General features: G+C 28.7%; 46 protein-coding genes (1 of these 46 running past the window's edge). 41 read left to right on the top strand and 5 right to left on the bottom strand.

The features are described from left to right. From ACQ3F0_RS04060 to ACQ3F0_RS03955, 22 genes are all read left to right on the top strand, one after another. Positions 1-117, top strand: partial view of a S41 family peptidase gene (locus ACQ3F0_RS04060; RefSeq protein WP_428863780.1) — the final stretch only. Its footprint begins 1,131 nt before the window's first position; the window shows 117 of its 1,248 coding nt (coding positions 1,132-1,248); the start codon falls outside the window, past its left edge; it ends in the stop codon at positions 115-117. A gap of 21 nt (positions 118-138) precedes the next feature. Then, positions 139-1,428, top strand: coding sequence for a PDZ domain-containing protein (locus ACQ3F0_RS04055; RefSeq protein WP_428863779.1), 1,290 nt, complete (start codon positions 139-141; stop codon positions 1,426-1,428). A 109-nt stretch (positions 1,429-1,537) separates the two neighbouring features. Further along, entirely contained in the window at positions 1,538-3,520 is a 1,983-nt protein-coding gene (gene uvrB, locus ACQ3F0_RS04050; protein ID WP_428863778.1) for an excinuclease ABC subunit UvrB, read from the top strand. Positions 3,521-3,608: 88 nt separating this feature from the next. After that, positions 3,609-6,431, top strand: a complete 2,823-nt coding sequence (gene uvrA, locus ACQ3F0_RS04045; RefSeq protein ID WP_428863777.1) for an excinuclease ABC subunit UvrA — start codon at positions 3,609-3,611, stop codon at positions 6,429-6,431. A gap of 85 nt (positions 6,432-6,516) precedes the next feature. Further along, positions 6,517-6,966, top strand: coding sequence for an FHA domain-containing protein (locus tag ACQ3F0_RS04040; RefSeq protein ID WP_428863776.1), 450 nt, complete (start codon positions 6,517-6,519; stop codon positions 6,964-6,966). 34 nt (positions 6,967-7,000) lie between these two features. After that, a complete protein-coding gene (locus ACQ3F0_RS04035) occupies positions 7,001-8,281 on the top strand; it encodes an FtsW/RodA/SpoVE family cell cycle protein (RefSeq protein ID WP_428863775.1) in 1,281 nt (426 codons plus the stop codon). Between the two features lie 19 nt (positions 8,282-8,300). Beyond that, complete coding sequence (locus tag ACQ3F0_RS04030; protein WP_428863774.1) at positions 8,301-9,707, top strand: peptidoglycan D,D-transpeptidase FtsI family protein; 1,407 nt, start codon at positions 8,301-8,303, stop codon at positions 9,705-9,707. A 241-nt stretch (positions 9,708-9,948) separates the two neighbouring features. Further along, the gene (locus ACQ3F0_RS04025) at positions 9,949-10,548 is read left to right on the top strand and encodes a metal-dependent hydrolase (protein ID WP_428863773.1); all 600 of its coding nucleotides are present in this window, start codon (positions 9,949-9,951) and stop codon (positions 10,546-10,548) included. A gap of 78 nt (positions 10,549-10,626) precedes the next feature. Beyond that, positions 10,627-12,492: an excinuclease ABC subunit UvrC gene (uvrC, locus tag ACQ3F0_RS04020; protein WP_428863772.1), complete on the top strand. Its 1,866-nt coding sequence runs from the start codon at positions 10,627-10,629 to the stop codon at positions 12,490-12,492. Between the two features lie 13 nt (positions 12,493-12,505). After that, entirely contained in the window at positions 12,506-13,237 is a 732-nt protein-coding gene (locus ACQ3F0_RS04015) for a phosphatase (protein WP_428863771.1), read from the top strand. A 30-nt stretch (positions 13,238-13,267) separates the two neighbouring features. Then, positions 13,268-14,191, top strand: coding sequence for a UDP-N-acetylmuramate dehydrogenase (murB, locus tag ACQ3F0_RS04010; protein WP_428864367.1), 924 nt, complete (start codon positions 13,268-13,270; stop codon positions 14,189-14,191). Positions 14,192-14,305: 114 nt separating this feature from the next. After that, positions 14,306-15,190, top strand: coding sequence for an RNase adapter RapZ (rapZ, locus tag ACQ3F0_RS04005; RefSeq protein ID WP_428863770.1), 885 nt, complete (start codon positions 14,306-14,308; stop codon positions 15,188-15,190). Beyond that, positions 15,187-16,473 carry a gluconeogenesis factor YvcK family protein gene (locus ACQ3F0_RS04000; protein WP_428863769.1) on the top strand — a complete coding sequence of 429 codons (1,287 nt, stop codon included), beginning with the start codon at positions 15,187-15,189 and terminating at the stop codon, positions 16,471-16,473. Before rapZ ends, ACQ3F0_RS04000 begins: the two co-directional genes overlap by 4 nt. A gap of 89 nt (positions 16,474-16,562) precedes the next feature. Further along, positions 16,563-17,510 carry a DNA-binding protein WhiA gene (gene whiA, locus ACQ3F0_RS03995; RefSeq protein WP_428863768.1) on the top strand — a complete coding sequence of 316 codons (948 nt, stop codon included), beginning with the start codon at positions 16,563-16,565 and terminating at the stop codon, positions 17,508-17,510. A gap of 38 nt (positions 17,511-17,548) precedes the next feature. After that, positions 17,549-21,040: a DNA polymerase III subunit alpha gene (locus ACQ3F0_RS03990; RefSeq protein ID WP_428863767.1), complete on the top strand. Its 3,492-nt coding sequence runs from the start codon at positions 17,549-17,551 to the stop codon at positions 21,038-21,040. Between the two features lie 400 nt (positions 21,041-21,440). Continuing rightward, a complete protein-coding gene (gene pfkA / locus ACQ3F0_RS03985; protein ID WP_428863766.1) occupies positions 21,441-22,400 on the top strand; it encodes a 6-phosphofructokinase in 960 nt (319 codons plus the stop codon). 61 nt (positions 22,401-22,461) lie between these two features. Then, positions 22,462-24,219, top strand: coding sequence for a pyruvate kinase (gene pyk / locus ACQ3F0_RS03980; protein ID WP_428863765.1), 1,758 nt, complete (start codon positions 22,462-22,464; stop codon positions 24,217-24,219). A 227-nt stretch (positions 24,220-24,446) separates the two neighbouring features. Next, entirely contained in the window at positions 24,447-24,809 is a 363-nt protein-coding gene (locus tag ACQ3F0_RS03975; protein ID WP_428863764.1) for a DUF1540 domain-containing protein, read from the top strand. Between the two features lie 212 nt (positions 24,810-25,021). Further along, a complete protein-coding gene (gene rlmD, locus ACQ3F0_RS03970; RefSeq protein ID WP_428863763.1) occupies positions 25,022-26,404 on the top strand; it encodes a 23S rRNA (uracil(1939)-C(5))-methyltransferase RlmD in 1,383 nt (460 codons plus the stop codon). Positions 26,405-26,800: 396 nt separating this feature from the next. Beyond that, positions 26,801-27,481: a response regulator transcription factor gene (locus ACQ3F0_RS03965; RefSeq protein ID WP_428863762.1), complete on the top strand. Its 681-nt coding sequence runs from the start codon at positions 26,801-26,803 to the stop codon at positions 27,479-27,481. Next, the gene (locus tag ACQ3F0_RS03960; protein WP_428863761.1) at positions 27,474-29,276 is read left to right on the top strand and encodes a sensor histidine kinase; all 1,803 of its coding nucleotides are present in this window, start codon (positions 27,474-27,476) and stop codon (positions 29,274-29,276) included. Before ACQ3F0_RS03965 ends, ACQ3F0_RS03960 begins: the two co-directional genes overlap by 8 nt. Positions 29,277-29,323: 47 nt before the next feature. Then, positions 29,324-30,619 carry an LCP family protein gene (locus ACQ3F0_RS03955; protein ID WP_428863760.1) on the top strand — a complete coding sequence of 432 codons (1,296 nt, stop codon included), beginning with the start codon at positions 29,324-29,326 and terminating at the stop codon, positions 30,617-30,619. 72 nt (positions 30,620-30,691) lie between these two features. Here the strand turns inward: ACQ3F0_RS03955 and ACQ3F0_RS03950 are convergent, their stop codons facing one another. Continuing rightward, positions 30,692-31,333 (bottom strand): ECF-type riboflavin transporter substrate-binding protein, encoded by a 642-nt coding sequence (locus ACQ3F0_RS03950; protein ID WP_428863758.1) that lies wholly within the window; start codon positions 31,331-31,333, stop codon positions 30,692-30,694. A 211-nt stretch (positions 31,334-31,544) separates the two neighbouring features. Here ACQ3F0_RS03950 and ACQ3F0_RS03945 point away from each other — a divergent pair, with 211 nt between their 5' ends. The 8 genes from ACQ3F0_RS03945 (at position 31,545) to ACQ3F0_RS03910 (ending at position 41,288) form a co-directional block, all read left to right on the top strand. Continuing rightward, positions 31,545-32,432 (top strand): ABC transporter ATP-binding protein, encoded by an 888-nt coding sequence (locus tag ACQ3F0_RS03945; protein ID WP_428863756.1) that lies wholly within the window; start codon positions 31,545-31,547, stop codon positions 32,430-32,432. Positions 32,433-32,438: 6 nt separating this feature from the next. Further along, on the top strand, positions 32,439-33,236 hold the full coding sequence (locus tag ACQ3F0_RS03940; RefSeq protein WP_428863755.1) for an ABC transporter permease subunit: 798 nt from the start codon (positions 32,439-32,441) through the stop codon (positions 33,234-33,236). Between the two features lie 27 nt (positions 33,237-33,263). After that, on the top strand, positions 33,264-34,061 hold the full coding sequence (locus tag ACQ3F0_RS03935) for an ABC transporter permease subunit (RefSeq protein WP_428863753.1): 798 nt from the start codon (positions 33,264-33,266) through the stop codon (positions 34,059-34,061). A gap of 219 nt (positions 34,062-34,280) precedes the next feature. Then, on the top strand, positions 34,281-34,817 hold the full coding sequence (lepB, locus tag ACQ3F0_RS03930) for a signal peptidase I (protein ID WP_428863752.1): 537 nt from the start codon (positions 34,281-34,283) through the stop codon (positions 34,815-34,817). Positions 34,818-34,951: 134 nt separating this feature from the next. Next, the gene (locus ACQ3F0_RS03925) at positions 34,952-36,037 is read left to right on the top strand and encodes a dipeptide epimerase (protein WP_428863751.1); all 1,086 of its coding nucleotides are present in this window, start codon (positions 34,952-34,954) and stop codon (positions 36,035-36,037) included. A 24-nt stretch (positions 36,038-36,061) separates the two neighbouring features. Next, entirely contained in the window at positions 36,062-37,876 is a 1,815-nt protein-coding gene (gene ftsH / locus ACQ3F0_RS03920) for an ATP-dependent zinc metalloprotease FtsH (RefSeq protein WP_428863750.1), read from the top strand. A 13-nt stretch (positions 37,877-37,889) separates the two neighbouring features. After that, positions 37,890-40,034 (top strand): HelD family protein, encoded by a 2,145-nt coding sequence (locus ACQ3F0_RS03915; protein WP_428863749.1) that lies wholly within the window; start codon positions 37,890-37,892, stop codon positions 40,032-40,034. 24 nt (positions 40,035-40,058) lie between these two features. Continuing rightward, on the top strand, positions 40,059-41,288 hold the full coding sequence (locus ACQ3F0_RS03910; protein WP_428863748.1) for an aminopeptidase: 1,230 nt from the start codon (positions 40,059-40,061) through the stop codon (positions 41,286-41,288). Between the two features lie 227 nt (positions 41,289-41,515). Here ACQ3F0_RS03910 and ACQ3F0_RS03905 read toward each other — a convergent pair whose 3' ends face one another. Together ACQ3F0_RS03905 and ACQ3F0_RS03900 are read right to left on the bottom strand one after the other, a co-directional pair. Next, entirely contained in the window at positions 41,516-42,688 is a 1,173-nt protein-coding gene (locus ACQ3F0_RS03905) for a cation diffusion facilitator family transporter (RefSeq protein WP_428863747.1), read from the bottom strand. A gap of 215 nt (positions 42,689-42,903) precedes the next feature. Then, positions 42,904-43,989, bottom strand: a complete 1,086-nt coding sequence (locus ACQ3F0_RS03900; protein WP_428863746.1) for a putative NPN-dependent ornithine cyclodeaminase — start codon at positions 43,987-43,989, stop codon at positions 42,904-42,906. 337 nt (positions 43,990-44,326) lie between these two features. Here ACQ3F0_RS03900 and ACQ3F0_RS03895 point away from each other — a divergent pair, with 337 nt between their 5' ends. Both ACQ3F0_RS03895 and ymfI read left to right on the top strand, forming a co-directional pair. After that, the gene (locus ACQ3F0_RS03895) at positions 44,327-44,497 is read left to right on the top strand and encodes a 4Fe-4S binding protein (RefSeq protein ID WP_428863745.1); all 171 of its coding nucleotides are present in this window, start codon (positions 44,327-44,329) and stop codon (positions 44,495-44,497) included. 216 nt (positions 44,498-44,713) lie between these two features. Beyond that, complete coding sequence (gene ymfI, locus ACQ3F0_RS03890; RefSeq protein WP_428863744.1) at positions 44,714-45,451, top strand: elongation factor P 5-aminopentanone reductase; 738 nt, start codon at positions 44,714-44,716, stop codon at positions 45,449-45,451. A 226-nt stretch (positions 45,452-45,677) separates the two neighbouring features. On the opposite strand, the gene ACQ3F0_RS03885 is transcribed toward ymfI, so the two are convergent. Next, entirely contained in the window at positions 45,678-46,520 is an 843-nt protein-coding gene (locus ACQ3F0_RS03885; RefSeq protein ID WP_428863743.1) for a sigma-70 family RNA polymerase sigma factor, read from the bottom strand. A gap of 461 nt (positions 46,521-46,981) precedes the next feature. Between ACQ3F0_RS03885 and ACQ3F0_RS03880 the strand changes: the two genes are divergently transcribed. From ACQ3F0_RS03880 to ACQ3F0_RS03845, 8 genes are all read left to right on the top strand, one after another. Then, entirely contained in the window at positions 46,982-47,572 is a 591-nt protein-coding gene (locus ACQ3F0_RS03880; protein ID WP_428863742.1) for a LemA family protein, read from the top strand. A gap of 50 nt (positions 47,573-47,622) precedes the next feature. Beyond that, positions 47,623-48,417: a TPM domain-containing protein gene (locus tag ACQ3F0_RS03875; RefSeq protein WP_428863741.1), complete on the top strand. Its 795-nt coding sequence runs from the start codon at positions 47,623-47,625 to the stop codon at positions 48,415-48,417. A gap of 577 nt (positions 48,418-48,994) precedes the next feature. Next, positions 48,995-49,636 carry an SOS response-associated peptidase gene (locus ACQ3F0_RS03870; protein WP_428863740.1) on the top strand — a complete coding sequence of 214 codons (642 nt, stop codon included), beginning with the start codon at positions 48,995-48,997 and terminating at the stop codon, positions 49,634-49,636. A 106-nt stretch (positions 49,637-49,742) separates the two neighbouring features. Continuing rightward, the gene (locus ACQ3F0_RS03865) at positions 49,743-50,267 is read left to right on the top strand and encodes a hypothetical protein (protein ID WP_428863739.1); all 525 of its coding nucleotides are present in this window, start codon (positions 49,743-49,745) and stop codon (positions 50,265-50,267) included. A 168-nt stretch (positions 50,268-50,435) separates the two neighbouring features. Then, on the top strand, positions 50,436-51,275 hold the full coding sequence (locus ACQ3F0_RS03860; RefSeq protein WP_428863738.1) for a hypothetical protein: 840 nt from the start codon (positions 50,436-50,438) through the stop codon (positions 51,273-51,275). 94 nt (positions 51,276-51,369) lie between these two features. Beyond that, complete coding sequence (locus ACQ3F0_RS03855; protein ID WP_428863736.1) at positions 51,370-52,434, top strand: glycosyltransferase; 1,065 nt, start codon at positions 51,370-51,372, stop codon at positions 52,432-52,434. A 148-nt stretch (positions 52,435-52,582) separates the two neighbouring features. Then, positions 52,583-53,164 carry a DUF3867 family protein gene (locus ACQ3F0_RS03850; RefSeq protein ID WP_428863735.1) on the top strand — a complete coding sequence of 194 codons (582 nt, stop codon included), beginning with the start codon at positions 52,583-52,585 and terminating at the stop codon, positions 53,162-53,164. Positions 53,165-53,424: 260 nt separating this feature from the next. Then, entirely contained in the window at positions 53,425-54,609 is a 1,185-nt protein-coding gene (locus ACQ3F0_RS03845; RefSeq protein ID WP_428863734.1) for an O-antigen ligase family protein, read from the top strand. Positions 54,610-54,644: 35 nt separating this feature from the next. Here ACQ3F0_RS03845 and ACQ3F0_RS03840 read toward each other — a convergent pair whose 3' ends face one another. Then, entirely contained in the window at positions 54,645-55,694 is a 1,050-nt protein-coding gene (locus tag ACQ3F0_RS03840) for an aldose epimerase family protein (protein ID WP_428863733.1), read from the bottom strand. 338 nt (positions 55,695-56,032) lie between these two features. Here ACQ3F0_RS03840 and ACQ3F0_RS03835 point away from each other — a divergent pair, with 338 nt between their 5' ends. After that, a complete protein-coding gene (locus ACQ3F0_RS03835) occupies positions 56,033-57,349 on the top strand; it encodes a sensor histidine kinase (protein ID WP_428863731.1) in 1,317 nt (438 codons plus the stop codon). Positions 57,350-57,671: the final 322 nt, after the last annotated feature.

The following is a 57,671-nucleotide window of genomic DNA, read 5'->3' as shown; positions in this document are numbered from 1 at the left end:
ATTTCTCCTGACATAGAAGTTATTTACCCAGATGAATTGAAAGAAAAAGTATATGATAGAAGTAAGGATCCACAATTGAACAAAGCAATTGAGGAAGTTAAACAAAAGGTTAAATAGTATTGAGAGGAGAAAACTTTAATGGGTATTATTTTAGAAACTTTACAAGGAGTATCAAAAGCAGTAGTAACACCACCATATATATTTATGCTTTTGGTTATTGGAATAATTTTTTATAGAAAGAATAAAAAAATAACAATGATGCAGAAATTAATTATTGGTGAGAAAGTAAATACTCCTTTGGAATTAACTCTTTCTGAAATAGTACTTGGAATCTTTGGAGGAATACTATGTAGTATAATCCTTGCTTATTTAGGAGTTGGATTTAGTGAAAATTCTTTTATAGATATTATATTTCTACTGTCATTGCTTTCAATAAGTTTTAATTCTAAATATATGAAGTTGGTATATACATCTGCAGTTTTAGGGTTTATAAGTATTTTAGTTGAGATTATGAGTGGTATGTATAATGTTGATATAAGAGGTTTTGAGTTTCTTACTATAGATGTGATATCGTTGATGACTATGACAGCTGTGATTTATTTTATACAAGGAATATTAACGATGGTTGATGGAAGTAGAGGGGCTATTCCAATTTTTTCGAAAAGAAACGATAATATTATTGGAGGATTTGCATTAAAAAGATGTTGGATACTGCCTTTAGCTATTATTATTTTTACAAATTCAAATAGCTATTCCTTTGAAGAATTAATAGTCATAAATAAGTGGAGGCCTTTTTTGAACATCACAAACCCATCAATCTTACTAAAAGAGATCATGTTAACAATATTACCTATATTTGGGATGCTTACTTTTAATACTGTAACTTTTACTAAGACAAAAAATGAAAAAACATTAATTACTGGAACTTTAATGATGGTTTATAGTATTTTACTATTTGTTTTATCTAGATTAGGCAGTCTAAATATATTTTTCAAAATAGCAGCTGTTTTATTCGCACCAACTGCTATTGAAGGCATGAACTACTTACAGAAGTATATTGAGTTAAAAGATAAACCTAAGTATGTTTCTGGTGAAGATGGTATCATGGTTTTAGAAGTAGCACCAAATTCACCTGCATATAGCATGGGAATTAAAAGTGGAGATAAGTTGATAAAGATTAATGATAAAAAAATTATTAAAGAAGATGATATTTTTGAAACATTGAAAGAAACATCAAATTCTATACTTTTAAAAATCAAAAGAGCTACAGGTAAATTAGAAGAAGTGCGATTTTCAAAGGGCAATGATATTATGGGGTTAGGATTGGTATTAGTACCTGTAACTATCCCAAAAGAAAGTAAAATGATTAGATCAGATGATTTTTCTATAGATAATATTATTGATAAAATTAAAAAGAAAAAAGATTAGAAGATTTCCTTGGAAATCTTCATTTTTTATATAAATATTATAGTTGACAAAAAAAAAATTAAGGTATAAAATTGAAATAATCGAACAAACGTTCACGGGAGATGGTTAAATGGGAATTTTTAATTTACAATCGAACTTTAAACCGACTGGTGATCAGCCTGCAGCAATTACAAGTATTGTAAATAGTTTAAATAAAGCTGATAAATTTCAAACTTTACTTGGAGTTACAGGGTCTGGTAAGACATTTACTATGGCAAATATTATACAAGAAGTTCAGAAACCTACGCTAATATTAGCTCATAATAAAACTTTGGCGGCACAATTGTGTTCTGAGTTCAAAGAGTTCTTTCCGGATAACTGTGTTGAGTATTTTGTATCTTATTATGATTATTATCAACCCGAGGCATATGTGCCTCAAACGGATACGTTTATTGAAAAAGATGCTTCTATAAATGAAGAAATTGATAAGTTAAGACACTCAGCTACTTCAGCATTATTTGAAAGAAGAGATGTTATTGTAGTTGCATCTGTATCATGTATTTATGGATTAGGAAATCCAGAAGAATATAAAAAATTAAGAGTTTCTCTTCGCCAAGGAATGGTAAAAGAAAGAGATGAAATAATGAGGCAACTTGTTGACATTCAATACGAAAGAAATGAAATAAACTTTGTTAGGGGGACTTTTAGAGCAAAGGGAGATACTTTAGATATATTTCCAGCATCATCTTCAAATATAGCTATTAGAGTCGAATTTTTTGGTGATGAAATTGATAGGATAAGAGAATTTGATGCCTTAACAGGAAATACTATTTGTCATAGAAAGCATGCTATGATTTTTCCGGCTTCTCACTTTGCAACATCAAAAGATAAGCTAGATAGAGCTATAAAGCAAATAGAATGTGATTTAGAGAACAGATTGAAAGTGTTGATGTCAGAAGAAAAATTATTAGAAGCTCAGAGGCTTAAACAAAGAACCAACTTTGATATTGAAATGATTAGAGAAGTAGGGTATTGTAGCGGTATTGAAAATTATTCAAGAATTTTAGATGGTAGAGCTCCAGGAACACCTCCAAAAACATTAATGGACTATTTCCCTGATGATTTTCTTTTTTTTATAGATGAAAGTCATGTTACATTACCTCAGGTAAAAGCTATGTATGGTGGTGATAGGTCTAGAAAAGATAACTTAGTACAGTATGGTTTTAGACTACCTTGTGCCTATGACAATAGACCTTTAAAATTTGAGGAATTTGAAAAAAAACTTAATCAGGTTTTATTTGTTTCTGCTACTCCTTCTCAATACGAATTTGAGCATTCTACAAATGTAGCTGAACAGATAATTCGTCCAACAGGATTGTTAGATCCAGAAATTATAGTTAAGCCTATTGAAGGGCAAATTGATGACTTATATTCTAGCATTCAAGATGTAATAAATAAGGGTTTTAGAGTGTTAATAACAACCCTAACGAAGAAAATGTCAGAAGATTTAACAGAATATCTTAAAGAAATGGGTGTGAAAACTAGATATTTACATTCAGAAATAAAAACAATTCAAAGAACGGAAATAATAAGAGATTTAAGGCAAGGTAAATTTGATGTTTTGGTGGGAATAAATTTACTGAGAGAGGGTTTAGATATACCAGAAGTAGCATTAGTTGCTATTTTAGATGCGGATAAAGAAGGATTTTTGAGATCTGAAACTTCTCTTATTCAAACCATAGGGAGAGCGGCAAGAAACTCTGAAAGTAAGGTTATAATGTATGCTGATAAAGTTACTAAAGCTATGGATAAAGCAATTAAAGAAACTAATAGAAGAAGAGAAATTCAAATGGAATACAATGAAAAAAATGATATAGTTCCAAAAACGGTTATAAAAGATATTCGTGGAATTCTTCAAACAACAGTAGTTGCTGAAGAAGGAGAAGATTACGAAGTGAATAAAGATATTAATAAAATGGATTCAGAAAATATACATGAATTAATAGAAAAACTTCAAGTTGAAATGAAGAAAGCAGCAAAAGATTTAAATTTTGAAAAAGCAGCTAAATTAAGAGATAGAATTGCAGAACTAAAAGAGAAAGCAGATAAATAATTCATAATGATTTAAAACTTTCGCTTGCGAAAGTATCAATAACTGTGAATTGTGCACTGTGCACTGAAAAAAAGAGAGGAGAAAAACTTTGAAGGACAAAATTATTATTAAAGGAGCAAAAGTTCATAATTTAAAAAATGTAGATTTAGAAATACCTAGAAATAAATTTATAGTTTTTACAGGATTATCGGGTTCAGGGAAATCATCCCTTGCTTTTGATACATTGTATGCAGAAGGACAGAGAAGGTATGTAGAATCTCTTTCAGCATATGCTAGACAATTTTTGGGTCAAATGGATAAACCAGATGTAGAGTATATTGAAGGCTTATCGCCCGCGATTTCTATAGATCAGAAGACTACTAGCAGAAATCCTAGATCTACAGTAGGAACTGTGACAGAAATCTATGATTATTTAAGGCTTATGTACGCAAAAATTGGAGTGCCACATTGTCCTAAATGTGGCAAAGAAATATCTCAACAAACTATTGATCAAATGATTGATCGAGTAATGAATTTACCACAAAGAAGTAAAATTCAAATTCTAGCACCAATAGTGAGAGGCAAAAAAGGGCAGCATGTAAAACTATTAGAAAATACAAAAAAGAATGGGTATATAAGAGCTAGGATTGATGGCGAAATATATGATCTACAAGAAGATGAGGTTAAGCTAGAAAAAAATAAAAAACACAATATAGAAGTTGTTATTGATAGATTGATTGTAAAAGAAGGTATTAGGGGAAGGCTTAGTGAATCATTAGAAGCAGCTCTGAATTTGGCAGAAGGACTTGCGATAATTAATGTAATAGATGGTGAAGACATATTGTTTAGTGAAAACTTTGCATGTATTGATTGTGGAATTAGCATTGGAGAATTAGCTCCTAGATTATTTTCATTCAACTCACCTTTTGGAAGATGTGATAAGTGTGATGGTATAGGAACATTAATGGAGATAGATGAAGATTTAATAATCCCAGATAAGAGTAAAAGTATATTAGGAGGCGCTATACTTTCTTTTGGGGAAGGAGCGTTAAAGACTGAATCATGGACATATTCTATTTTTGATGCACTTTCTAAAAAACTAAAATTTGATTTAAATACTCCTATAAAAGATTTATCTAGAGAAATATTAGACGTGATTCTGTATGGATATAAAATAGAAAAGTTAAGAGTAGCTTATCAAAAAGAAGATAAACAAGGCGTATACATGCATAAATTTGAAGGAGTAATTAATAATTTAAAGAGACGATATCTAGAAACAAATTCTGATTATATAAAGAGGCAAATTGAGCAATTTATGAGTAATACACCATGTCCAAAGTGTGATGGTGCAAGATTGAATCCAAGCGCTCTAGCAGTACATGTTGGTGGAATGAATATTAATGAATTTTGCAATTTATCAATAAAAGATGAATTGAAATTTATAAAAAACTTACAATTATCAGAAAAAGATGCTATTATTGCAAATCAAATAGTAAAAGAAATCAATAATAGACTGTCTTTCTTAATAAATGTTGGGTTGGATTACTTAAATTTAGGCAGAATGGCAGGTACATTATCTGGTGGTGAAGCACAAAGGATAAGGCTTGCGACCCAGATTGGATCAAGTTTAGTGGGAGTATTATACATATTAGATGAACCTAGTATTGGATTACATCAAAGAGACAATGACAGACTTATTTCAACTCTAAAACATTTAAAAGATTTAGGAAATTCATTAATTGTTGTAGAACATGATGAAGACACAATTAAAGCTGCTGAATTTATTGTTGATATAGGACCAAGAGCAGGAGAACATGGTGGAGAAATTATTGCTGCAGGAGATATAAACACAATTGTTAACACTAAAGAATCTATAACTGGTCAATATTTGAGTGGAGAAAAAAATATTAAACTTCCTAGTACTAGGAGAAAAGGTAATGGGGGAAAGATTAGAATAGTGGGAGCAAAACAAAACAATCTTAAGAATGTTAATGTGGATTTTCCTCTTGGAGTATTTAATTGTGTAACAGGAGTATCTGGTTCAGGAAAAAGTACTCTTGTAAACGAAATACTATATAAAGGGCTTAATAGAAAAATAAATAAGTCAAAATATATCCCTGGAAAACACAAAGAAATTTTAGGATGGGAAAATATTGATAAGATTATTAATATTGATCAAAGTCCTATTGGAAGGACACCTAGGTCTAATCCTGCCACTTATACGGGACTTTTTGATGTGATAAGAGAACTATTTTCTAATACGCCAGAATCAAGAATGAGGGGATATAAGCCAGGGAGATTTAGTTTTAATGTAAAAGGAGGAAGATGTGAAGCTTGTTCTGGAGATGGAATAATAAAAATAGAAATGCAGTTTTTATCAGATGTTTATGTTCCTTGTGAAGTATGTAAAGGTAAAAGATACAATAGAGAAACATTAGAAGTAAATTATAAAGGGAAAAATATAAGTGAAGTGTTAGATATGACTGTAGAAGAAGCAGTGGAGTTTTTTGAGAATATACCAAGGGCAAAAAATAAACTTCAAACTTTGATGGATGTAGGATTGGGGTATATAAAATTAGGGCAGCCATCAACGCAATTATCAGGAGGAGAAGCACAAAGAATAAAACTTGCAACGGAACTTTCAAAAAGAAATACTGGAAAAACATTTTATATATTAGATGAACCAACAACAGGACTCCACATAGACGATGTAAACAGACTGATTTCTATACTTCAAAGACTTGTAGATAGTGGTAGTACGGTTTTGGTTATTGAGCATAACTTAGATGTAATAAAATGTTGTGACAATATTGTTGATTTAGGGCCAGAAGGCGGGGATAGAGGCGGTACTATAGTTTGTACAGGTACACCTGAGAAAGTTGCAAAAAATGATAATTCTTATACAGGATTTTATTTGAAGAATATGGTATAATGAAGATAAATCATGCATAGACTTAATTTATCGTTGAAGTGATTTATGTATAATCACAAAAGTTTTAGAAGAAGAGGGTGTCAATATGCCTTTGATAAGCAAAATGAGCTATATATTTAGATTTATTTTCATATTTTTGATATATCTAATAATATATTTTTCGTTAAAAATAATGTATAAAGATATGAAAGAAGAAAGAATACCTAGTAATGATGATGAAATAAGGGGATATGATGTTGCAATGGAGGTTCTTCAAATCTCCAGCAAAAAATCCCCTTTAAAAGTGGGTACTATTATACCTGTAAGAGATAATTTAACTATTGGTAGAGGGGATAAAAACACTTTGATACTTTACGATCAATATGTTTCGAAAAAGCATGCAAAAATTTATTTTGAAAAAAATGAATATGTAATTAAAGATTTAGGAAGTACTAATGGAGTTATAATTAATGATGAAGTAATTGAGGGGGAAATGTACTTAGAAATTGGAGACATAATACAAATAGGAGAAAATGTCTTCAAGATAATAGGATGATAAAACTATAAAAAAGAATTCATGAGGTCTAATTATGAGAAAATCAATTGAAGATAAAAAATTACTTAAATATACTTATATTTTGAGTATTTTATTTTTTATTAATTTAAGTTTTTTGAAATGGCCTTTAGATTATAAGGCTATAATATTTTGTATAGTAATATGTTTTATTATTGGGTATACGTATTTTATAATAAGAAAATTCTATCCTTATGGAGATAAATATATACTTGTTTATGCATCGGTATTATCAATTATTGGTATAGTTATGATTTATAGAATAAGCTCAATTACGGCTATTAAACAGCTTGTTTGGTTTATGGTAGGAGAAACTGTATTTATTATAACCGTTGTTTTATTACCTAAATTGAGAAAGTATGCAGAGTTAAAGTATTTATTTATGTTACTTACTTTAATATTTATGTCTATGAGCTTTTTCTTTGGAACTTCTAAACATGGGGCAACCAACTGGATAATTATCAGAGGGTTTGATATAGGTAGTATACCATTTCTGAATCCTTTGCTTAGTAAGTTAGGAATGTCAAGTGAATATGTAACTCCTCAGATTAGTTTTCAACCTTCGGAGTTTGGAAAAATATTTTTAGTCGCCTATTTGTCATCTGCCTTAAAAGATTATAAAGAATGGAAAAATCTTATTGAACCTGCAATTATTGTTATGGTATCTCTTGGATTTATGGTTTTACAGAGAGACTTAGGTTCAGCTTTAATATTTTTTGGAATATCTTTAACAATGCTTTATATATCCACATCTAAGTTAAAATATGTACTTACTTGCTGTGGATTATTCTTACTAGGATCAACTATAAGTTATAAATTGTTTGCCCATGTTAGGGTAAGGGTCATGATATGGCAAGAACCTTGGAAATATGCAACAGATGAAAGTTACCAAATTGTTCAATCTATGATTTCCATTGCTTCTGGAGGATTATTTGGAACTGGATTGGGACATGGATATCCTAGATTTGTACCTGTAAATACTACTGATTTTATATTTACTATGATTTGTGAAGAAATGGGTATTTTAATGGGAATAGCCATTATAATTATATATTTTTTACTATTTTATAGATGTATAAGATTTGCTATTCACACAGAGGATAATTTCACTAGACTATTAGCTGTTGGGTATAGTTCAATGATTGCTTCACAGGTTTTAGTTATTATAGGTGGTGTTATTAATGTGATTCCTTTAACTGGGATAACATTACCTCTAGTAAGTTATGGTGGAAGTTCAATGATCACTGTTTTCTTTGCTCTTGGGATACTTCAGAAAATATCTGAGGAAAACAGGTAAATAAATTGGAGATGTTTTAATGAAAGATATATCAAATAATGTTAAAAGAGTAGTTGTTTTTTTCTTGGTTTGTTTTATATGCTTAATTACTTACATTATTTACTTTGACATTTTTAAAGCCACTGAAATTAAACAAAGTGTTTACAATAGAAGACTTTGGGCTAAAAGAAATGAAGTAGTAAGAGGAAGCATTTTTGATAAAAATAATAATGTGTTGGCTGAAACTAAAGTTGATTCTGAGGGGAATTTTATTAGAAATTATCCCTACGAAGAATTATTTGCACATGTAATTGGGTATGTACAACCAAAATGTGGATTAACTGGTCTTGAAAAAAGTTTAGACAAATATTTGATAGGGGAAGAACCCTCAAATATAAAAAGCTTATTCAGTGGTTTAGACGATAAAAAAGGATATAATGTAATGACTACATTAGACTATAATGTTCAGCAAAAGGCATATGATGCATTAGGAAATAATAAAGGAGCTATTGTTGTATTAAATCCTCAAACTGGAGAAATTATATCAATTGTTTCAAAACCATCCTATAATCCTATGTTGCTTAGTCAAAAATGGAGTGAAATATCAAATGATAAGGATAATCCTCTTTTTAACTTGGCGCTTTCAGGACTTTACCCACCAGGTTCAACATTTAAGATAATAACAGCTATATCAGCACTAGAAAATATAAATGATGTTCAAAGTAGGGTTTTTGAAGACAAAGGAGTTCTGGTGTTTAATGATAAAGAATCAATAAGTAATTATAATGATAAAGCTCACGGAAATATTAATTTATCTGAAGCTTTTGCTATTTCATCTAATGTAATTTTTGCTGATTTGGGTATAGAACTAGGTAATAGTAAATTGAAGTCGACAGCTGAGCATTTATACTTTAATAAAGAAATACCTACTGATGTTTTAAGCATTAAGAAAAGTGAATTTCCATCACTAAAAAATAATATGGTAGGAGAAATTGCTCAAAGTGCAATAGGGCAAGGCAAAGTATTAGTAACACCTTTTCAAATGGCATTAGTAGCGTCTACTGTAGCAAATAATGGTTTAATGAAAAATCCATATATTATATCAGAGATAATTGATGATAATGGAGAAACAATAAAGAAATTTAGTAGTAGTACTTTAGAACAGGTAGTTTCATTAGAGGATGCAGAAATAGTAAAGGAATATATGCGACAAGTTGTAGATAAAGGTACGGGGAAAAATGCACAAGTTAGCAATATAACTGTTTGTGGTAAAACGGGAACATCTGAATACATGAATAATTCAGATAAAACACATGCTTGGTTTGTAGGATTTGCACCTATGGAAAATCCACAAGTAGCAATAGCTGTAATAGTTGAGAACGGAGGTACCGGTGGAGGTACAGCAGCAAAAATTGCAAAGGACATAATCAGTATCGCAGTAAAATAATTCGATAAATTTATATCAAATAGTGTATTGAAAAACATATAGAGCTAAAAGGTAGGATAATCAGAATTTCTTAGTATTATATACCTTTGTAGCTATATATGTTTTTTTGACTTTAGTTTATATAAAACAGATGAACGTACGTTCCTTTTATGATATAATGTAATATCAAGAAGGTTTTACAAAGTTAGACATGTTTCAACTTTAGATGAAGATATATAGAATGGAATACTAAGGAGAAATTATGAAGGGAAAGACTCACGTTAGTTTAGGCACAGCAGCATATGTTTCTCTTTGTGGTGAATTAGGGGGGTTTAGTTATTTAGGTTTTTTGATTGTTATCTTTGCATCATTGCTTCCTGACATAGATCACCCAAAGAGCTTATTCAATAAATACATTCTCCCTGTTAGAAATAAAAAAACAAAAAGGACAGTTTATTTATCATTTGCTATTATTATTTTATGGTATGATTTAATAAGTGGGGGAAAACCAATTTTAAGGGTTATAGTAATAGGATTAATTTTAATAGCTTTTTCAACTCATAGAAATGGACTTACGCATAGTTTGTTTTCTATGATTGTTTTTACCATACTAGCTGGATATATAGAGTTTGTTTTTAATTTTGATAATATAGTTGAATATATAAGTATTGGATATGGTATGCACTTGATTGGAGATATGTTTACAATAAGTGGAGTGCCGTTATTTTATCCAGTTGTAAAGAAAAAAATTAAGTTTCCACTGACTATTAAAATGAATACTAAAGTGGGTGACTTTATTGAAGATATTATATCAATTCTATGTCTTATATATTTGATTTATACTTTGCCGAGGATAATATAAAGATAAACCACTGCGTGAGTTTATCTATTAGTTGACAGTGCACTGTGAATTGTGCACTGATAAAAGGGTGGTGATTATTTGTTCGATTTTGAATATCAAATAAAAAATTTACCAAATAAACCTGGAGTATATCTAATGAAGAATTCAAAAGGTGAAATTATTTATGTTGGTAAAGCTAAAGTTCTAAAAAATAGAGTTAGTCAATACTTTAGGAATGTGAAAAATGCTGGTGAAAAAGTTCGTGCAATGGTTAGAAATATTTCTGAATTTGAATATATTATCACAGATTCTGAAATCGAGGCTCTTATTTTAGAGTGTAATTTGATAAAAAAATATAGACCCAGGTATAATATACTATTAAAAGATGACAAACATTATCCATTTATAAAAATTACAACAAATGAAGATTTTCCTAGAGTTTATATGACTCGAATAAGGGTTAAGGATGGAGCAAAATATTTTGGACCATATCCTAGTTCTGGTGCAGTTTATGAAACTTTAGAATTGATAAAAAAAATATTTCCTGTAAGAACATGCAGAAAAGTAATAAAAAAAGATAGCATTGAAATACGTCCATGTTTAAATTACCATATAAATTTATGTAAAGCGCCTTGTGCAAAAAAAATTTCAAAAGATGAATATTTACTTATAATAAAAGATATAATTGATTTACTTACAGGTAAAGATAACAATTTAGTTAGAGAGCTGCAAAATAAAATGAATGAAGCTGCAGAAAATTTGGATTTTGAAAAGGCAGCGGATTTGAGAGATAAAATTTCTGCAATTGAAAAAATAAGAGAAAGACAAAAGATAATTCTAAGTAATTTTGAAAATGAAGATTTTATTAACATACACAGTGAAGGGAATACGGCTTGTGCACAGATATTTTTTGTAAGGGAAGGTAAAATAATAGGGAATGAGTATTTTATAATTGAAAATGCATTGGAGTCGTGTGATGAAGAGATTATTTCTAACTTTATCAAGGGGTTTTATGGAGGAACTGCATTTATACCTAAAACAGTTTATGTACCATTTGTTGGAGATATAGAATTGCTTCAAAGTTGGTTAACAAGTAAGAGAGGCTCTAAAGTTTTAATTAAAGTACCTCAAATAGGCGAAAAGAAAAAACTTTTAAATTTAGTGAAAATAAATGCAAAGAATACTTTCAATAATTTTAAATTAAAACTGATGAAAGAAAAGCAACAAGCTGAATCTATAATTTTAAAATTATCTGAAATTCTTAAATTAGATAATTTACCCGATAGAATTGAAGCTTATGATATTTCCAATATACAAGGAGTAGATTCAGTTGGTACAATGATTGTGTTTGAAGGTGGTAAACCTAAAAAAAGTGACTATAGAAGATTTAAGATAAAGAATGTAAAGGGAGCAGATGACTATAAAAGTATGGAGGAAATTTTAACAAGGCGATTTAAAAGAGGGCTTGCAGAAACTGAAGCAATAAAGGAAAGTAAGTTAGATTTATCAAGAGGTAAATTTTGTTCTTTTCCTGATTTAATCTTAATGGATGGTGGAAAGGGTCAAGTAAATGTTGCATTAGATGTATTAAAATCTCTTAATATATCTATTCCAGTTTGCGGTATGATAAAAGACGATAAACACAAAACAAGAGCTTTAGTGTATAATAATATAGAAATTGAAATGAAATCTAATAGAGAAGTGTTTAAGTTTATAACTAGAGTTCAAGATGAAGTTCATAGATTTGCTATTACATATCATAGAAGCCTAAGAGATAAAAGAGTACTTCATTCTGTTTTAGAAGATATACCTAATATTGGTAATTCTAGGCGGAAAGAGCTGTTGAGGAAATTTGGTAGTATAGAAAATATTAAAGAAGCATCCTATGAAGAACTTATTGATACAAAATCAATAAATGGTATTGCTGCCAAAAGCATTTTGGACTTTTTTCATAAAAATAAATAAATGAGGTGATTTTATGAAATATTTTATTGATGTGCATACTCACACTTTAGCTGGAGGGCATGCATATAGTACTTTAACAGAAAACGCAAAACAGGCTTCAGAAATTGGATTAAAAGTATTGGGGACTACTGAACATGGACCAATGATGCATGATGCTCCTCATCCATGGCATTATGGTAATTATAAGATATTACCTAGGAATTTATTTGGTGTCACAATGCTCTATGGGTGTGAAGCAAATATAATAGATATTGAAGGGAGTTTGGATTTACCAGAAGAATATCAGAAAACGGTTGATATATTAATCGCTTCTCTTCATAATTTATGTTTTGAACCAAATACAAAAGATAAGAATACTCAAGCATTATTGCAAGCAATGGAGAATAAACGTGTTGATATACTGGGTCATATTGGAAATCCAACATACCCAATTTGGGAAGAAGAGATTGTAAAAAAGGCAAAAGAAAATAATATTTTAATTGAATTTAATAATAGTTCATTTGTTACTAGAAAAGGTAGTTGGGAAAACTGTAAAAAAATAGCTAAATTATGTAAAAAATATGAAAATAAGGTTATACTTAATACTGATGCACATTTCAGTTTAAATATTGGTAAGTTTAATGAGGTTGATAACTTGATGCAAGAAGTTGATATGCCACAAGAACTCATAATTAATACTGATGAAGTTAAAATTATAGAGTATCTAAAAAATAAAGGCAAATTAGAAGACCTTAAACTTTATTAAAATCAATAATTAAGGAGAAGATACATGGTACTGAATGAATATTTTCTGAAAGATTTAAAAGAAATTTTTAGAGAAAAAGATATAAAAATTAATGAACCTATGAAATATCATACTTCATTCAAAGTTGGTGGGCCAGCAGATTGTCTTGTATTGCCAGAAAAAAAAGAACAAATACTTAAAGTTATTGAATTGTGTCAAGAATATAATATACCATATTTTATTATGGGAAATGGGTCTAATTTGTTAGTTAGAGACGGTGGTATTAGAGGGGTTGTAATAAAATTGACCCAACTAAATAATATGGAAGTAAAAGGTGAAACTATCGTAGTGCAAAGCGGCGCATTATTGACACATGTTAGTATTGCAGCTTTAAAAGCTGAATTAAAAGGATTTGAGTTTGCTTGCGGTATTCCAGGTACAGTGGGAGGAGCTGTTGCTATGAATGCAGGAGCTTATGATGGTGAAATATCTCAAATTATCCAAAGTGCTGTAGTTATTGATAACCATGGAAGAATAAAGAATTTATTAAAGGATGAAATGGACTTAGGATATAGAAATAGTAAAATATTAAAATGCGGATATACTGTATTGGAAGCTACTTTTGTTTTTGAAAAAGGCGAATATAATGAAATAAAAGAAAAAATAGATGATTTAATAAATAGGAGAGTTACTAAACAGCCTTTAGAGTATGCTTCAGCAGGAAGTACTTTTAAAAGACCAGAAGGTTATTTTGCAGGTAAATTAATACAAGATAGTGGGCTAAAAGGTAAAACTATTGGAGATGCAAAAGTTTCAGTAAAACATTCAGGATTTATCATTAATAAAGGTAATGCTACTGCTGAAGATATCTTGAAATTAATAAAGTTTGTTCAAAAAACAGTAAAAGATAATTATGGTGTAGAGTTAAAAACAGAAGTTAGAATTATGGGCGAAGAAACGATAAAAAGTACCTAGAGTTAGGTGCTTTTTTCTTTCTTTGTAATAGTGATAGTTTGTCAAAAGAACTATTAATGTTATTAAATATATCATATAATATATTGGAGAAACTATTTTTTTAGGAGGGCATTTATGCGATTTGTTATAGTTACGGGATTATCAGGAGCAGGAAAGACGGGAGCAATAAGAAGTTTAGAAGATTTGGGATATTTTTGTATAGATAATCTACCTCCAACATTAATATCAAAATTTGCGGAAGCTTGCTATCAAACTGATGGGAAAATAAATAAGATTGCATTAGTTATAGATATCAGAGGAGGAGAATTTTTTGATGCTCTATTCGAAAATCTAAAGTATCTTCAAAATAATAAGTATCCATATGAAATATTATTTTTAGAAGCAAAGGATGAAGTTTTAATTAAGAGATATAAAGAATCTAGAAGAAAGCACCCTTTAGCGCCTGAAGGTAGAGTACTAACAGGAATAGAACTTGAAAGAGAAAAGTTAGATGAAGTTAAATATAGAGCAAATCATGTAATAGATACATCCTCATTAACTCTGAGACAATTAAGAGAAAAAATTAATAGAATTTATTCTGATGAAGCACAAGTTGAGAATCAATTAATAATTACTATATTGTCATTTGGGTTTAAATATGGAATACCTGTGGACTCAGATTTATTGTATGATGTTAGATTTTTACCAAATCCTTTTTATATTCCTAGTTTAAAACCTTATTCGGGTAATGATCAGCCAGTGAAAGACTATGTGCTTAAATTTGAAGTAACTCAAGAGTTTATTAAGAAATTAACTGATATGCTAGAATTTTTGGTGCCCAATTATTTAAAAGAAGGAAAAAGACAACTGATTGTTTCAATAGGATGTACTGGAGGAAGGCATAGATCTGTAACGATAGCTAATGAAATTCATAACATTATGAAATCAGAAGGTTATAATGTTAATATTGATCATAGAGATATTCAGGAGGATGTTAATAAAGGCGGAAAAAAACTATGATTTGGAATAGAAATGTTTGGTCAGGGATAAAGATCAAACGATGGATTTGTATAGGGATATTAGGTTTGTTTTTTATTATTTTTGGTTCAGCAGATATTATCCATAATAATGATAGTTACATTCATAATGTTGCTATAAGTATATTATTTATATTACTAGGTAGCGTAATAGTTTATTATGCTATAAAGCAAATAATAAATTCTTATATAAATTTTATTAGTGGAGAAACATGCAACTTTTCTACTAATTCAAAAAAAATAAATAGTTATACTCAGGAGAAAAGAATTCTTTTAAAAGGACCAAAGATTGTTGTAATTGGAGGAGGAACAGGGCTTTCTACGATGTTAAGGGGTCTAAAAAAACATACCGCTAATTTAACAGCTATTGTTACAGTTGGCGATGATGGAGGCGGCTCTGGTGATCTAAGAGAAGATTTGGGTATTTTACCTCCTGGAGATATTAGAAACTGTATATTAGCTTTAGCAGAGACTGAACCTTTGATGAAGGAACTTTTGCAATATAGATTCAAAGAAGGAAGATTGGAAAATCAAAGTTTTGGTAATCTTTTTTTGGCTGCTATGGATGGTATATCAGGCAGCTTTGAAGAAGCTGTACGTAAGATGGGTGATGTACTAGCTGTTACAGGTAAGGTTTTACCAGTAACTTTAGAAGATATGGTTTTGAAAGCTACATTGAAAAATGGTAATATTATTACAGGAGAATCTATAATTCCAAAACAAGTTATTCAGCAAAAAAGCCCTATACATGAACTTAAAATTATACCTGAAAATGCTAAGGCACTTAATGAGGCTTTATTAGCTATAGGGGAAGCGGATGCTGTTATAATTGGGCCTGGGAGTTTATATACAAGTATAATACCTAATTTATTAGTTAAGGAAATTACTGAAAAACTAATTTCTTCAAAAGCTATGAAAATATATGTATCTAATGTGATGACTCAACCGGGTGAGACAGATGAATATCTTTTAGAAGATCATCTAGAAGCAATTTATAAGCATAGTTCAAAAAAAATTATAGACTATGTTATAGTTAATAATTCAACTATAAGTAAAGGGATAAAGGAAAAATATCTCCAAAAGCAATCAATACCAGTATATTATAGAGAAAATATTGAGCAATCATATAATTTGAAATTAGTTTATGGTGATATTATTTCAATATCACCTGATTATGTAAGACATGAGCCTATAAAATTGGCTAATATTATAATGAATTTAATTAAAAAAGAAAACTGTATTTGTAAAAGATTGTACAGGAAATAAGAATTAACTAGTAATGTTTATTTTTTATTGAGATTCCAGTTTAACTATTAAGTTTACGTTGGAATCTTTATAGTAAGGAGTAGTGAATAATGTCATTTTCATCAAAAGTTAAAAATGAGATATGTAGATATAGTGAATATAGTAAAGAAGAAGCAAAAGCGTTATTAGCTGGAATAATGAAGGTTAGCGGAACTCTTGGATTATCAGGTGATAGAAAAATTAATTTTAGAACTTCAACAGAAAATCCGGCTATTGCTAGATTAGTTTTTAAGCTTTTAAAAGAACACTTTGATCTTCATTCTAGATTAATGGTTAAAAAGAGCAATTCTTTAAAGAAGAATAATATATATTTGGTTATGATAACAGAAGAAATGGGAGTTAGAAATCTGCTAAAAGAAGTGGGTGTGCTTTCACAATCAGAAGAATTATTTATGCTTGACTATTCGATACCTGATAGGATAGTTCATGAAGAAACTTGGAAAAGAAGTTATATTAGAGGTGTGTTCTTAGGTGGGGGAAGTATTAGCAATCCAGAAAAAACATATCATTTAGAATTTGTAACACACAACGAAGAGTATGCTGATGAATTGAAGAATTTAATAAATACTTATGGATTAAATTCTAAAGTAATTAAAAGAAAAAGTAGCTTCGTTATTTACCTAAAAGAAGGAGAGCAAATAGTTGATGTTTTAAATATTATAGGAGCTCATAACTCTCTTTTACAGCTTGAAAATGTTAGAATAATGAAAGAAATGAGAAATAATGTTAATAGATTAGTTAATTGTGAAACAGCTAATTTGAGTAAAACAGTAAATGCAGCTGTAAGACAAATTGAAAGTATTAAATTAATTGAGAGAGAGGCTGGTCTTGAAAGGTTACCTCAAAACTTAAGAGAAGTAGCTGAACTAAGAGTTAAATTTCCAAATGAGTCTCTAAAAGAGTTAGGTCAGATGTTAAATCCACCAGTAGGTAAATCGGGCATTAATCATAGACTTAGAAGAATTGAGAAAATTGCAGAAGAACTTAAGAAGCACTGATAAGTTTAATACAAATGTAAACTAGAAAAGGTGATTCCATGGATAAAGAAAATAATTTTGTACACCTACATGTTCATACAGAATTCAGTTTATTAGATGGTTCAGGTAAAATAAGTAAAATAATCAAAAAAGCTAAAGATTTAGGTATGAAAAGTTTAGCAATTACTGATCATGGGGCTATGTATGGATGTGTTGAATTTTATAAAAGAGCAAAAGAAAATGGCATAAAACCAATTATTGGGTGTGAAGTATATATTGCATCAAAGTCAATGTATATTAAACGAAATGATAAAGAAAATAAGACACACCATTTAGTACTTTTGGTTAAAAATCAAAAAGGTTATGAAAATCTTATGAAGATAGTTTCTAAAGCTTCAGAAGATGGATTTTATTATAAACCTAGGGTAGACCTTGACTTTTTAAAAAATCATAGTGAAGGGCTTATTGCACTTAGTGCGTGTCTAGCAGGGGAAGTTCAATGGTTATTGAATCATAATCAAGGCCAGAAAGCAAAAGAAATGGCTATTAAATACAAAGAAATATTTAAAGAAGGTTTTTATCTTGAATTACAGTATCATAAAATACCGGAACAATTAAAAGTCAACGATCAGATAGTAAAACTATCAAAAGAATTAGATATTCCAATGGTAGCTACAAATGATGTCCATTATATAAATAGGGAAGATTCTAAGGCTCATGAAGTTCTATTATGTATACAGACTGGTAAAACTTTAGATGATAAAGACAGAATGTCTTTTCCTTCAGATGAATTTTACTTGAAATCTGAAAAGGAAATGAGAGAACTTTTTTCATATGCTCCGGAAGCAATAGATAATACAGCTAAAATAGCACAAGAATGTAATTTTGATTACGAATTCCATGTATCTAAGCTTCCTAATTACCCTTTAAGTGAAGGTACTAGCCACTATGAATATTTAAAGGAACTTTGTTATAAAGGTTTAAGAGAAAGATATAAAGAAATAACAGAAGAATTAGATGAAAGATTACAATATGAACTTAGAATAATAAATGAAATGGGTTATGTGGATTATTTTCTTATAGTTTGGGATTTTATGGATTATTGTGTAGAGAATAATATAATGACTGGACCAGGAAGAGGAAGTGCTGCTGGCTCATTAGTAGCATTTACCCTTGGAATAACTAAAATTGACCCTATAAAATATAATTTAATTTTTGAAAGATTTTTAAATCCAGAGCGTGTTTCTATGCCTGATATAGATAGTGATTTTTGCTATGAGAGGCGTGGAGATGTAATTGATTATGTTGTGAAAAAATATGGAGAGCAAAATGTTGCTCAAATAGTTACTTTTGGAACTATGGCTGCTAGAGCATGTATAAGAGATGTTGGAAGAGCAATGAATTATTCTTATGTTGAAGTAGATAAAATTGCAAAGATGATTCCTACAGTTTTAGGAATTACAATAGATAAAGCATTAGATATGAATTCAGAATTACAAGATAACTACGACGATGACGAAAGAGTAGCTAAACTTATTGATATTGCTAAAACATTAGAAGGATTACCTAGACATACATCAACACATGCAGCAGGAGTTGTTATTGCATCAAAACCTCTTGTCAATTATGTACCTTTACTGAAAAACGAAGAATCTATAGTAACTCAATTTACCATGACAGAGCTTGAAGAATTAGGTCTCTTAAAAATGGATTTTTTGGGATTAAGAACATTAACTGTGTTAAGAGATACTATCCAATTAGTAAAAGAAAATAAAGGGATTACTTTAGATTTAGATAATATTGATTTTAATGATAAAAAAGTATACGAAATGATTGGTAAGGGAAAAACTGTTGGGGTATTTCAGTTAGAATCAGCAGGAATGACTAGTTTTATGAAGGATTTAAAACCTGAGAGTCTTGAGGATATTATAGCTGGAATAAGTTTATATAGACCAGGTCCTATGGCGGAAATACCTAGATATATAAAAAATAAACACAATCCAGAAGATATACAATATGCAGCACCACAGTTGAAAAATATTCTAGATGTTACTTATGGATGTATGGTTTATCAAGAACAAGTTATGCAGATAGTTAGAGATTTAGCAGGTTATTCAATGGGTCGAAGCGATTTAGTAAGACGTGCCATGTCTAAAAAGAAACATAAAGTTATGGAAGAGGAAAGAAAAAATTTCATATATGGAATTGAGGATGATGAAGGAAATATAACTCTAAAAGGTTGTGTAAGAAATGGTATAAGTATTGAGGCAGCTAATAAAATATATGATTCTATGATGGATTTTGCTTCCTATGCATTCAATAAGTCTCATGCTGCAGCATATGCTGTTGTAGGATACTATACGGCATACTGTGTTTGTTATTATCCTCATGAGTTTATGGCAGCAATGCTAAATAGTATTAAGGGAAATAGTGATAAAGTAGCTGTTTATACAAGAGCAGCTAAAGACATGGGAATTGAAATTATTCCTCCAAATATCAATGAAAGCTATTCAAAATTTACTGTTAAAGAGGATAAAATTCAATTTGGATTAACTGCAATTAAGAATGTTGGAGAAAATATAATAGATAATATTTGTGAAGTAAGAGATAAAAAAGGAAAATTTAAATCATTCGAAGACTTTTGTAGCAAAATAGATACAAATTGTATAAATAAAAGAGTTATTGAAAGCTTAATTAGAGCTGGAGCATATGATTGCATGAATATATACCGTTCCAAATTATTAGCTGTGTTTGAATTAATGCTAGATTCTATTGCGAATCAAAAGAAAAAAAATATTGATGGGCAAATGAGTCTTTTTGCAACAAACGAAGAACAGTTTGAGGAAATAAAGATAAAATATCCTGACTTACAAGAGTTTGATAAAAGAAATCTTCTTTCAATGGAAAAAGAGATGACAGGATTGTATTTATCAGGACACCCATTAGAAGAATACAAAGAAACTCTAAGAAAATCAACATCAATAAAACTTTCTGATATTACTGAGGAAGGATCACTGGAAGATGATATCCTTGAAGAAGCTATTCAGGATAATGCGAAAGTTCAAGATGGCGATAGAGTTATTATTGGAGGAATCATTAGTACTGTAACAAAAAAAATTACAAGAAATAATAATATGATGGCATTTATTAGTGTAGAAGATTTATATGGATCTGTTGAAGTAATTGTATTCCCTAAAATTTTGGATAAGTACAAAAATCTTATTCAAGAGGATGGTATAGTTCTTCTTAAAGGAAGAGTTACAATAAGAGAAGATGAGCAACCTAAAGTAATATGTGATACAGTAGAAAATATTCAAAAAATTTCTACTAAAAAACTTTACATATTAATTAATCATAATAGGGAAGTTAAGAAAATTAAAGACGAGTTAAAATTAATATTAGAAAAAAATAAAGGAAATATACCAGTATATATATGTACAAAAGAAAATGGTAAATTTATGCTTTCTAGAGAGTTATGGGTAAATGGAAAAGATGAACTTTTAACTTATCTTATTCAGAGATTTGGACAAAATAATGTTAAGATAGTTTAATAAAATAAATAAGTAATCTAAGAGGTTTTTCTTTTGGTAGATATTTTACAACTGAAAAACCTTCTTTCTAAAATGAAATATATAGAAAAATTGTATAAATAGTCAAAAAACAAAGCAGTTAATCAATGTATAAAAATCAAAAAAAATACAATAAAATTTGTTTGTTTTAACAAAAAAAAAATGTATAGGTATTCATTTGTTTAATTATCAATAAATTTAGACATTTATATTGAATATTTTTTTGATTTCTTATAAAATTATTAGTGAGAAGAAAGATGCATATAATTTATTTAGTAAACAGGGTTTATGTTCCCATAGGCAAAATGAATTTATAATAGATTGAGTGTAGTATAATATCAATGGGACAAATAATGACCCGGTGGTCATAGGAGGAATTACGATGAGATCAATTGCTGTTTTAACATCTGGTGGAGATGCACCAGGAATGAATGCTGCTATTAGAGCGGTTGTTAGATATGCTTTAAGCAAAGGTTTAAAGGTAATGGGTGTTCAAAGAGGTTATAGTGGGTTAATAAATGGTGAAATTTTTGATCTGCAAAAAAGTAACGTAAGCGATATAATTCAAAGAGGCGGAACTATTTTAAGAACTGCTAGATGTCAAGAATTTAGAACAGAAGAAGGTAGAAAAAAAGCGGCTAATATTTTAAGAGCTTTTGGTATTGATGGATTGGTTGTTATTGGTGGAGATGGATCATTTCAAGGAGCAAGATTACTTTCTAAACTAGGCATTAAAACCGTTGGAATTCCTGGAACTATTGATAATGATTTAGCTTATACAGATTTTACTATTGGGTTCGATACTGCATTAAATACTATATTGGATTCAATTAAAAAATTAAGAGATACATCCTCTTCTCATGAAAGAGTAAGTATAATTGAAGTAATGGGAAGAAATTGTGGTGATTTGGCTCTTCATGCAGGAATAGCTGGCGGAGCAGAAAGTATTATTGTTCCAGAGAAAGATTTTAATATTGATGAACTCTGTAGAACTATACTACAGGGTAAATTACAAGGTAAAAAACATAACTTAGTTATTTTAGCTGAAGGTGTAGGAGGAGCCGATGAATTAGCGAAAACTGTTCAAGAAGTAACTGGAATAGATACTAGAGCTACAATCTTGGGTCATATTCAAAGAGGTGGTAGTCCTACAGCAAATGATACTATATTAGCTTCAAGACTGGGTGCTAAAGCAGTTCAAGTTTTAATTGATGGTAAATCTTCAAGAGTAGTTGGAATCAAAGATGAAAAAGTTTTTGATGAAGATATAGAAGAAGCTTTATCAAAAAAACAAGATTTTGATGAAGAACTGTTTAATTTAGCAGCTATTATTAATAAATAAAATCAGATGAACAAATTTATAAAAAGTACTTTTGTTTATCTATAGGTTAAGGAGAGAGACTATGCAAAAAACTAAAATGATTTTTACTATTGGACCTACTTCAGAATCAGAAGAAGTATTATCAAAATTGATGGAAGTTGGTATGAATGCCGCAAGATTAAATTTTTCACATGGTGATCACGCAGAACATTTAGGAAGAGTAGAATTAATTAGAGAACTTGCAAAGAAGAATAAAAAACAAATTGCTCTAGTGCTTGATACTAAAGGACCTGAAATAAGGACAGGGGTGTTCAGTGAAGGTAAAGTTACTTTAGAAGAAGGCAATGAGTTTACTGTTGTTTGTGGTGAAGACATTGAAGGAGATATCACTAGATGTAGTGTTTCGTATAGAGAATTATATAAGGATGTAAAAGAAGGTAGCACAATTTTAATTGATGATGGTTTAGTAGGATTAACGGTAGTAAAAGTAGAAGGTACAAATGTTTTATGTAAAGTTGCAAATACTGGTGTTGTTGGAAGCAGAAAAGGTGTAAATCTACCAGGTATTTCGACTAATCTACCTGCCCTAACTGAAAAAGACAAAGGAGATTTAATCTTTGCATGTAAGAACGGGTTTGATATGATTGCAGCATCATTTATAAGAAAAGCATCTGACGTTATTGCAATTAAAAAAATATTAGAACAAAATGGAGCACCTGATATTAAAGTTATTTCTAAGATAGAGAACCAAGAGGGTGTTGATAATATTGATAAAATTATCAAATACTCAGATGGAATAATGGTAGCTAGAGGAGATATGGGTGTTGAAATACCACTAGACCAAGTACCTTTAGTGCAAAAAGAAATTATTAAAAAATGTAATCAAGCAGGAAAATTTGTTATTACTGCTACTCAAATGTTGGATTCTATGATGAGAAACCCAAGACCAACAAGGGCAGAAGCTTCAGATATAGCAAATGCTATTTTAGATGGAACAGATGCAATAATGCTTAGTGGAGAAACAGCTAATGGTAAATATCCAATTGTAGCTGCAGAAACAATGTCTAATATTGCTAAAACAGCTGAAAAAAGAATAGACTACAAATCAGTATTAAAGAGAAAAGTAGTAGAATTTCAAGCTAATGTATCAAGTGCAATTAGTTTTGCAACATGTACAACTGCACAAGAATTAAACGCTGCTGCTGTTGTAACAGCTACTCAAACAGGTAATACAGCAAGAATGGTATCTAAATATAGACCACAAGCTCCTGTAATAGCGGTTACACCAAGTGAGAGAGTAGCAAGAAGCTTAGCTTTAAACTGGGGCGTATATCCTTTACTTGCTAAAATGGTATACTCTACAGATGCTTTGATTAGTGAATCTGTTGATAAAGCTGTTGAAGCGGGCATAGTAAAAAATGGTGATTTGGTTGTTGTGGCAGCAGGTATACCAGTTCAATACTCTGGAACAACTAATATGTTAAAAGTACATATAGTTGGAGATGTACTTGTTAAAGGTAAAGGGGCTGGAAATGGACCTGGATACGGAACAGCAAAAGTTATTACAAATATTAGAGAAGCTGAAGATTTAATTGAAGACAAAGATATATTAATAGTTAAAAACCTAGATAAAGAATTATTAAATCTTGTTGACAAAGTTTCAGGAATAGTAGCTGAAACAGGTGGATTAACTTCCCATGTTGCTATAGAATGTCTAGCAAAGGATATTCCTTTAATATGTGGAGCGGACGATGCTACTAAGATAATAAAAACTGGAACATATATAACACTTGATCCTGATAGAAGTGTTGTATACAGTGGAAGAGCAAGCGTAAAATAAATAATTGCAAAAAAGTATCTCTTAATGGGATACTTTTTATTACTTATTTTAGTTATTCTTTTTGTTAATTTTTTATTACAATTTAGAAAAAATGTATATTTATTGAAAAATAAGGTATAATTAAGATAGACATACTGCAACTTTTTCTATCCTTTTACCCCGTTAAGGGGTTTTTTTTTGTATAAAAAATTTTATTTATCAAAAAATAAAAAAAAGGAGGAGTGGTCATGACTACAAAATTAACTTGTGGAGCTACAGAATGTGTTCATAATATAAGTAATTTGTGTTCAGCAAGAAGAGTGCATGTTGGAGGAATTACATCAAATGCATCTGATGAAACACAATGTGATACTTTTTCACCAAAAGGTGTAAAAAATGCATTTTCAAGTTTAGGAAATATGAATGTAACCGGAGAGTTTAAACAAATATTTAGTAAAGATGATATCAAGATGACACCTGAGGTTGGATGTAGTGCTGAACAATGCATTTATAATACTAACAGAATTTGTTCAGCTACTGACATTACAATAAATGGTTCAGGAGCAAAAAGCAGTGATGGTACTCAGTGTGAGACTTTTAGAAAAGAATAAGATTAGAATTTAAATTTAGATAATTATAAAAGGACGCAAATTATGCGCCCTTTTTCTATGATATAGATACATTACTTTATAGATTAGTAATATATCTATTTTTAAATATTAATAGGTTTGATATAATGATATCTATACATAGAAATATAGAAACAATGCTAAGGTGTAAATTATAAGTTTTACATTGATTAGCTACAAGATAGGAGATAAATATGAAAAGAAACATACCAGTGGAAAAAAACAAAGAGTATATAGTTGATATAATTGCATACGGTTCAGAAGGAGAGGGCATTGCCAAAATAGATAAATTTCCTATATTTATAAGTGGAGCTATAAAAGGAGAAAAGATAAAGATAATCTGCGTTAAGGTAAAGAAGAATATGGCTTATGGTAAATTGATAGAGATAATTGAAAAAAGTGAAGATAGAGTAGAACCTGTATGTAACATTTACTCTCAATGTGGTGGGTGCAATCTACAACATTTATCTTATGAAGCACAGTTAGAACTAAAAAAAGATAGAGTAGAAGATTGTTTGACACGACTTGGTAAGATTCCACTTCATAATATAATTATTCATCCAACTATTGGTATGGAAAATCCTTATAGATATAGAAATAAGGTTCAACTTCCTGTTGGTGAAGATAAAGGTGATATCAATATAGGATTCTATGAAAATAGAAGTCATAGAATAGTAGATATGAGTACTTGTCATATACAAGATGAAAAAGCAGATGAGCTCACAGAGATACTCAAACAATGGATGAAAAAAAATAATATAAAAGCTTATGATGAGACAACGAATAAAGGATTAATAAGACATATTATGCTTAGAAAAGGCTTTGTTACTGGTGACTATATGGTAGTTATAATAACTAAAGAAGAAAAAATACCTCATATTAATGAATTAGTAGAAGAGATTATTGGAAAATTAGAAGGCGTAGTTAGTATAATCCAAAATATTAATTCAGTAAAGACAAATAAGATAATGGGAGACAAGTGCATTATTTTGTGGGGAGAAGGTCATATAAGTGATTTTATTGGTGAGTATAAATTTGTTATTTCGCCATTATCCTTTTTTCAAGTAAATCCTATACAAACAGAAAAGCTTTATAATAAAACTCTAGAATATACTGATTTGCAAGGAAATGAAGTAGTTTTCGATGCGTATTGTGGAACAGGAAGTATATCATTATTTTTATCTCAAAAGGCAAAAAAAGTTTATGGTGTTGAAATAATTCCTCAAGCAATAGAAAATGCTAAAATTAATGCAGATAGAAATAATATACATAATGCTGAATTTATTGTAGGGAAATCTGAAGATGTTATACCTAAAATGATAGAAGAAGGAAATTTTGCGGAAGTTGTTGTAGTTGATCCTCCTAGAAAAGGTTGTGATGTAAAACTATTAGAGGCAATAGGCCATATGAAACCAGATAAAATAGTATATGTTTCATGTGACCCAGCTACTCTTGCCAGGGATTTGAAAATACTTATTGGATATGGATATCAAGTAGTAGAAGTGCAGCCAGTGGACATGTTTCCGATGACGACACATGTGGAGACGGTAGTACGATTATGTCGTGAAAATCTTTGATTTTACTAGTGTTTTATTAGTTTATGATATGAATTTTTGAATAAATGACTTAATTATGACACAAATACCTAAAAAAGAATTATTATATAATATGTATCTTGAAAAACATAAAAAAAGTTCAAAATATGCAGTTAAAAACCCGGAATTTTATTCATTAGAATTTCGGGTTTTACAGTGAAAATTATTTTGATTTTACTATTGCATACAGTTTTACGGAAGGTATTATAATACTAAGATATTTAAAAATATAAAATAAGCATGATAAAAAATTTTAGATAAAAATATAAAGACATCGCAAAATAGTTAGAGGTTTTAAAAGTAAAATTTACTTTTAAAAACGAAAGAAATAATGATAGAATTAGAATTATTAAAATTCGTTTTCTATGGAGTGATGTTATGGGAAAAAGCATATTAGTTGTTGAAGATGAAAGTAAAATGCGGGAATTTATTAGTTTATACATAAGAAAAGAAGGATATAAAGTTATTGAAGCTTATAACGGTGAAGTAGCTGTAGAAGAATTTAAAAAAAATAAAATTGATTTGATAATACTTGATGTGATGATGCCTAAACTAAATGGCTTTGAGGTTTGTAAAATGATTAGAGAAAAGTCAAAGGTACCAATTATAATTTTAACAGCTATAGAAGAAGAAATGAACCATATAAAAGGGTATGAACTAGGTGCGGATGATTATGTCACAAAACCTTTTAAAGTAAAGATTTTAATAGCAAAAGTAAAAAGGATATTAGAAAGAATTAGTGAAGAAATTAATAATAAAGTTTTTATATATGACGAATTAAAAATAGATTTAGATGGCAGAGAGGTTTTTGTAAATGAGAAAAGAATAAAACTTGCGCCAAAAGAATTTGAATTACTCAAATATCTTTTAATTAATAAAGGAATTGCATTATCGAGAGAACAAATTTTACAAAAGGTATGGGGATATGACTTTGAGGGAGAAACTAGAGTAGTTGATAATCATATAAAAAAGTTACGAAATAAATTAGAAAATTATGCTGTCTATATTGAAACAGTAATATCTATTGGATATAAATTTGAGGTAAATAATAATGTTTAATAGCATTGTAAAAAAAATATTTTCAACTATTGTGTGTATGTTTGTTTTAGTTATGGTAATCCAACTAGTGATACAGAATTTTTTTCTTGAAGATATATATGCAAATATGAAAATTTCTAAGATTCAAAAAAACTTTAATCAGTTCTGTGAAGATTACAGTTATGATGAATGGAAACATTCTAAACTAAATCAAAGAACGCTTGATTTTCAAAATAAAAATGATGCTTCTATCCTTATTTGGAATGAAGATGAGGAAATCCTAAATGATGCTTTTTTTAAAGAATTTAATTATATTACAATAAGAGATAATGAAGGGAAAAAACACAAAGTTATTATAGATTTCCTTATTGATGAGGAAGGGGAATTTAGGAATCCAAATAAGAAAATATATGATGGTGAAAAGATAGAATTTATAGGTATGAATATTAAGGGTACTAACTTTGTGGAACCTTTAGAAATAAAAACATCAGATGTGTCATTTGCAAATGATGAAGGATATGTAACTTGGGAGGAATTATATAATAAAAATTCTAATTCCATTATTGAAATTAGTGGTGAAGTAATAGATAGAAATTTTGTTGTTAGAGATCAAGGGGTTTTAAGTAATCAGCAGCAAAAACTATTAAATGAACTAAAAGCGCATTGGATTGAAAAAGAAGAAGATCCGGTAAATTTTAAAAAAGCTTTTGAAAAAGGCATATATATATTTACTGAAGAATATTCAGGGTTATTAATTGTTGTACTATCAAAAGAATTAGAAGGATTAGATGGTATTTCTACCTATGCATACTCACTATTTACTCTTGAAAATATACATGATGCGTTTCAAATATTAAATGGATATTATTATTATATTTTTATATTTCAATTAATATTAGTTTTAGCACTGGTATATTTTTACTCAAAGTGGATTACAAATCCATTAATAAACCTTATTGACTCAGCTAAGAGTATATCACAACTTGATTTTACTAAGAGAACAGATATAAGTACAAATGATGAATTAAGTATTTTATCTGATAGTTTAAACAATATTTCAAATAATTTATCAACAACTATTGAGAAATTAGAATCATCAAATGATCAATTGGCAAAAGAAGCAATTAAAAGAGCAGAGAATGAAGAAAGGATGAGAAATTTATTAACCAGTTTATCTCATGAATTTAAAACACCTCTTGCTATTATGTCGGGATTTTTAGAAATTATAAGTGACGGTGTTTATGAAAAAGAACCAGAGTATTATATAAATTCAATATTAGAAGAAATTGATAAACTTAATGGATTAGTACTTGAAACAATAGAACTATCTAAACTTGAAACAGGTAGCTATGAATTAAATTTAAGCGAAATTCAAATTAGGCCGTTTATTCAAATATTGATGAGTAAATTTGAAAAGCAAATTAGAAATAAAAGTATGAGTTTTGAACTAGATATAGAAGATATAAAAGTAATGGGCGATATAAATAAAATTGAGCAAGTTATGATTAATCTTGTAAGTAATGGAATTAGGTATTCACCAAATGGTGAGAAAATCAAAATAACTTCAGAATTAAGGAAAAATAATTTATATATATTTATAAAAAATTATGGGACTAAAATTATTGACGAAGATTTAGATAAAATTTGGTATAGATTTTATAGAGCAGAAAAATCGCGAAATCGAACTTTAGGTGGAAGTGGGTTAGGCCTTACAATAGTAAAAAACATTTTAGACATGCATGAATCAGACTATGGTGTAAAGAATATAAATAATGGAGTAGAATTTTATTTTTCATTTTTAATTAGTAGAATTTAGTATATAATTAATGTATATTTAACTTTGTATTTGGAGGCAAAAGAAAAATGATACAGGATGAAGAAGTTAAAAAGAAAAACAAATTAAAAGATAAGTGGATAAAAATAATTATAATGGGAGTTATTATAATTATTGCATCTATAGCTGGAGTTTTATATAAGTTTGCTGATTTATATCAAAAGAAGAGTTATGTTGAAGAATCAGAACAAATACCTCAACAAAAAGCGCCAGATGAATATCTAGGAATAATAAAAATGGAAAGGGAGCCAGATCCTGAATACGCTGAAGTTGATGGTATAACTAATGTTTTACTCATAGGTATTGATGCTCGTGATCCCCAAAAAAATAGTCGGGCTGATACAATAATGATATTAACAATAGATTCCATACATAAAAAATTAAAACTTTCGTCTATTATGAGAGATACTTATCTTCCTATACCAAAGCATGGGGAACAAAAAATTAATAGTTCTTTTTATTATGGGGAAGCTCCATTATTAATGAAAACTATCGAGCAGAATTATAAAGTTAAGTTAGAAAAATATGCAATTATCGATTTTAGCGCATTTATACAACTTGTAGATATAATAGGTGGATTAGATATAGATGTTAAAGATTATATGCTAGAAGATTTAAATAACTGTATAGGGGGAATAGGTAATAAAGATTCTGTTTATCTTGAAAAAGAGGGAGTACAGCATTTAACGGGAGAGCAAGTTTTAGGATATGCTAGAATGAGGCATATTAAAGGTGCAGGTTATGGTAGAACAGAAAGGCAAAGAGAAGTAGTGTCTCTTTTGTTGAATAAAGTTCTTGATACTTCTGTACTAAAATTTCCTAAGATTGCAGCTGAAATGTTACCTTATATAAATACAAATGTACCTCTTGGAGATGCATTAAACTTAGCTTATACTATCTATAAAATCAATAATTATGATGTTGAAAAATTACAGATTCCAGTTAATGAGCTTAGTGCAGGACTAACGCATCCAGAAAAGGGTTGGCTTTTAATTAATGATATAAATCAAAATGCTAAGGTATTGAATAATTTTATATTTGAAGATATTGCCTATAACAAATCTAATGTAAGTTACAGCAGATATAAAAGTTATGTTGCAAAATATTATAATGAAGTAAATGAATTAGAGGAAATTGCTAATGCACAAGCAGAGGCTTTAAAAGAGAAAGAAGTTTTGCAAAAAGAAGAGAATGCGGTTGAAACAGAAGTACAATTAGGGGAACCAATTGAACAAGAACCAGTATTAGAACAGCCTATAGAACAACAGTCTCAAGGACAATTAGAAAACAGTAGTGATGAGGTAGAGACTGAACAATTACAATAGGGAAAATAAGATAAAGTAGTAGAAAAAGATAATAATTAATATGTTTTGGGATATAAAGAATAACTCTGATGTTTATAAATTAGGTTTATCTTTATATCCTTTTGTTATAAGTAAAATCAAAGGTACTCCTAGTAAAGCAATTACTATAAAATTGGATATGCTTACTATAATTATTTCTATCCATACAATGGATGCTGGTAAGTTATAAAGCATTATATCTCCTAAGAAAGCAATAAAACCTGCTACAAGAATTGAAATAACAGAAAGTAGATACATTTTAATAATGTGGGTACTCTTTATATGACCAGATTTTATATTAAAGTCTGGACATAAATTGATTAAGCCAGCAAAAAGTCCCAGAATTCCAGATATGAAAACCCAACTCCACCAGACAGAACCCCATACAATAAGGTCATTTATAACATGTCCAATAACTCCAACCAAAAATCCTATTAGAGGACCAAATAAAGTTCCTATAATAGTTAATAGAGCAATAGATATTCTAAAATAGGTATTTGGACTTACAGGTAATCCTATAAGCGAAATAATTCCGTATAAAATACTTCCTAACGTAATAATAAAAATGCTTTTGATGTTAAATGTATTTTCTAATCCCTTATTTTTCAATAAAGATTTTAACATAAGGGAAATTATAATTGTAAATACTATTGATATAATGCCTTCTTTAGATATTAATGAAAAGTAAAAGTTCATAAGGCCACCTCCAATTAAGTTAAAATATCAAGGCTATTATACCATATAAAATTTAAATAATTAAACTAATGAATAAATTTAGGGTATTGTGAACTTGAGTTGACTACATTGGTTACAAAGGTTGCTATAATATTGGAATAATTAGTCAATGTAATAATATTTTTCGGGAAAAGTTTTTGTAAATAATTTTGAAATAATGGGAGGTAGTGAAATGGGTAATATTATTGAAATCAAAAAACTTACAAAGTATTATGGAAAAGCAAGAGGGATTGTTGATGTTAGTTTTAATGTAGAAGAAGGAGAAATATTTGGTTTTATTGGACCTAATGGAGCTGGAAAATCTACAACAATAAGAACACTATTGACATTAATTTATCCATCAAGCGGAAGCGCAACAATATTTGGGAAGGATATCGTTGAATTTGGACCAGAGATAAAGAATGAGATTGGATATTTACCATCTGAGGTTTTTTACTATGATAATATGAAAGTAATTGATGTATTGAAATATTCTGCTAGCTTTTACAAAAAAAAATGTGATAGAAGAATAAAAGATTTAGCTAAAATAATGGAACTTGATTTAAATAAAAAAGTTGATGATTTATCTTTTGGTAACAAGAAAAAAGTTGGTATAGTTCAAGGTCTATTACATGAACCTAAGCTTATTATCTTAGATGAGCCAACTAGTGGATTAGATCCATTGATGCAACAAAAATTCTTTGATTTGATTTTAGAAGAAAATAAAAAAGGCGCTACAGTGTTGTTCTCTTCACATATTCTTACGGAAGTTCAGAAACTATGTGATCGTGTAGCAATTATCAAAGAAGGAAAGATTATTAAAGTTGAAAATATTAAGACGTTAAAGGAAAGCAACTATAAAAAATTTAAATTTGAAGTTAAATCAGATTTTGATATTAAGTCTTTCCACATAGAGGGAATTAATAATCTAAATGCAAAAGATAGTACAATAAGTTTCTTATTCAAGGGAGATATTAATAATGTTATTACTAAACTTTCTTCTTTAAAAGTTGCAAACCTTTGGGTTGAGGATCCTTCACTAGAAGAAATCTTTATGCACTATTACTCAAAGGAGGATTAATTTGTTATGAATATGTATTTACATGAATTTAAATATTATAAAAAATCTACAATTATATGGACGATTTCTTTGTTAGCAATAATTATATTGTTTATGGCTATGTTCCCTACATTTTCATCTGACACTGTTCAAATACAAAAAATAATGGAAGGTTTTCCAGAAGAAATAAGGAAAGCATTAGGATTTTCTTCACTTGATCTTTCTACATTGTTAGGATTTTATGGGATGATATTTAATTATATTATTCTTTGTGGTGCTATTCAGGCTATGAACATAGGGCTTTCTATTTTATCTGCTGAGTCTAGAGAAAAAACTGCAGATTTTCTTTTGTCAAAGCCAGTTACACGACAACAAATAGTAACATCAAAGCTTTTGGCAGCAATAACTAGTGTGCTTATTACAGATGTAATATATTCTATAGCGGCTATATTGATGGCGCAAGCAGTTAAGACGGATGATTTTAGTATGAAAGCATTTATACTGATTTCATTAACACTTCTATTTGTTCAATTAATTTTTATAGCTTTAGGAGTAATTATCTCTGTAGTAATGAAAAGAATTAAATCAGTATTATCAATTTCTCTTGGAGTGGTTTTTGCCCTTTATATCATTAATTGGGTTGCTTCTTCAATTGATGATGTGAAAATAAAATATATAACTCCATTTGGATATTTTGATTCATCATATATAATTGCAAATGGTACATACGAAGTTTCATTTATTATAGTTAGTGTTGCTATTATAGTAGTTTCAATTGTAGCAAGTTACATACTATATGCTAAAAAAGATATTGCAGGTGTTTAGTGAAATCGATAGGAGGTTATCATTTTTATGAATATATTCTTGAGAGAAATGAAGGCAAATAGAAAAGCTCTTATTATATGGTGTGTTAGTGTTTTTCTTCTGGTTGCAATGGGAATGGTTAAATATGCAGGGCTTGCCGAATCAGGAGATGCTATAAATGAAATGATGAATCAATTACCTAAAGGAATGAAGGCAGTTTTTGGGTTAGGGACACTAAATCTTACAGAAGTTAGTGGATATTATGGGATGTTTTTTCTTTATTTTTTACTAATGGGAACAACTCATGCAGCAATGTTGGGCGCAAATATTATTTCCAAAGAGGAACGAGATAAAACAGTAGAATTTTTATTGGTAAAACCTTCTAATAGGAATAAAATAATAACAGCTAAACTATTGGCAGCATTGGTTAATGTTATAATATTTAATATTAGTACATTGATATCATCTATTATTTTTGTAGGTATACATAATAAAGGAGAATCAATTAATAAAGAAATAGTGTTACTAATGGTTGCAATGTTTATTCTACAGTTGATTTTCTTAGCCATTGGATCTACTATGGCAGCAATAAGTAGAAGACCAAAAACAGCAGCATCAGCAGCAACGGGAATAATGCTGATTACATTTTTGATATCGGTGGCAATTGATATGAATGATAAATTAGATAAGTTAAAGTATTTTACACCTTTTAAGTATTTTAAAGCTGCAGATTTGATGTTTGGATATGGCTTTGATCGTTTTTTTGTAGTATTATCAGCAACCATAATAGTTATGTTTATTGGTATTACTTATGTTTTTTATAATAAGAGAGATTTATATGTTTAGTATTATATTTAATATATAAATATTTTTTTAACATTAAACGTAAATCAAAATTTCTCCTTTAATAAAAAAAAACTTGTGTTAAAATGTATATATGACTATTTCTAGATAAACATTGTGCTAACTTAATTTATTCATTGGTAGAATAATAGATGTTTAATATCTTTAGCTTTGTATAAATTTACAGTTTAAGTTGTTTATCTATAGCAAGGGGAGATTTTTATGAAATTAGATAGTTTCGTGAAGGATTGGATAATTCCTGTTGTGCTTGCTGTAGCTTTAGCTTTTTTTATAAACGCATTTATTTTCTTTCAAGTATCAGTACCAACAAGTTCAATGTATCCAACTATTAAACCTGGTGACAGAATTATTGTAACAAGAGTTTATAATCCATCGAATTTGGACAGAGGAGATATTGTAGTATTTGAATCTGATGAACTTAAAGAAACGTTAATTAAAAGATTGATAGGGCTACCAGGTGATGAAATACAAATCGATGATTCTGGTACAGTTTTTGTGAATGGTGAAATAATAGATGAGCCATACATAGTTAATCCTCAAAATAAACCTGGATATTTTGCGGTACCAGAAGGGAAGTATTTGTTTTTAGGAGACAATAGAGCAAATTCAAAAGATAGCAGATATTGGGAAAATCCATTTATAGATGCTAACAAAATTAAAGGAAAAGCAAGATTTATATTATTTCCTTTTAAAAGATTTGGTGAATTCAAAATTGGGGAAGAAGCTGTAAATCACTAGTAAATAAACGTCAGAATACTGACGTTTTTTAGTCTTTTGTGAAATTAATACAGTGTATTTTAAATTTTAGACTGTATTAATTGTATAAAGAGTTTAAGTTAAATTTTATAATTATAATAAAGAAGGTGTTAAATGTGAAAATAACGGATATAAGAATCGGTAAGATAAATATTCCTTTAAAGAAATCATTTAAGTCAATAGTTTCAACAGTTAGTGAAGTAAGCGAGATAGTAATTAAAATTATTACTGATACTGATGAAATTGGCATTGGAAGCGCTGCCCCAACTCCACACGTAACTGGAGACACTGAAGAATCTATAATAGCAGCGATAAAACTTATAACGCCTAATTTGATGGGACAAGATATTGATAATCTGGAAGATATTATGAGTATAATTGATAATGGTATAACAGATAATTGCAGTGCAAAAGCAGCTATTGATATGGCTGTGTATGATTTATTCGGTAAAAAATATAATTTGCCTTTGTATAAATATTTTGGTGGTAATAAACCTAATATTACAACAGGTATAACCATAAGTGTGGGTTCTATTGAAGATATGGTAAAGGATTCATTAGAAGCCATAAGAAATGGATTCCAATATTTAAAAATAAAAGTTGGTACTGATCCAATCACAGATTTAAAAAGAGTTAAATCTATAAGGCAAGCGGTACGAAAGGATACTAAACTTATAGTTGATGCCAATCAAGGATGGACTCCTAAAGAAGCGGTCAAAATAATAAATAAATTTGAAGATTTGAATCTAAATATTGAATTAATAGAACAACCTGTGAAGGCATGGGATTTAGATGGATTAAAATTTGTCACAGATAGAGTAATGATACCTATTTTAGCTGATGAATCTGTTCATAATATAAATGATGCGTTAAATATTATTGAAAAAAGAGCAGCTAATTGTATCAATGTAAAACTTATGAAGTGTGGTGGATTTCATAATGCAATTAAAATTCTAAATTTAGCAGAAATGGCTGGAATTGAATGTATGATGGGTTGTATGGTTGAAAGTAAAATAGGAGTAACGGCTGCGTCTAGTTTTGCACTAGCTAAAAAAAATATTACTAAAACAGATTTAGATATGCTTCTATCTTATGAAGAAGACCCTATCGAAGGTGGAGTTACATTTGATGGGAATTTGATTTGTGCAAGTAATTCTCCAGGATTAGGTATAAAAGATATAAAAGGATGGCAAGAAATATAATAGGTAAACTTTTAGGAGGAAAAAATGTTTAACAAAAAGAAGACAAAATATTTAATTTACTATATGACTGCAGTTATGATTATACTATTGGTTTTAAATTCTGTTATTAAAAAATTTAAAACTGAACATATAGCTTACAGTGATTTTAAAAAGATGATTGTTGAAGATAAAATATCAGAAGTGGAATTATCTGATAACCAAATACTTATCGAATTGAAAAAAGAGTATAACACTAATGAAAAAGTGCTATATACATATAGAGAAAAGTATGACACACAATTAATCCAAGAATTAGAAGCAGCTGATATAAAATACGATAGTCCTGTTAGTTTGGAGGGACCACTACAAAGTTTTGCTTTAGAGTGGCTTTTACCAATAATTATATTTATTATTATTGGGAGAATTTTGTTTGGAAGTTTAGATAAGCGTATGGGCAGTGGTGTTATGAGTTTCGGTAAGAATAATGCTAAAATATATGCTGAAAATGAGACTGGCAAGACTTTTAATGATGTAGCTGGACAAGAAGAAGCTAAAGAATCATTAGTTGAAATAGTTGATTTTTTACATAATCCAGAAAAGTATATAAAAATCGGAGCGAAATTACCTAAAGGAGCTCTTTTAGTTGGGCCTCCGGGAACAGGTAAAACTTTACTTGCGAAGGCAGTTGCTGGAGAGGCTAAAGTTCCATTTTTCTCTCTATCTGGTTCAAATTTTGTAGAAATGTTTGTCGGAATGGGAGCTGCTAGAGTCAGAGATTTATTCAAACAAGCTGAAGAAAAGGCACCTTGTATTGTATTTATAGATGAAATAGATGCCATTGGTAAAAGTAGAGATAGTGTAGTTGGTTCTGGAGGAAATGATGAAAGAGAACAAACATTAAATCAATTATTAGCTGAAATGGATGGCTTTGATTCTTCAAAAGGAGTAGTTATTCTAGCAGCTACTAATAGACCAGAAGTGTTAGACAAAGCATTATTAAGGCCAGGTAGATTTGATAGAAGAATTATAGTTGATAGGCCAGATTTGGGTGGAAGAAAAGCAATTTTAGAAGTTCATTCAAAAGAAGTAATTATGAATGAATCAGTTGATTTGATGGACATAGCCAAGGGAACCCCTGGAGCTGTTGGAGCTGATTTGGCTAATATAGTGAATGAGGCAGCATTACTAGCAGTAAAAAAAGACCGAACAGAAGTTGTTCAAGAAGACTTACAAGAAGCAGTGGAAATAATAATTGCTGGTAAAGAGAAAAAAGATAGAATCATGTCAAGTAACGAAAAGAGAATAGTTGCTTTTCATGAAGTAGGTCATGCTTTAGTAGCTGCTTTATTGAAGAATACTGACCCTGTACACAAAATCACAATTGTACCGAGGACTATGGGTGCTTTAGGGTATACAATGCAGTTGCCAGAGGAAGAAAAATATTTAGTATCAAAAGAAGAAATGTTGGATAAAATAGCTGTATTACTTGGTGGTAGGTCTGCAGAAGAAGTTGAGTTTAATTCTATTTCAACTGGAGCATCAAATGATATTGAAAAAGCAACTCAAACCGCAAGAAATATGGTGACAATGTATGGAATGAATGAAAAATTTGATATGATGGCTTTAGAATCTATGTCAAGCAGATATTTAGACGGAAGACCTGTGCAAAACTGCAGCGCCAATACAGCAGCTTTAATAGATCAGGAAACCTTAAATATAATTAAAGAATCACATGAAAAAGCAAGAAAAATACTTTCAGATAATTTAACCTTACTTAGGATAATTTCAGAAACACTTATAGAAAAAGAAACACTAACAGGTGAAGAGTTTATGAAATTAATTGGTGAACATAATAGTTAGGAGTTGATACGAAATGAATAATAATCACTTCCAAAAAGACATAGAAGAAGAGTTTCAAAAGCAATTACAATTTGAAATTGAAGAAGATAGAGCTAATAGCACAGTAAGACTTATTAAAAAAGAAATATTAGATTTAGTCCAGAAGAGAAAAGCAATAACTGATACTATAATGAAAGAAAGACAGAATGCAATTGATGAATATAGAGATGATGAAGATAAGCTTATTGAGTATTTTGATCATGAAAGATATATTAATGAAGAAACTTTTAGAATTATTGATAGAAAATTAAAAGAACTCACAGTACTTCAAGAATCTCCTTATTTCGGAAAGGTTTCTTTTAAAGAGGAAGAGTTTCAAGATATTGATGATATTTATATTGGCAGATTTGGAATGACAACAGAAGATTCGTATGAACCGGTAGTTGTTGATTGGAGAGCACCTATAGCATCGTTATTTTATGCTGGCAAGTTGGGGGAAGCACAATATGAAGCTCCAATGGGAAAAATAAATGCTGATATAATTCATAAGAGGCAGTTTATAATAAAAGGTGAAAAGCTAAAAGGAATGTTTGATTCATCTGTTGAAGTAAAAGACGATATTCTTCAGATGGTATTGTCAAAGAACTCAGGTGAAAAACTTAAAGATATTATTATGTCTATTCAGGCTGAGCAGGATAATATAATACGTGAAGATAGAAAGAAAGCAATAGTAGTTGATGGAGTAGCTGGGAGTGGTAAAACAACTATAGCTTTACATAGAATTGCATATCTTCTTTATAACTATAGAAAAATTCTTGGAGATAAGGTAATGATTTTAGGTCCTAATACAATATTTATGGAGTATATATCCAGTGTACTTCCAAGCTTAGGAGAAATAGGAGTAAATCAAAAAACATTCTTTGATTTTGCTATTCAAACATTAGATATGGATTATAGAGACTTTTTATCTATTAAGGATTATATGGAAAAAATTATTAATAGAGATACAGAATTTATTAATACTCTTAAATTTAAAACCTCAGAAGCTTATATTGATAGATTAAACAGTTTAATAAATAATTTAGAAAATAGTTATTTTGATCTTGAAGATTTAATCTTTAAAGATAAAGTTATTGTGCTTAAAGAATCAATTAAGGAATTATTTCAGTATTATAAATCAATGCCTTTATTTAGAAGAAGTAAAAAAATTAAAAGAATTCTATATTCAAAAATAAGAGATGAAAGAGATAATAGAGTAAGAAATATAGAAGATTGGTATAAATCATCTTTAGAAAAACTATCTGATGATGAGAAAAATTTTCATGAGAACAATTTAATTTTTAAAAGAAGATTACTGATAAGAGATGTAGTTAGAAGCGTTATGGTGGCAAAAGAGAGTTTAAGTTGGTTGGATAACGAAACTTTGTTAAAATTATACAAAAAGTTTAATAATGAGAACGAAATGACTATTGATGACTTAGCACCAATACTTTATCTTAAGATAAAATTAGAAGGACTTACTCTGTCAAATGAAATAAAACATGTTGTAATTGATGAAGCACAAGACTATAGTTTGCTACAATTTATTGTAATAAAAGAGTTGACAAAAGCTAATGGATTTACAATAGTTGGAGATAAAAATCAGAGGATTTTGCCATATCAAGGTGAAATTGCTATGACGAAATTAGGGTCTGTAATGGACGATGTAGAAGAGTTCAAACTGGACAAAAGTTATAGATCTACGAAAGAAATTATGGAATATGCTAATAAATATATTCATGATACAAAAATAGTTCCTTTAGTAAGAAATGGATCAGAGGTTAAAGAATATAATTTGAGAGAAAATGAAATACTTTTGAAAATAAAAGAATTATTCAACGAATACAAAGAAAAAGGACACGAAAGTATTGCTGTTATAACAGACAGTTTATTGAAAGCTGAATCATTAGCAAAGGAAATAAAAAAATCGACTAAAATTAACTTTATTAATAGCGAAGAAGTTATGTATAAAAAAGGAACAGTAATAATGCCATCTTATTTTGCAAAAGGATTAGAGTTTGATGGAGTTATTATTGTGAATGATATTGGAGAAAATACTTTAGAAGAAAATAAATTGAAGTATGTAATGTCTACAAGAGCACTGCATGACTTAGCGGTTATAAAAGCTAATTGCAATTAATGGTAATTGAAAGGAAGTAATGAGATGATTAAAAATTATTTAGAAAAATATGCACGTTTATTAGTAAAAACAGGGATCAATATTCAAAAAGGTCAAACTCTTGTAATAAGTGCACCTATAGAATGTGCATCTTTTGCCAGAAACGTTGCTGAAATTGCTTATAGAGAAGGGGCAAGAGATGTAGTAATGAATTGGAAGGATGAATTATCTTCAAAGATTAGATTTATGAATGGTCCAGAAGAAATCTTTGATGAATTTCCAGATTGGCAAAGAGATTTTTATTTGCATCATGCTAGAATAGGAGCAGCATTTTTGAGTATTTCAGCTTCAGATCCTGAGCTTATGAAAGAGGTTGATCCTGAAAGAATGTCAAAAGTTCGAAAAGTTACTAGTGCAGCTATAAAAGAATATAGAGAAAGACTTATGGCTAATAGAAATGTTTGGTGTGTTGCATCAATACCAACTTCAGCTTGGGCAAAAAAAGTATTCCCTGAAAGTACAGAAGAAGAAGCAATTGAAAAACTATGGGATGCTATATTTAAAACTGTGAGAGTTAATCATGAAGATCCTGTTGCTGCATGGGAAGTGCACAAAAATATGTTAAAAAGAAGTATGGATTTCTTAAATACGAATAAGCTTAAATACCTTCAATATAAAAATTCTTTGGGGACTGATCTAAAAATTGAGCTTCCAGAAAACCATTTATGGATTGGTGGATCAGATTATACACCAGAAGGATTAGAGTTTATTGCTAATATGCCTACTGAAGAAGTATTTACTCTTCCGAAAAAAGATGGAGTAAATGGTATTGTAGTTAGTTCCAAGCCGCTAAATTACAACGGCAATTTAATTGAAAATTTCTCACTTACATTTAAAGATGGAAAAATTGTGGATTTCAAAGCAGAAGAAGGCTATGAGGTGCTAAAAAGTCTTATTGAAACAGATGAAGGTTCTAAATATCTTGGAGAAGTAGCATTGGTACCTTATGATTCACCAATATCAAATTCAAATATATTATTCTACAATACATTGTTTGATGAAAATGCCTCATGCCATTTAGCTATAGGAGAAGCATATCCTGTATGCATAAAAAATGGAGAAAATTTAAGCAGAGAAGAGTTACAAAATCAAGGAGTAAATGATTCAATAGAACATGTGGATTTCATGATAGGAACAGAAGATTTAGATATAATTGGTTATACTGTTGATGGAAAAGAAATTCAAATATTTAAAAATGGAAATTTTGATTTTTGATATTGAATTTATAAATTCTATTTTTTATAGGTTTGAAAAAGCATATATAGCGTAAAAGTTATTGTAACAAGCTTTAGAAATTCTTATTTATTTTCGTAATATATACGTTAAGAAAAATTATTGTTTGAGCGGTAGCGAGTTATAATTTTTTAGTATATATTTAAGAAAATAAATTAGAATTTCTTAGTGAAGTGGAATAACTTTCTAGATATATATGCTTTTTATCTTTAAGTGTATTCTCTGTCAATTGTAATTATAGTTTCATATAAAGGATGAAGTTTTTTTACTTCAAATCTTATGCTTCTTATAAGCTCTTCTTCATCTTTTACTTTTTTACTACTATCAACAACAATATCAAATATTAAGTTTTGAATTTCTCCATCTCCTACAATTCTAAAGTCGTGAAAAGATTTAATCTCCGAGAATTTTTCTAATATTTTAGAAATCTCAATTTTCGTATTATTTAGGATTTTGCAATTCAAATTTAGTGGATCAATGTGGATAACCATAAATAAATTCAAATCATTTGAAATATCTCTTTCAATTTGATCTATAACTTCATGAACTTCAACAATATTTTCGTCTGCAGGGACTTCAGCATGTATTGATGCCATCATTCTACCAGGACCATAGTTATGTACGATTAAATCATGAACTCCAAGTATATATTTATTGTTCATTACTGCGTCTTCAATTTTATGAATTAACTCAGAGTCAGGTGCTTGACCTAATAGTGGGTTAATTGTTTCTCTAACTAATGAATAACCAGAATACAAAATAAATAAAGATACAAGTATTCCTATATACCCATCAATAGGTAAAGAAATCCATTTACTTAACAATAATGATAAGGCTACACAACTTGATGATATAACATCGCTTAATGCATCTAGTGATGAAGCTTCTAATGCAGAGGAATTAATAGACTTACCGATGTATTTATTAAAAATACTTAACCAGATTTTAATTCCTATAGACACAAGTATTAAGATAAAAGGTACTAATTTAAAAGTAACAGAAGAAGGATGAATTATTCTATCAAAAGATGATTTTACAAATTCAACACCGACATACATAACCATAAAGCTAACTATAAGTCCTGAAATATATTCAATTCTACCGTGACCAAAAGGATGTTCTTTATCAGCAGGTTTACCTGCTAATTTGAATCCTACAATTGTAATTATTGAAGATACTGTATCAGAAAGATTATTAAATGCATCTGCAGTTACCGCAATACTATTAATAGTCAATCCAACAACTAATTTTACTGCAAAAAGAATAGAATTTGTTATAATTCCTACAAAACCACCTAGGTAGCCATAAGATTCTCTTACAGAATTATCTTCTATATTTTTATAATCTTTAACAAAATGCCTTACTAAAAATTTTGATATCAACCGGATGCCCCCTTTTTTCAATGCACAATTCACGATTCACAATTGTAGACACATTTCGTTTACACGAAAGCTTTTAATTATATAAAAGACGAAAAAATAATTAAAAATTAATGATTTCTTTTGCGGCAGTAAAATACATTATTCCAATCTGCTAAGCAGATAAAGGCTTAATTCAAAGATTTTCTGCAAGAAAATGATCTTTAATTGTGCATTGATTATAGTAGGTTATTTTTCAAATGTACTAAGAAATCCTGTACATTTGTAACCATAGTAGTTACTTCTAATGTTCCTCTGTCTCTAAGCTTATTAACGGCAAATTCCGCTATATCTATACTGTATATATATACAGGTCGGACTGCACCCTCCTTTACAGTATATGAAGGTGTCATGTTTCCTGAGGCTATTGTATGCAGTGTAGTTGCAAGACAAATTAAAGTAGTTGCTTTTCGAGTATGTTTACGCATTTCATCTTGAGCATCATAGACATTAGCAAAGACTGGAGGCAGCGGACCATCATCTCGGATAGAACCAGCTAAAACCAACGGCACATTATTTTCTATGCAAGATTTTACAACACTTTCTTTTATGTTATGATTTTCTATCAAATCATTTAAACTACCTGCCTCTCTTGCTTTGTTTAATAAATCTAAATGATTATAGTGACCCAAAAGCATAGATTTTTGTGAATAAATATCTTGGCCAAGTGCAGTTCCTAAGAGACCTGCTTCAAGATCGTGAGTTGCCATTGCATTACCAGCTAAAACTGCATCGACATAACCATTTTCTATAAGTGATGATAAAGCTTTTCGTGAATCATAATCAAATACTACTGCAGGACCTAAAACCCAAACTATATAACCATGTTCCTTTTCATATTTAAGCAATTCATATAGTTTATCATAATCCCTAGAATAAGCTGTTTCTCTTGAACGTCCAGCTCTGAATGCGAAAACATCTGAATTTGCATTTGAAGTTAAGAATCCTGTAGAATGAAGGTAGATACCTTCTGAGCCATCTTCAGTTCTACCAACTACAACTTTATCACCAATCTTCAAATTTCTAAACTCTACCACAGATATTGTACCATCATTTTTATATACAGGAACACAATCCATTCTACTCTCATTTGCCAATATCCATTTATCATCAACCTTAAAATATTCAGGGTAAATTGACATTGCATGATAATTTTCAGGTGCAACACCATTTTTAACTACTGATATTAGCGTTACATTTGGATAAGTTATAAATGGTTCAACTGAGAAATCAGGATGTGAATAACTCGGCAATTCAAATTTCATTTTATTACCTCCCTAGATTTATTCTATATATTAACATATATTTTATAATTAATTAAATGATTTTTCTATAGATTCAAGAAACTTATTTAAAAATATTAATAATTATATTATATGATAAATCTTTAATTAATAATTATTAATTTTTTTAGATAAAATTTAAAAATATTTAACCTAGTATATAATATTTAAAATATGTTAATCATACTTATGTGATGTATAATAAAATGATAAACAATTGAGACGAATATTTTGTGCATTAGAAAAACATCGAAAATTTGTTTTATATTAATGTATAAGTTTAGTTACGTACTGTTTATCTAAAATAGGAGGTTTTCTTATGGCTTATATCATAAAGGATGTATGTATTAAATGTGGCGCTTGTGAACCAGAATGCCCAGTAAATGCAATAAGTGAAGGTGACGAAAATTATGTTATCGATCCTAATACTTGCATTGATTGCGGAGCATGTGCAAGTGTATGTCCAGTTGATGCACCTGTACCAGAATAAAAAAATTGCAGGGTTAGCCTGCAATTTTTTTTTTGTTAAATAACCTTAATTTAATCCTAAGATTTTGGCAAGTATAAATTAAGCTTTACAATAAAAACTCTTTATTGACAGTTTTATTTTTTAGATGTAAATTACAAGGTAGTAAATAAGAAGGTATCATTAAGTAATTATTAATTTTGAATTCTTAAGAATTAATTAAAATCGTGAGGTGGATTTATGAAATTAAAGGGAAAAGTAGCACTTATAACAGGGGCTAGTAGAGGAATAGGAAGTGCAATTGCAAAGGAATTTTCAACAGAAGGAGCTTTTGTTGTAATAAATTATGTTAAAAACGATTCTGCAGCTGAGAAAACTTTAGAAGAAATTAAAAGCATAGGTGGTTATGCAATTGCAATAAAGGGAGATGTAAGCAAATATGATTTCGCTAAATTGCTAATAGAAAAAGTTATAGAAAAGTTTGGGAAAATTGATATTGTTATTAATAATGCAGGAATATCTAAGGTTGGATTATTTATAGATATGGAGGAATCAAATTGGGATGATTTAATAAATGTTAATCTTAAGAGTGTTTTTAATATTAGTAGACATGCAGTAAATAAAATGATTTTTAATAAAAAGGGTTCAATAATTAATATTTCTTCTATGTGGGGAAATACAGGAGGTTCATGCGAGGTTATATATTCAGCATCAAAAGGTGGCATAAATGCTTTTACAAAAGCGCTAGGGAAGGAATTAGCTCCAAATGGTATTAGAGTTAATGCTATTTCACCAGGGATTATTGATACAGAAATGAATAGCTGGATGAATGATGATGAAAAAAACGAATTAACGAGTGAGATTCCTATAATGAGATTTGGGAAAGTAGAAGAAGTTGCTAAATTAGCAGTTTTTCTTGCCAGCGATGAATCTTCATATATAACTGCTCAAGTTATTAATATAGATGGAGGAATATAACTTTTAACAGTTGACAGTTTTCAGCGTTCAGTAGACAGTATCGGAAGCTTTCGCAAGCAAAAGCCTAAATTTAAGGTTTTTCCTTATGTGTTAGTATAAGTACTTTGCCTCAGTTAGCAAAGCTAATAAAGGCTTAGTTAAAGATTTTCTGTAAGAAAATCCTCCTTTACTGTAAACTGTACACCGTAAACTGTTAACAATAAATTGTATATATGCTTATGATCTTTTATACAAAGTCTTTTAGTCTTCTAGCCCTAATAGGATGTTTTAACTTTCTCAGTGCCTTACTCTCAATTTGACGAATTCTTTCACGAGTAAGATTGAATATTTGTCCTATCTCTTCAAGTGTTCTTGGATGGTCATCATCTAAACCATATCGTAGTCTTAAAATTTTTTCCTCTCTCTCAGTTAAAGTTGTTAACAAATGCATTAGTTCATTTCTTAAAGCATTATTAATAATATTTTCTTCGACACTTGAAAAATCATTTTCCTTCTTGTCGATATCGTATAAGTCATTACTCTCTGAGACAAAATCTATTAATTGGCTATCATTTTCACAATTCGCATCGTTTATATATTTGTTTAAAGAGGTAATATTTCTATAATAGCTATAATAATATTTTATTGCATTATATTCATTTTTAGATATACCAACTTTATCACAAATCTCTTTTTCAGAGTAGATAAGTTTTTCAGAATTTTCTTTTTCTAATTTGTTTATTTTATTCATTTTTTCGATCATGTGCATAGGAAACCTTATGAATGAGCCTTTATTATAGATTGATCTGTCAATAACCTCCAATATCCAGTAAAAAACATAGGTAGAGAATTTAGTTCCAAAGCTGGGATCATATTTTTCTATTCCATAGATTAATCCAAGTACTCCTTCCTGTACTAGATCTTCATAAGATAGACTAGAAAAATTCATTCTCTTGTTTGCTAATCTTTTTACCAATGGAAGATTTCTTACGATTAATTCTTCTCTTGCATTTAAATCATTATTAGTCTTATAAGTTTTTAATAATTCTTCATTATTTAAATTATCGTAGTGCATAGTAGTATTATTCATAAACATCACCTATGATATATTTATTCAGTTTATAGTCAATAATTACCTATATAATAAAAAATAATTTTAATAAAATAAATACTATAAACACTAGTATGAAAAATGTAATTTATAACAATAATATAGAATACAATAGTTTATATATGAGTAAAATATTATAGGAATAATAATTCGGAATAGAAATAAAAGACGAACTATATTAGTAAGAGTTAAGAGTTAAAAGTGAAGAGTTAAAAGTTAAGGTTGATTTTCTTGTAGAAAATCTTTAACTAAGCCTTTGTTAGCAATGCTAACTGGAATAAGGAACTTTTGCTAATGCAAAAGGAAGTAATTTAATCTTTTATATAATTAAAAGCTTTCGCTTACGAAAGGTGTCCACAACTCTTAACTTTTAACTCTTAACTCTTCACTATAAATTGCGAAGCGTTTTTCTTCGCAATTTATAAAAAGGGGGTAATAATATGAGTAAAAAAATGAAAAACAAATCAATATTTTTATCTGTAGTTGTGGTTATATTAATAGTTATTGTAATATCTATTTTTGGTATGATTAGTACATATAACAAATTGGTGAGCTTAGAACAAAATGTAAAAAAAGTTGAATCTAATATTGATACTCAACTTCAAAGAAGAAGCGATTTAGTACCTAATTTAGTTAATACAGTAAAAGGATATGCAGCTCAGGAAAAAGAAATTTTTACAGAGATTGCTAATGCTAGATCTAAATTAGGAGGAGCCCAAACAGTTAAAGAAAAAGCTAATGCTGACAGTGAACTTTCTTCAGCATTATCAAGGCTATTAGTAGTAGTTGAGAACTATCCTGATTTAAAATCAAATCAAAATTTTAAGGATTTGACAGTCGCTTTAGAAGGAACTGAGAATAGAATTAATATCGCTAGACAAGATTATAATGCGGGTGTTGAAATTTATAATACAACAGTAAGAAAATTTCCTGATTCAATAATTGCCGGTATTTTTAGATTTGAACAAAAGGATTACTACAAAGCTTCTGAAGGAGCTAAAGAAGTACCAAAGGTTGATTTTTCTAGTTAAGGCATGTTCAATCTTATATGCTTAAAATAGAAAAATAAGGGGTTGTGTTTATGCTAAAGAATAATAAAATGGTAAGAAATAGTTTATTTGTTTTACTATCTTTATATATTATTGGTTCTTCTATAATAAAAATAAATGCAGAGTTACAATATCCTAAACCCACTCAGTACAAATATGTTAATGATTATAGTAATCTTACAGATGTTGAAACTAAAGAATATGTTATGTCTGTAGGTAAAGAGCTTGAAGATAAAACTGGAGCTCAAGAAACTATTGTTATTATTAATGGTTTAGAAGGACAAGATATTGAGAGTTATGCAAATGGTTTGTTTAGAGAATGGGGTATAGGTCAAGAAGGTAAAGATAATGGATTATTAATCTTATTAGCTTTAAACGACAATAAATGGAGAGTGGAAGTTGGTAGAGGATTAGAAGGGGCAGTTCCTGATATTTTAACAAATAGAGTTATGGAAGATTTGGCTATTCCACAATTCAAGAATGGTGATTTTAATAGTGGATTAAAAAATTCGTATTCAGTTTTTGCTGAATATATAGCTAAAGAGTATGGAGTAACATTAGATAAAAATATAAAAATAAATTATAAACTAGACTATGATGAAGATAAATTTGGTATAACATCTATAATTATTTTTTTAATTATTGTATTAATAATTTTAATTTTTCCTAGAAATAGAGGTGGTAGAAGACCTGGTGGCTTTGGTGGTTACGGTGGACACGGTGGTTTTGGAGGTTTCGGTTCTGGCGGTAGTGGATCTTCTGGAGGTGGATTCGGTGGCTTTGGAGGTGGATCTTCTGGTGGAGGAGGATCATCTGGAGGATGGTAGTTTTTATAATCCTTAAGTCAGAAATTAATATAGGAATGGAAAAATTACAATAAATTAAAAGCAGTGATATAAGTTAAATATTCCAAATTATTTGATTAAGGTATAAAATAAAGATATCTCGATTTGAGGTATCTTTTATTTTATCGTATTATTTTAAGTAAGATGAAAAGAATGACGCAAGTGAAATAAATTACGAATAAGTTCGAAATTTATAGTGACAAGTTACAAGTGATAAGTGACAAGTTGTGGACACCTTTCGCAAGCGAAAACTTTTAATTGAACAAAAGATAAATGACTACTTTTGCGTAGCAAAAGCACCTTATTCCAGTTAGCGAAGCTAACAAAGGCTTAGTTAAAGATTTTCTGCAAGAGAATCATCCTAAGAGTCGGCTTAAGGATTAGTTCTACTTTTTATTCAAAAATATGCAATCTTCAAGCATTTTTTGAATGAAATTAGTAGAAGTTATTCTTCAACGATCTCTTTCATTAACTTGTAACTTGTCACTATTTTAGTTCGTCTTTTATAAATGTTGTGAATCAAAATAAGTAATAATACTAAAGGTAGGAGGTAATATTATTGTGTGGTAGATTTTTACTGGATAGTGATATAGGAGATATAGTATATCGGTATAATTATCTTGGAATAGAGTGTGATTTGTCAGCAGAAGTAAATAATGAAGTTAATAAAAATGAAATATTTCCTACTAATTCAGTACCAGTCATTTATAAAGAAGATAAGACCAATATTGATGTTTTTAGATGGGGATTTCCAATTTGGAATAAAAAGGTTTTGATAAATTCTAGAGCTGAAACTATTAATGAAAAGGGAATATTCAAGGAATCTTTTCAAAATCGAAGGTGTATTATTCCAGTGAATGCTTTTTTTGAATGGAAGAAAATTAATAATATAAAACAAAAACACAAAATTTATTTGAAAGATATTGAGATTTTTTCTATAGCAGGTATTTATAACAGATTTATCAATGAGAATAATGAAGAATTTTCTGCTTTTTCAATTGTAACAACGGAATCAAATGAAAAAATGCGAAATATTCACAATAGAATGCCAGTTATATTAAGAAAGAATAAAGAAAAAAATTGGTTAGATACAAAGGTAAGTATTAGTGAATTAAATACTATTATGCGACCTTACGATGAAGAAGATATGATTTTTTTGAATTTAGATAGACAAATATATGAACAAATAAAAATTTTTTAAAAAGTTATTAAAATTTGAAACAAAACAGCATATTAAAACGTCTATATATTGTAAGAAGAATTATTTTTATTTTGGGGATTGAAAATAAAAATTTAGAGGTTTAGTTATGCAAATACATAAAATTATAAAAATATTTATTATAATAGTTCTTTCCGTAGGGACAATTATATTTGTAAACAAGTATAGATATAGTCATGATTTATTACATTTAACGAAAAACGAAATTAGGCTATATGAAAGATATTCAAAAACTGAAGAAACTAAGTTATTAGAAAATCTAGAACCAATAATTATATTAAAATTTTATCTTTTTTCAATAGACAATAATGATTACTTGACTACATATAAATTTTATGATAATAATCATAGAAACTTAATGCCGTCTAAACAGCAATATTTTATGAAGGTATTTAGACAAGGGGAAGAATTAGATAGTAGAATTATTTGTAAAATAAAGAATCATATGAAGAGCATAGAAAAGATTAAGATTTCAGAGAATAAATGTGTAATAGAAATTAAATATGATGATACGGAATATATATCAAGATTTTTCTTTATTAAAAGAGAAAATTCAATTTGGAAATTGAGATGGATGTATAAAAAGAATAGAAAATTGAAAAAACCAATATAAGATATATCCTAAAGAGAGATTAACTCTCTTTTTTTTTATTGAATTTATAAATTAGATTTATCCTACACAAATTATAAACACAATTAAAGAAGTCAACATATTATATAAATGAAGAAAACTATATTTTAAGACTGTTATAAATTAATATTATAAAAAAGGGATGATTATATGTTTGAGGATTATAATGATGAAAACACAAATCCTATAGCAGCTCTTCAATTATTGTATGGGTCATACAAATTAATATTATTACTAATACTTTTATTTTATGTGCAAGCATGTGGAGGAGTTATTTGTACAGGGGGTACTGGCACAGGGTGTACTGGAACAGGATCTACAGGTTCAGGCTGTACAGGTACAGGAGGCCCAGGCGGATGTACAAGTTCAGGATGTTCAGGGTGCTCAGGATTAGGATGTACAGGCATGGAGTATGCTAGTACTGGTTGCAGTGGGGTTGTGTATACATGTTCTGGTGCCACAGGCACTGGTTGTACAGGTGCGGGTTGTACAGGTACAGGTTGTACAGGTACAGCGGGTTCAATTGATGTAGCTGGAGGAGATACTTTAGATTTTGAACATTTAAAACAATTTAAATTAATATTTGATTCTTTGTCAGGAAATGAGTTAAAAATTCATACAGTTGATGGTGGAGAGATAACAGGTCAAGTTCATTCTTGCACTTATGATGGGGTACTAGAATTATGGGGTGGTACTTTTGTGAATATTGATCAGTTAGCATATTTTGAATTAGTAAGTAGTAAAAGTTTTGCAGATGAAAATGTAGAAATTAATTATTTGGTACAACATGATAGCTTAAAATACGAAATACAAGAAGAAATAGGTATAGTTACAGAGGTTGATATTGATGATGAAATTGCAGTAAGAGCAGGTGGATGTATTATAGGAGCAGCTAAAACTATAGTAACTGATAAAATAGGCCCACTACTAATACTTGATGATAAATATGCAGTTGTATTAACACAAATTCAATGGTTTGAATTTGTATAGGTTATAAGGTAGAAATTACGTATCCAGATTTCTACCTTATAATTAAGTTTAATTACCATTGTTGAAATCAATATAGTATTAAAATGGAGGTACTATGAATACAATAAGTTTATGTATGATAGTGAAAGATGAAGAAAAAGTTATAGGTAGATGTCTTGAATGTATTAAAGATATTGTAGATGAAATTGTAATAGTAGATACAGGGTCAACGGATAAAACTATAGATATAGTTAGCAAATATAATGCTAAATTATATCATTTTAAATGGATTGATAATTTTTCTGAAGCTAGGAATTTTGCATTTGACCAAGCAACAAAAGATTTTATAATGTGGTTAGATGCTGATGACATTCTACTTGATGAGGACATAATAAAATTAAAAAAAATGAAAGAAAAATTAGATTCTTCAATAGATGCTGTTTCAATGAAATATATAGTTGGAAAAGACGAATATGGTAATATAACTTTAAGTTATAAAAGAAACAGGTTAGTGAAAAGAACTAGAAATTTTAAATGGATAGGAGCTGTTCATGAGTATATTGCGGTTTGTGGTAAAATAATCGATAGTGATATAAACATAATTCATAAAAAAAGTAAAAATTCATTTAATAGAAATATTGAAATCTATAAGAGTATGATAGAAAACAATAAAAAATTCACTACGAGGGATATATTGTATTATGCAAATGAACTTTATGAGCATTTAGATTATGAAAGAGCCATACAATATTACAAAATTTTATTAACTAAAGATGCTTGGGTAGAAGATCAAATTAAGGCATGTGGTAATTTGTCAGATTGTTATTATTTTATAAGTGACTATGAATTAGCCAGAGAGTATTGTTTTAAATCATTTGAATATGGTAAGCCTAGAGCTGAACAATGTTGTAGAATAGGATGTTTATTTTTAGAAGAAAAGAAATATGAACTTGCTTCATATTGGTATAAGACTGCTTTAGAACTTGAAAAACCTGAAAATTCTAGTGGCTTTTTTATTGAACCTTGTTGGACTTGGCTTCCACATTTACAATTATGTGTTTGCTATGAAAAGATGAAAAAAATTCAATTGGCCTATTTTCATAATGAGAAAGCTTTAAAATATAGACCAAATGATAAAACTATGCTTGAAAATAAAAAATATTTACAGACAATTATGTGAATAAAATAATAGTTAGAGAAACGGCTATAGCCGTTTTTTTATAATTTTTATCTTTGTTCTTGACATAATTATATGAGAATGGTTATATATTAATAAGTGTTAGTAATATTACTTTTAATATAATTTAAAAAAGTATAGAGGTGGAAATATGAGTGATGTTATCAATTTCAATGAAATAAAGAATAAAGCAAAAGATAAAGATGTTTTGAAATTTGAGGAATATATGTATTCTTTATATTATCAAATGGCTGAAGGTACAATAAATATAATGCAAATGAATCAGAAAATTCAGGACTACGTTAAAGAAAATAATATTTCTCAAGAAAAATTTTTGAATATACAAAAGAGTTTTCTAGAAAAAATATCTAAGGAATATGGTATTGATATGAGCTCCATAGATGAACAAATGAAATCTTTAGGTATTGATACAAGTGCATATGGATTTACTAATGGAGAATTTGATTATGAAAAAATAGCAAATGAGTTAAGATTCGAAGAAAAGTATAAAAACAAGCTGGAAAAAAAGTTTATGAATACTTATTTTATTAAGAATGAAAAAAATGATTTGAAAATTATATTAGAAAGTAATAATGTAATTATACAAAGCAATACTAAAATTGAGTTAATTGATGGTGAGTTAAATGATTTTCTATGTTCATATAAAAAAAAATTCAATGATAAATCTTTAAAAATTACTTTATGTGAGAATACTAATATATATGAGTTTTGATTTTAGTTATTAAAAAGCCATGGATATACTCTTTGGCTTTTTTAGATTTTATATGAACGAATTGTAAAAAAAATTATTTAAATATAAAATAATGAATTATTGAAGTATAATTGATATAGATAATTGCTTCAACTATAAATATATACAAGGTCATAACTTTTCACGTCTAATATTTTTATATGAATTAAATAGGTTTACTTATGGTTTGTATATAATGAAAAAGGTTAAGTGAAATAATATTTACAGGGAGATAAAAAATTATGCTAATATTAATGTTTTTTATAGTATTTTCTCCGTATTTATCAGTGGTTAGTTTAGTGGTAACATCGTATATAACCATAAAAAAGAATAAAATAGTCTTTAATAATTTATGGAATAAAGGTATGCTTTTGATGTTTATTTGGTCTATAATAACCAGTATTATTAATAAAAGTATACTGTCTTTAGGAGTATCTTTTGTTTTTTTACTACTTTTCTTATTTGGGATTTTTTTAGAAAAGAACTTTTATTCAGAAGAAAAAATTAATAAATTGCTTAAAAATATTTTATTTTTATCAATTGGATCTGCTATAGTGGGATTTATTGAAAGAATTACTGAAATACAACATATACCTAGTTGGTGGGGAAAGTTATTTGGTATAAATCAATTTGCAGCCAAAGGAATAAGTCCTAGAATAACAGGTACATTTGGAAATCAAAATATAGCAGGGACTTGGTATGGAGTTATGATTTTGATAAGTTTATATTTTTATTTTAATGAAAAAAATAAAAATAAATTTCTATACGCAATTACAGCATGTTTATTTACTATTGTATTAGTGTTAACTGGATCAAGAGGTGGAATATTAGGTCTTGCTATAGGTATAGTTATTTATCTATATTTAAGTAAAAACAAGAAAAAAGCTATCATAATAGCTTTATTATCATGTATAGGACTAATATTAATATTTAAATTTCCTAATTATTTTCCTAGAGGAGATGTATTATATATTACATTGAACAAAAGAGGATTTATATGGAAAAAGACTTTTGAAATGATTAAATTAAAGCCGATGATGGGATGGGGATTTCTTGGTACTTATTTTTATAAAGGATTGAATGAACCACATGGACATAATATTATTTTAACGTTTGCTTCTTCTTTAGGAATAATAGGACTTATGATTTTTACTATAATGAACTATTATTTAATTAAAGAATTGAGATTTTTAAATAAGAATAATTGTAAATATGTACCTGTGTTGGCATCGGTTATTGCATTGATTTTTGGTCAAGGTATTTTTGATTGTACAATAATGAATCCACAGGTTGGAGTAATATATTTTGGAGCTTCTGCTTTAATTAATGCAATTGCTTATGAAAATAAATATGTATTTGTTCATAAAAGATCGATCCAAACACTATTAAGTCCTATGAAAAAACAAAAATCAGTTGAGTTAAAATAAAAGCTTTTCTTAATTGAAAAGCTTTTATTTTAAAATTATATTAATGAGAAACTATATTTTGTCCACGCGGTATATTTTTCTCCTGGAGATAAGATTTTTGTAGGGAAACTTTGTTGATTTATTGCATCAGGATAGTATTGAGTTTCAAGACATAAGCCGATATAATCACATGATTTTATGTTATTTTGAAGTATTAGATTATTTCCCATAGAGTTACTAGTATATAATACTACAGATGCTTGGTCAGTAGTAACCTCCATTTTTCTTCCATTTTCTTCGTTTAATAAAACTACAACAGGATTATTTGATTTATTAAGTATAAAAGGATGGTCATATCCGCCACCATTTTCTATTTGTTCATAATTTGATTTTATATCACTGCCGACTTTTTTTTCGAATTTAAAATCAAATGGAGTATCTGTCACATCTCTCATTTCACCAGTGGGTAAAACATCTTTTGTAATAACTCCAAACTTATCAGCATCAATTTTTAATTTATGATTTAATATAGTGCTTTTTAGGTTACCAGATAAATTAAAATAACTATGATTTGTTAAATTCACTATGGTATCTTTATCTGTTGTTGCCTCATAGAATATTTCTAGATCATTACTATTATTAAATTTATATGTAACTTTTACACTTAAATTGCCTGGAAAACCCTGGTCACCATCTGGACTAAGATGGGTTAGTTCAAGAGCAGAGTAATCTTCTGCATTTAATTCTTTTACAGACCATAATATTTTTTCAAAACCTTTTGGTCCGCCGTGAAGATTACTATTATTGTTATTCTTAGCTAAAACATATTTTTTATCTTCAATAGAAAATTCAGCATTTGATATTCTACCACCAACTCTTCCAATTAAAGCTCCAAAGTATGGTTGATTCGCTATATAATCTTCAGGATTTTCAAAGCTTACAACAACATTTTCTATGGCTCCATCTTTATCAGGTACATAAATTTCAGATATTATTCCTCCTAAGTTTAATATTGATACATAAGAATTATTGGAATTTACTATACTGTATTTTCTGATTTCATTTCCATCTTTAGTTTTTCCAATAACCTCGTTGATTATTTTCATAAACAAACCTCCCTTTATTCCCCAAAAATTTTCCTAATGAAATATATTTATAATGTAGTTTATTTTGAAAACTAACTATTTTAAGTATACTATTCAACTTATTATGATGTCTATATTAAGAAAAATTTCAAATATAAAAAAATAGATGAAATTTTTGTGAAATCCTCTAAATATATTGACTAATGAGTTAACAGGGTAAATAGGTATTAGATATATTTTAAGTTCAGTATTTTATGTTTATCGAATCTAGTCGAAAACTAAGAAAATTTGGTAAAAATATCTATAAAAAAAATGGTTTTTGTAGTAAAATATAGCTAAGGATAAAAGGGGGATATATCTTGGGAAATTATTTTTTTCAAATAATAATTGCAATAATAGAATCATTAATTTGGATTTTAATTTTTTCAGTAATTATAAAGAAAAATATTTTAATAGATGATAAAAGAACTAGCGTTTTACTTAGTTTGTCTTATGTTATTGTAGCAATTTTAACTAAAAAAGTCGTGCCATTTGGAATTCATCCAATAATAATAACTATATTCAATATTATTTTATTTAAAATTATTACTAAAAGGTCTTTAAAAACGATGATTTTTAGTTTTTCGTTATTTACAATATATACTATTATTTTTGAAGAAATTTTTTATTCATTCATAGCTTATTTTTTAAGTATAAACATAATAGATATAATAAATAACTCATTACTAAATAATTCAGTTGGAATAATTTCTGCTAGTATTAAATTGATTATTTTGATGACTATTATGAGGTTTATAAAAATCAATCTAGACTTATTATATGAAAAGGATAAAGGGGTAATATTCAACTATTGGATATTTGGATTAATTTCTTTTGGATTTGTAATGATGAGTTTTGAAGCTATGACTAAGTATGGTATTAACATTAAATATTTTAATTACGCGGTATATACAATATTCTTATTCTTTTTAATTTTAGGGTATTATCAATACAAAAATTTCATTGAATACATGAAGATGAAATATAAGTTTGAAAAAAAAGAAAAAGAATTGGAAAACTTAGAATCTATGATTGATGTAATAAGAAAGCAAAAGCATGACTTTGCAAATATTATTAATACTGTATATGCAATAAGTGTAATGAACAAGCCTAATAGTAATGATAAAATAAAATCCTATTTAAAAAGTATCATAAATGATTCAACTACACCAAACTACTTTTATGATACGGGGAACGACTATTTGGATGGGCTATTAGCTATGAAGAAGAAATATGCTGATAATGAAAAAGTCAATTTTGAAGTTGATTTTGATTGTTCTTTAGAAGAGGTACAAGTTGAAGACAATGATTTGGTTAAAATTGTTAGTAATATTGTGGATAATGCGTTAGAGGTTTTAAAGAAATACCAAAATGATAATAAAGTTATATCAATTTATCACTGGATTGAAGATGATGTATCAAATATTTCAATTTCAAATAATGGGCCAATGATAAAAGAAAACTTAATGAAAAAGATTTTTGATAAAGGGTTTACTGAAAAGGTCAAAGAAAGTAAAGAACATGGCTACGGTTTATATATTGTTAAAGAGCTAGTGCAAAAACAGAATGGAAAAATATTAGTTAAAAGTGATGAAAACTCTACTGAGTTTTTAATTAAACTACCTATGTTGAAATAAAATGCGAAAAAGGACTCACATTTTATTTCAGTGCTCAATGCACAGTTCACAGTACGCAGTTATGGATACCTTTAGTTGATACGAAAGCTTTTTATTGAAAGAAAAAACGAACTAAAACAGCGACAAGTGATAAGTTACAACTTAAAACTATTATAAATTACTTTGCAATTTATGATTATTATGAAAAAGCCTAGTTGATATGATACTTCCAAGGTAGACACTGTAATTAATTAAATTACAAATCTACTTTGGAGGTGTTTTTTTATGGGAAGAAAACTTAAGTATAGTAAAGCATTAAAGATTAAAGCTTGTGAAGATTATA

The organism is Clostridium sediminicola, from assembly GCF_050402865.1.
GTDB classification, from domain to species: domain Bacteria; phylum Bacillota; class Clostridia; order Clostridiales; family Clostridiaceae; genus Clostridium_AF; species Clostridium_AF sediminicola.
The sequence above is the reverse complement of the archived record's forward strand: the minus strand, read 5'-3'. Positions and strand labels throughout refer to the sequence as shown.

Coding starts and splice junctions, on each gene's coding strand:
- ACQ3F0_RS03840 (WP_428863733.1), bottom strand. CDS start 55,694: ATGAAAATAATCAACGAGGTTATTGGAAAAACTAAAGATGGAAATGAA.
- ACQ3F0_RS04030 (WP_428863774.1), top strand. CDS start 8,301: ATGAAAGATATATCAAATAATGTTAAAAGAGTAGTTGTTTTTTTCTTG.
- ymfI (WP_428863744.1), top strand. CDS start 44,714: ATGAAATTAAAGGGAAAAGTAGCACTTATAACAGGGGCTAGTAGAGGA.
- ACQ3F0_RS03865 (WP_428863739.1), top strand. CDS start 49,743: ATGCAAATACATAAAATTATAAAAATATTTATTATAATAGTTCTTTCC.
- ACQ3F0_RS03950 (WP_428863758.1), bottom strand. CDS start 31,333: ATGAACTTTTACTTTTCATTAATATCTAAAGAAGGCATTATATCAATA.
- ACQ3F0_RS03900 (WP_428863746.1), bottom strand. CDS start 43,989: ATGAAATTTGAATTGCCGAGTTATTCACATCCTGATTTCTCAGTTGAA.
- lepB (WP_428863752.1), top strand. CDS start 34,281: ATGAAATTAGATAGTTTCGTGAAGGATTGGATAATTCCTGTTGTGCTT.
- ACQ3F0_RS03960 (WP_428863761.1), top strand. CDS start 27,474: ATGTTTAATAGCATTGTAAAAAAAATATTTTCAACTATTGTGTGTATG.
- ACQ3F0_RS03910 (WP_428863748.1), top strand. CDS start 40,059: ATGATTAAAAATTATTTAGAAAAATATGCACGTTTATTAGTAAAAACA.
- ACQ3F0_RS04000 (WP_428863769.1), top strand. CDS start 15,187: ATGATTTGGAATAGAAATGTTTGGTCAGGGATAAAGATCAAACGATGG.
- ACQ3F0_RS04035 (WP_428863775.1), top strand. CDS start 7,001: ATGAGAAAATCAATTGAAGATAAAAAATTACTTAAATATACTTATATT.
- ACQ3F0_RS04040 (WP_428863776.1), top strand. CDS start 6,517: ATGCCTTTGATAAGCAAAATGAGCTATATATTTAGATTTATTTTCATA.
- ACQ3F0_RS03955 (WP_428863760.1), top strand. CDS start 29,324: ATGATACAGGATGAAGAAGTTAAAAAGAAAAACAAATTAAAAGATAAG.
- ftsH (WP_428863750.1), top strand. CDS start 36,062: ATGTTTAACAAAAAGAAGACAAAATATTTAATTTACTATATGACTGCA.
- ACQ3F0_RS03895 (WP_428863745.1), top strand. CDS start 44,327: ATGGCTTATATCATAAAGGATGTATGTATTAAATGTGGCGCTTGTGAA.
- ACQ3F0_RS03965 (WP_428863762.1), top strand. CDS start 26,801: ATGGGAAAAAGCATATTAGTTGTTGAAGATGAAAGTAAAATGCGGGAA.
- ACQ3F0_RS03860 (WP_428863738.1), top strand. CDS start 50,436: ATGTTTGAGGATTATAATGATGAAAACACAAATCCTATAGCAGCTCTT.
- ACQ3F0_RS03875 (WP_428863741.1), top strand. CDS start 47,623: ATGCTAAAGAATAATAAAATGGTAAGAAATAGTTTATTTGTTTTACTA.
- rapZ (WP_428863770.1), top strand. CDS start 14,306: ATGCGATTTGTTATAGTTACGGGATTATCAGGAGCAGGAAAGACGGGA.
- ACQ3F0_RS04015 (WP_428863771.1), top strand. CDS start 12,506: ATGAAATATTTTATTGATGTGCATACTCACACTTTAGCTGGAGGGCAT.
- ACQ3F0_RS03940 (WP_428863755.1), top strand. CDS start 32,439: ATGAATATGTATTTACATGAATTTAAATATTATAAAAAATCTACAATT.
- ACQ3F0_RS03885 (WP_428863743.1), bottom strand. CDS start 46,520: ATGAATAATACTACTATGCACTACGATAATTTAAATAATGAAGAATTA.
- ACQ3F0_RS03990 (WP_428863767.1), top strand. CDS start 17,549: ATGGATAAAGAAAATAATTTTGTACACCTACATGTTCATACAGAATTC.
- ACQ3F0_RS03845 (WP_428863734.1), top strand. CDS start 53,425: ATGCTAATATTAATGTTTTTTATAGTATTTTCTCCGTATTTATCAGTG.
- uvrB (WP_428863778.1), top strand. CDS start 1,538: ATGGGAATTTTTAATTTACAATCGAACTTTAAACCGACTGGTGATCAG.
- ACQ3F0_RS03850 (WP_428863735.1), top strand. CDS start 52,583: ATGAGTGATGTTATCAATTTCAATGAAATAAAGAATAAAGCAAAAGAT.
- pyk (WP_428863765.1), top strand. CDS start 22,462: ATGCAAAAAACTAAAATGATTTTTACTATTGGACCTACTTCAGAATCA.
- ACQ3F0_RS04025 (WP_428863773.1), top strand. CDS start 9,949: ATGAAGGGAAAGACTCACGTTAGTTTAGGCACAGCAGCATATGTTTCT.
- rlmD (WP_428863763.1), top strand. CDS start 25,022: ATGAAAAGAAACATACCAGTGGAAAAAAACAAAGAGTATATAGTTGAT.
- ACQ3F0_RS03935 (WP_428863753.1), top strand. CDS start 33,264: ATGAATATATTCTTGAGAGAAATGAAGGCAAATAGAAAAGCTCTTATT.
- ACQ3F0_RS03855 (WP_428863736.1), top strand. CDS start 51,370: ATGAATACAATAAGTTTATGTATGATAGTGAAAGATGAAGAAAAAGTT.
- ACQ3F0_RS04055 (WP_428863779.1), top strand. CDS start 139: ATGGGTATTATTTTAGAAACTTTACAAGGAGTATCAAAAGCAGTAGTA.
- ACQ3F0_RS03915 (WP_428863749.1), top strand. CDS start 37,890: ATGAATAATAATCACTTCCAAAAAGACATAGAAGAAGAGTTTCAAAAG.
- whiA (WP_428863768.1), top strand. CDS start 16,563: ATGTCATTTTCATCAAAAGTTAAAAATGAGATATGTAGATATAGTGAA.
- ACQ3F0_RS03975 (WP_428863764.1), top strand. CDS start 24,447: ATGACTACAAAATTAACTTGTGGAGCTACAGAATGTGTTCATAATATA.
- ACQ3F0_RS03945 (WP_428863756.1), top strand. CDS start 31,545: ATGGGTAATATTATTGAAATCAAAAAACTTACAAAGTATTATGGAAAA.
- pfkA (WP_428863766.1), top strand. CDS start 21,441: ATGAGATCAATTGCTGTTTTAACATCTGGTGGAGATGCACCAGGAATG.
- ACQ3F0_RS03880 (WP_428863742.1), top strand. CDS start 46,982: ATGAGTAAAAAAATGAAAAACAAATCAATATTTTTATCTGTAGTTGTG.